The following is a 55,754-nucleotide window of genomic DNA, read 5'->3' as shown; positions in this document are numbered from 1 at the left end:
GTTCTGTTCGCGCAGGATGCCGTCCACGCGGTAGCGGACGCGCAGGGCCGTCTCGGTCGGTTCGATGTGGATGTCGCTGGCTTCCTGCAGGGCCGCCTCGCGGATGATGTTGTCCACGACGCGCACCACGGCGTTGTCGTCGAGGCCCGCGCTGACGTCGGTGTCTTCCTGGCGTTTGTTGTCCTTGTCGCGCTGCTTGCTTTCCTGCACCAGCCGCTGGTTCAGGTCGGCCATGTCCTTGCTGCCGAAGTACCGCTCGATCAGGCGGACGATGTCCTTTTCGGCCATGACGGCCGGGATGACCTCGCGGCCCGTGATGAGTTTCAGGTCGTCCAGCGCGAACACGTTGCGCGGGTCCTTCATGGCGATGACCAGCGACTCGCCCTGAAGGCGGACCGGGACCACGCCGTAGCGGCGGGCGGTGCTTTCCGGGATCATCAACGCGACCTTGCTGTCCGGCGGGTTCTGGACCGGGTCCAGGAACTCGTAGCCGAGCTGCGCGGCCAGCGAACGGGCCAGCATCTCCGGGCTGAGCTTCCCGGACTGCACCAGCGTGTCTTCCAGGCGGCCGCCCCCGGAGTTCTGTTTCTGCAGGGCGTTGTCGATCTCGTCGGCCCCGGCGAACCCGAGTTCCACGATCACCTCGCCCAGCGGTTTGACGCGGCCCTCGCGGGCCTGTACCTGCAACGCCTCGCGCAGCTGCGCGCGTGACAGGGTGCCCTGCTGCACCATCTGCTCGCCCAGGCGGCCGCGCTGCGGGTAGAAGCGTTCGATCAGCAGTTCCACGTCGCGCGGCTTGGCGAGAATCAGCTGCACGGGGCGGCCCACGAGCGCCTCGATGTCCTCGCGTTTGCGGGGATCGCTGGCGACCACCGTCACGCCGCTGTCGGTCTCGTCGACGGGCACGGCGTTCAGGCGCAGCGCGTCGGCGCGCAGCATGCTGCCCAGCACGTCCTCGCTGGGCTGGAAGTCGCGGGGGTTGCGCAGGTACACCGCGCCGACCTGCTCGGCCAGGATCTCGTACAGCTGATCTTCCGTGATGGCTTTCTGCGCGATCAGGGTGGAGCCCAGCGGTTCGCCCGTCTGCTGCTGAGAGTCCAGCGCGATCTGCAGTTGCGCGTCGGTGATCAGGCCGCGCGAGATCAGGCGCTGGCCCATCATGCCGCCGCCGCTGTTGGCCTCGGCGTCGGCGGGCAGTTCGGCCTGCAGGTTCAGGTCCGGGTAGTTCGTGGCGATGGCCCACATGATCTGGTCACGCAGCGCCTGGTACGGCTCGATGTTCATGCCGCTGTCGTCCTCGAGCGCCTCGATGCTCAGGCTGGACAGCGGGTCCACGATCGCCACGCGCAGGGTGCCGCCGTCCACCGCGAACGGGAAGGCCTGCACGCTCAGGGCCGTCTGGGGGCGCACGGCGGCCAGCGCCTGCGCCTCCGGCGTCACGACCAGCAGGTTCACCAGCGGAATACCCAGCGCCTCCTCGATGGCCCGCGCGATGCGTTTCTCGCCGACCATGCCGGAGTCGATCAGGATCTCCGCGAGGCGGCCGCCCACCTCGGCGTGACGGACCAGGGCTTTTTGCAGGTCCGTGTCGTTCACGTACCCCTGTTCGAGCAGAATGGCGCCCAGGCGCCGGTCACCGATTGAGAGTGCCATGTTGTGTCTCCTTGTTCAGACCCGGTCGGGCCGCGCGGCGTGAGGGAACGTGCAGAGTGCAGGAAGATGAGGAAGGAAGGCGTGGGCCGCGGGCGGGCGGAGCGGTGGGCCGTGTCATGTCAGTGATTCCAGTCGTGCCCGTACCGTTTCAGGACGGCGCGTTCCAGGCGGCGGGCCACGCGGGTATGAGGGAGGGCGTTTGTGGCCAGGGGGCGCACCAGGATGGTGTGCATGCCGCTCAGGTTGCCGCCCAGCACGTCCGTGAACAGTTGATCGCCGACCATGCCCACCTGATGCGCCGGGAGGTGCAGTTCGCTCAGGGCGCGGCGGAAGGCGCGGGGATTGGGCTTCCCGGCCAGTCCGACACCCTGGAATTCCAGTTTGTCCAGCCAGAACGCCGCGCGCCGCCCGGTGGCGTTGCTCAGCAGGTACAGGCCCACGCCCGCGATTTTCAGGTCGCGGACCCAGGCCAGGGTGCTGGCCACGCCCTGCGCGTCGTAACTGCCGTACGGGACCAGGGTGTTGTCCAGGTCCAGCAGCAGGCCGTGCAGGCCCCGGTCGGCCAGGAATTCCGGTGTCAGGTGAGTGACGTGGTCGATCACGTCGCGGGGGCGCAGCAGACTCACGCCTGCCCCCGCGCCGGAGCGTCACGCAGGGCGTGCTGGCCGATCACGGCCCACATGCGCCCGGTGCGGCCCGCGTCGCGGCGGTACGAGTAGAAGTCCGCCTCGGTCGAGCAGCGGCCACTGACCCACACCTGCGCGTCCGGCACGCCCGCCCCGCGCAGCACCGCGCGGTTCGCTCCGGCCAGATCCAGGTGCCAGGTGGGATCACCGCGCAGTTCGTCCTCGTCGGCGCCCACATGCGCGCCCAGGCCCTCCTGCGCGAAGGCCAGCGCGACCTCCTCGCCGACCGGGTACGCGGCGGCGCGGATGCCGGGACCGACAGCGGCCAGGATGCGGGCCGGGTCGGCGCCCAGGTCGGTCATGGCCTGCACGGTGCGGGCGGCCACGCGGCCCAGCGTGCCCTTCCAGCCGGCGTGCGCGGCGCCGATCACCCCGGCGTGCGGGTCGTGCAGCAGCAGCGGGTAGCAGTCGGCGGTGCCGATGGCCAGCAGCACCCCGGCGTCGGCGGTGACCAGGGCGTCCCCGGTCCAGTGGCCACCGCTGCGGGCGTGCACGACGTCGGTGCCGTGCACCTGGGTCAGGCGGGCCACCTGGGCGGGCGTGAACCCCAGCGCCGCGCACAGCCGCTGGCGGTTTTCCTGCACGTGCGCGGGGTCGTCTTCACGGTCGTCGAGGTTCAGCCCACCGTAGGGACCGGTGGACACGCCACCAGCACGCGTCGTGAAGGCGTGCGGCGCAGTGAGGTGCGGCGCGCGGATCAGCATCAGGCGTTCAGTATGCAGGGTCATCTCTCACCGGATTCTGACGCGTCAAGTCCCACACCGGGGGATGCGGCCTTCATGCAGTGAACGCCCCCGCCCGCGCCCGGCCCGGACGGGGACGTTTTGCACCCGCTTCAGCAGGCGCCCGCGCGGGTTGCTAGAGTCCCCCCCATGAGTGTCAGCATTGACTTGAGCGGCAAGACGGCCCTGGTGATGGGCGTGGCGAACGCACGCAGCCTCGGCTGGGCCATCGCGCAGCAGCTTCTGGCGGCCGGGTGCCGCGTGGGCTTCTCGTACCAGGGCGAACGCCTGAAAGGCGAACTCGACAAACTGCTCGCCGGACACGAGAACGTCTGGACCCAGCAGGCCGACGCCACCAGCGAGGACGACCTGAGTGCCCTGTTCGGCCGCGTGAAAGACGAATTCGGGGGGCTGGACTACCTGGTGCATTCCATCGCGTTCGCGCCGCGCGCCGCCATGGACGGCCGGTTCCTGGACACCACCGAAGCCGACTGGAACACCGCCCTGAACGTCAGCGCGTACACGCTGGTCTCCACCTGCCGGCACGCCGAGACCCTGCTGCGCCCCGGCGGCAGCGTGATCAGCCTCACCTACCACGCCTCGCAGAAAGTCGTGCCCAAGTACAACGTGATGGGCGTCGCCAAGGCCGCGCTGGAAGCCACCACCCGCTACCTCGCCAGCGAGATGGGCGCCGCCGACGTGCGCGTGAACACCATCAGCGCCGGCCCCATGCGGACCATCGCGGCCCGCTCCATCCCCGGATTCGGCACCATGTACGAGAAAGCCGCCGAGGCCGCCCCGCTGGGCCGCAACGCCACACCCGACGAGGTCGGCAAGCTCGCCCTGTTCCTGCTTTCCGACCTGGGCAGCGGCATGACCGGGCAGACCGTGTACGTGGACGCAGGCTCCAGCATCATGGCCATGAAGATCGAGAACTGATACGGACTCCGATTGAACGGCTTTATAAGCCATTCAATCGGAGTCGGTATCAGACTGGCCGGGCTGGCTGTCGCGTTCGCGGTACGCGGCCCCCCAGGCCAGCATGGCGCGCACGATGGGTTCCAGCGTCAGGCCCAGCGGGGTCAGCGAGTACTCGACTTTCGGCGGTACCTGCGGGTAGACCTCGCGGTGGACCAGTCCATCGGCTTCCAGTTCCCGCAGTTGCAGGGTCAGCATGCGCTGCGTGACGCCCGGCATGCGCCGCTGCAACTCCGAGAAGCGGCGCGGCCCGCCCAGCAGGTGGTAGATCGCCACGGCCTTCCACTTCCCGCCGATGACGGCCACGGTGGTCGTGACGGGACAGGGCAGGGGGGCAGCAGGTGCGGGCGGTTCGGCGGGCGCGGTCATGCCCGCAGGTTAGCAGTCCACAGTTCCCAGAATGTGCGTACCTACCGGAAGTGTACGTACTTGGCAAGGCGTGGGTACCCTGGCAGACTGGGGGCACCGCAGGGGGAAACCGCCCGCCTGCCTCCCCTCCCCTTCTCCGCGTTCAGAACGGCGGCCGCCTCCGGGCGGACCCGCCGCAGGAGTTCCCATGTCCATTCCCAAGACCATGACCGTCATGGAAATCCAGCAGCCCGGCGGCCCCGAAGTCCTGCAACCCGCCACCCGTCCCGTCCCCACGCCCGGCCTGGGCGAGGTGCTCGTGCGCGTGCAGGCGATCAGCATCAACCCCGTGGACACCAAGTGGCGCGCCGGGGGGCCGCTGAAGGAATTCCCGGTCGTGCTGGGCTGGGACGTGTCCGGCGTGATCGAGGCAGTCGGGCCGTACGTGATGGAGTTCGCGGCCGGTGACGAGGTGTTCGGCATGCTGGCCTTCCCGCAGTTGCCCGGCGCCTACGCCGGGTACGTCCTGGCCCGCGCGGCGGACATCACCCTGAAACCCGCCGCGCTGAGTCACGAGGACGCCGCCGCCATGACCCTGGCCGCCCTGACCGCGCATCAGGCGCTGGAGAGGATGGACCTGCGCGCCGGTCAGCGCGTCCTGATCCACGCGGGTGCCGGGGGTGTCGGGCACTACGCGGTGCAGCTGGCCCGCGCGCGCGGCGCGCACGTGATCGCCACCGCCTCGGCCGGGAACGTGGACTTCGTGCGGGGTCTGGGGGCCGACGAGGTCGTGGATTACCGCGCGCGGCCCTTCGAGCAGCAGGTGCAGGACGTGGACGCCGTGTTCGACACGGTTGGCGGCGACACCACGGACCGCTCGTTCGCGGTGATCCGCCCCGGCGGGTGGCTGGTGTCCATCACGGCCGCGCCGTCCGAGGCACTGGCGCAGGAGCGGGGCGTGCACGCCACCCGGATTCTGGTGTACCCGTCGCGCGCGCACCTGAACGAACTCGTGCGGCTGGTCGCGGCCGGGCAACTGCGCTCGCACGTCAGCCAGGTGTTCCCGCTGGCGCAGGTGGCCGACGCGCACCGCGCCCAGCAGACGGGCCGCACGGTCGGCAAGCTCGTGCTGCGCCCCTGACCGGCTCCTGTTCCCGCCCCGCACGGGATCGCTGCCTTATTCTGGGCGGCATGACCCTCACCCCGAACGCCCTGCTGCTGCTGAACGCGCAGCGTCACGACCTGGAGGACCGCAGCGACGAGCGGGCGCTGGCGCGCGACTGGGCGCACCACGTGGACGAGGCCCGCGCGGCCGGGTGGCTGGTGGCGTTCGTGCAGTGGGACGCGCCGCGCGGCGCGGACTGGGAGACCTTCTCGAAAGCCTGGACGCTGCACCCGGACTTCCGGGCCGAGCAGGGCGACGTGCTGGTCCGCGCCGCCCGCCCGGACGCCTTCGAGGGTTCGGAACTGGCCGCGCAGCTGCACGGGCGCGCCGTGCGGACCCTGCACGTGCTGGCGCTGCCGGGCACCCCGGAACTCGCGGCGACCCTGGCGTCCGCGCAGGCGGAGGGGTTCGCGGTGTCGGACGTGGTGGTGCCGGCGTGAGCGACCTGAACCTTGAGTACACCCTGGACGTGCTGGTGCGCCTGCTGGACACGCCCAGCCCGACGGGCTTCACGGACCGCGCCGTGACCCTGATCGAATCCGAGTTGCGGGCGCTGGGCGTGCCATCCCGCCGGACCCGCAAGGGCGCGCTGACCTGGGAGGTGCCGGGCACGGGCGAGGGGCACGTGACGTTCAGCGGGCACGTGGACACGCTGGGCGCGATGGTCAAGGGCGTCAAGGACAGCGGCCGGTTGCGGCTGTGGGGGCTGGGCGGGTACGACTGGGCGACCGTGGAGGGCGAGGACGTGCGCGTGCACACGCAGGCCGGGCAGGAACTGACGGGCACGGTCGTGAACGTCCGCCAGAGCACGCACGTGCACGGCGCGGCCCTGCGTGAACTCAAGCGCGAGGCGGCCGTCATGGAGGTCCGGCTGGACGAACCGGTGTTCGGCGCGCGGGACGTGCACGCGCTGGGCGTGGCCGTGGGCGACTTCGTGAGTTTCGACGCGCGGCCCCGCGTGACCGGCAGCGGGTACGTGAAGGCCCGCCACCTGGACAACAAGGCGGCGGTCGCGGTGTTCCTGGCGGTCACGCGCGAGCTGCTGGCCCGCCCGGCGGGCGTCACGGCGGCCTTTCACATCACCACGTACGAGGAGGTCGGGCACGGCGCGGCCACCGGCATTCCCGCGCACACCGACGAACTGATCGCCGTGGACATGGCGGCAGTCGGGGACGGGCAGACCAGCAGCGAGCATCACGTGACGCTGTGCGTGGCAGATGGCGGCGGGCCGTACGATCACGCGCTCGGGAACCGGCTGCGCGCCGCGGCCCGCACGGCCGGGCTGGACCTGCGGGTGGACATCTACCCCTTCTACGCCTCGGACGGCACGGCGGCGTGGCGGGCCGGTGGGGACTACCCGGTGGCGCTGATCGGGCCGGGCGTGGACGCCAGTCACGCCTACGAGCGCACGCACACCGACGCCCTGCGCGCCACGGGTGACCTGATGCTGGCCTACCTGCGCCGCGACTGAACCGGCTGCCAGTTCAGGCCCTCTCCAGACTGGGGCCGCTCCGGTTCAGGGATGGGTGGGCGTGTCCTGCCGGCGCGGCAGCAGCCCGGAGAGGTTTGCGGCGTTCAGGCCGCCGTCCGGGAGGGCGTGGCCGTTCTCGCCGAGCAGGTAGGCGGTCACGTCCAGGACTTCCTGCGGGCTCAGGGTGCCGCGCTGGTCCTGGGGCATGGTGTCGCGGATCAGGTCGTGCAGGCCCAGGGGCGGCAGGTCCGCGAAGCCCGCCTCGAAGCTCTCGCCGCGCAGGGCGGGACCGCTGATGCCCTCCAGGCGGTCGCCGTGACACATGGCACAGGCCAGGACGTACACCGTCTCGCCGCGCGCGGCCTGCACCTGGGCGGCGCTGAGCGGGGCGGCGCTGAGCGGGACGGTGCTGGTCAGGGTGGCGCTGGCGGGGGTGGAGGCCAGCACAGGGGCCGGGGCGGCCACGACCGGCAGCGCCGCGAGGCCGAGTGCCAGCAGACCCGGCAGCAGAGCAGACCGCAGCGCAGGTCGCAGGGTCGGCAGTGGGGCGCGGCGGCCGGAGTGAGTGGGTCGGGTGGGCACGCCGGGCACTGTAGCGCGCACTCGACCCGGACTGACCGGGCGTCCTTTCTTGCCGTGCGGGATGGGCGCCGTGGCCTCCGGTACGCGACCGGGTGGTGGGGTGGGGGCAGATTGCTGGACCGGGTCCAGGAAAGCGGCGAAACGCGAAAAAAGATGTATACAATCCGCGCTTGTCCCTGTAGGCTGGACGTGTGCTCTCCCTTCAGAAAGCGGCCAACATCCTGGGGGCTTTCAGCGCCGAACAACCCGAATGGGGCGTCCGGGCACTGGCCTCCCACCTCGGCGTGCCCCGCGCCACCGCACACGCCTACCTCGCCGGACTGACCGAGGCGGGCTTCCTGCGCCGCACCCCCGCCGGCAAGTACCGCCTGTCCTGGCACCTCGCCGAGATGGGCGCGCAACTCACCGCCTCGCTGCCGTGGTTCCCCGAGGCCCGCGCCCTGATCACCCGGCTGGCCCTGGAGGTCCGCGCCGTGGCGTTCCTGTGCATCCTGGAAGGCGAGGAGGTCGTCGCGACCATCCGCGAACGCCACCCGGACGCCGACATCGACCTGCCGCTCGACGTGTACCTGCCCGCCACCGCCACCGCCAGCGGCAAGATCCTGTACGCGCACGCCGACATCACGCCCCGCAGCTTCGAGGCCTGCACGCCCAGCTCCATCACCTCACTGGACGAATGGAAGACCGAGGTCGCCAAGGTCCGCCGCCTCGGGTACGCGTACTCCATCGAGGAATGGATTCCCGGCCAGTGCACCCTGGGCGTCCCGTACCACGCGCTGCACAGCGGCCTGCCCGACGGACACCCCGGCGACACGGTCGTGGCGGCCATCGGCGTGCAGATGAGCGCCGGACGCTACCTGCGCGAGGAACGCAGCATCCGCGAACGCGTCCTGCAGATCGTCCGCGAGGCCGAAGCGCTGCCCTGACCCCCGCCGCACCCAGCGTCCGGGCCGCCACGCTCAGTCGGCCGCGCCGCCTGCCGACGGGGGCGCGGCCAGCCCCTGCACCTCGGTACGCAGCGCCTGCAATTCCAGTTGCAGGGCCGCCAGCTTCTGCTCGGCGTCGTTCAGGCGCGTCTGCTCCTGCGCCGTGAACTGCGTGAACGGCCGCACCGCGTCCCGCAGGCGCGTATCGGCGCGCTCCTGCTCGCGGCCGTACTCACTGCGCACGATCCGCTCCAGAGCCTCGCGCAGCGCCGCGACCTTCTCCCGCAACTGCCGGTGCGCCTGCAACCGCTTGTTCGGCAGCACGAACAGCCCCAGGCTGCCCAGCGTCAGGCCCGCCAGAATCCCGCCCGTGAAATCCAGCGCGGACGCCCCGATCAGCGCGCCCAGCCCAGCCCCGATGCCCAGGCCGCCCGCCAGGCCGCCCACGGCGCCCTTCATGGCGTCCTCGGCGTCCCGCGACAGCTGCCGCGCCAGTTCCGTCTGCGTGGTCGTCTGCAGGTGCTGCTGCGCGCTGCCCGCGATGCCCTCCAGCAGCGCCGCCCGGTCGTAACTGAACCGCGTGCGGGCCACCGCCGACTCCGGCTGACGCCGCGCCAGGAACACCTGCACGTCCTCCCAGAAACCCAGGTTCACCTCCACGAACCGGTCGATCATCGTCCCGAACTGCCGGTCGATCGCGTCCGGCAACTCCGCCACCGCCTCGCGCCGGAACGCCTCCTCCAGCTCGCGCGCGTTCAGCAGGCCCCGCAGGTTCCCGAACCGCAACTTCTCGTCAATGAAGCGGTCGGCGCGCACCTCGAACTCGCTCAGCAGGCGGTTCACGCGGTTGAGCTGCCCGTCCAGTTCCCCAAGCGTGCTCTCCTGATGCGCCCGCTGCCGCGCCTCCAGTTCCCGCAGCACCTCTAGGTCCTCCGCGAGCGTCTGCCGGGCCGCCGCGCCCCGCGCCTCCTCGCCCGCCAGCAACTCCGCGACCGTTCCCAGCGGACTCAGCAGCTTCAGGCGCGTGCGTTCCACCTCGGACAGCCGCATCCGCAGCACCTCCCGCAGCGCGTGAAAACCCACGTCCCCGCCGCGCTGCTCAGCCCGCGCGCTGATCAGCAGCACCGGCGGCGTCAGGCCCAGCACGCCCCGCGCGCCCGCCTCCACGAACTCCCGCACCTGCGTCTTCTGCTCCGGCGTCTCCAGCAGGTCCGCCTTGTTCACCACCATGATCACACTCCGGCCCCAGCGCGCCGCCAGCGACAGGAACTGCCGCTCGGACTCCGTGAACGGCCGGTCCGCCGACGTCAGGAACAACACCAGATCCGCGCGCGGCAGGAACCCCTCCGTCAGCGCCTGATGCTGACGGACAATCGCGTTCGTGCCCGGCGTATCCACCAGCGCCACCCCCTCCAGCGAGGGCAGCGGGTACGTCAGACGACTCACGAACGGATCACGGGTCGCCTCCATCTGCCCCGGCACCTCCCCGTTCACCAGCACGTAAATCCGGTCCGTGGTCGGCGTCACCCCCTCCGGCAACACCGACGCACCCAGCAGCGCATTCACGAACGAACTCTTGCCCGCGTTGAACTCCCCGACCACCACCAGCAGGAACGCCTCATCCAGCGCCCGCACCGCCACTCGCGCGCCCTCCACCACGTCCGGCGGCGCACCCTGCCCCACCAGCAACCCCAGCACGTCACCCAGCAGCGCCCGCTCACGCCCCAGCAGATCCTGCACCCGACTCGACACCAACATGCCAGACAGCCTACCCGCCCCCACCTGACCACACCTTCAGCAAACCTACCGCCCCTACCGGGGGTAACACGAAGCTGGTGACTGATGCAATCCGCACCAACCACCAGTCAGAGTGAGAACGCCTGCCGTTCAGTTCAGGCCGATGCCCTTACCGACGTTTCTGGGGAACACCGTGACCGTGGAGCGACCACTGCCGGGAACGCGCACGCTTGGACTGCCACCCACCTGACGCTGGGCAGCCAGATTCACGGTGATAGCGGTCCTGCCGACCTGTTGAATGCCTGCGTCTCCCGTCAGACTGAACAGGCGGTCTGGAACGCTGCTCACCTGCGGCAGGGTGACTGGCAGCAGGTAATCCATCACCATCGCGCCCTGCGTGGTGTTAGCCAGCGGTACCGGGAACACAGTTCCAGTCAGTTTCCCGAACGAACGGCGATATTCCATCAGTACCCATGTAGAGGCGTCGTTGAGAGGCTCCGCCGCCGGACGACGGCCACTGCTCAGGGTGGTGCTTCCGGTCAGGACCGAGCGCAGCACCGGATAGTAGGCATACAGGGTGTAACAGTTGGCGGTATCCGGTACGGCCGGGGCTATGAGGGCGCAGTTTGGCGTTTCACTTCTGGGAGGCAGGACTACTGCGATGAAGGCGTCTTGTCCGACCGTCCAGGCTCCCAGCCCAGTCCTTGGATTCTTGACGGTGGGATCGGTACCCAGGTCGAAGGTCGTTCCGGTCGGGTACACGTAAGCGGACTCTCGCAGTCTGGACAGCACGTAAGTCTGCGCGATCTGCGTTTCGGGCAGGAGGTCGTTGCGCGTCTGTAATGACATGGAAGCCCGCGTGGAGGACAGATTCACGTTGAAGACTGCCAGCAGGACCACGCTCATCAGGGCCATGCCGATCAGCAGTTCTACCAGCGTGAAGCCGGCCTGCCGGATCATTGCAAGATCAGTCTTCATGGGTGGGCAATCTCCGTGGAGAAACTGACTGTTTTGCCTGCGCTCGTGGCTGTCGCTGTCACGGTCCGGTTGGTCGGGCTGGTATCCGGCAGGGTCGGATTGACACCGCATGCGGTGCCGGTCGCCTGAACGTCCGTTTCACTGCCGACCTTGTTGAAGTTAGAGTCCATACCCTGCGCCCGGACCTGCACACCCGCAGGAAAACTGGTCAGGGAGACGCAGCCCATCTGATATTTGGGGCTGTCCTGCCACTCACCCTTGACCTGCTCAATGGCGGCCTGGGCGAGGTTGGTCGCGGCCACCTGCTGAGTAGATTGCCGTGACAGCCCGAACAGTCCGGTTAACGGCGCCAAGACGGCAGTCACGATGACAAGCAGTAGCAGGACCGCGACAAGTACCTCAATGATCGTGAAGCCCTGCGTGGCATGACGCTTAGTTGAATCAGGGTTGCGCACTGAAAGTCCCCTTCCCTGTGGTGCCCAGGAGTTTAATGTAAAGCGTCTCACCAAGTTTGTTGCTCAGGATCCAGACGGCTCCACCCGGCACGCTGCTCTCGGCATAAGGGGCAACGTAGGTGATGGTGTTCGCATACGTAGCAACAGGGGCGACCATCACGTCGTTCGGTAGCGTTCGGGTTCCGCTGCCACTCTGCGGCCAGACGGTCACATAGGTGGCTTTGGGGGTGGCATAGGCGGTACTGGTCAGGGTCACGCTAGTAGCCGTGGAGCTTTGCGTGGCCTGGGTGCGCGCGCTGTTCAGATCTGCCAGTAACTGCGTGCCTGCTTCCCTTAATTGCTGCTGCCGGATACCACGCGCACTGCTCACAAACAGAACGGCAGAGAGAATCCCAACGATCGCCATGACCACGAGAAGCTCGATCAGAGAGAACCCCTGGGTGCGCCGGTTTCGTGAGGGAAACGCGGTCACTTCAGGTCCCATCCTTTGCAGTCTGAACCTGATTGCCGTTCTGCTGCAGCTTGATGGGTGTCGTCAGACCGGCGGACCATTCCTGCTGTGTGGGGAAGAAGGGCGGGGTGACGCCCTCGTTGGTGCGCTGATCGTAGACGAAGTTACGCCCGTAACCCTTGCCGTTCGTCAGACCGAACGCGCCGTAGTAGTTCTCGATGATGCCGCCCATCAGGTTCACCTGTCCCAGACTACCGTCTGCGGCACCGCCGTCGTACCCGTCAACCTTGACTTTGCCCTGACTGGCCATCAGAACTGCTTGGATGTTGACGTTTTTAGGCATGCCGGGTCGGGTGCCGGTCGTGGTACAGGCGCCGTCAGCGTCCGTCGCCTTGCAGTTGGGGCTGACCAGATCGATGTCGCCACCAGAGGAGTAGATTCCCAGGATGTTCTTGGCGTTCTTGTTGGTGCAGGTGGCAGCATTGAACACGCCGTTTGTCACCGAGTTGCTGCCGCTACAGGGGGGATCCTGGTACTTGAGGTCGCTGGTGATGGCGATATCGCCGGTGGAGGCCAGGGTCATCTGAGCGAAGGCAGCAATGGCGGCGGGCGCCGTGGCGGGGTTATTGGCGTCGGTCCGCGCGGGTCCGTTGAGGTTGGTCACTCCGTCCTTCGCGTAGATGACACCCGTGAATTTAGTGCCCGTCCCACCCTGCTTCCAGGTGCCCGTGATGGGGTCCTGGGTGGCCTTCGACCACACGTTGGTCGTGGGATTCAGCAGGTACACGTTCTTATCGGCGTCGGTGGCCAGGTTGACGGTACTACTGCCCAGGGTATAGGTAATGCGCTGCACCGGAGTGCTGGTTGTGCCTAAGGTGATATTCGAGGCCTGAAGGGTCAGGTTGGAGGCCGTGCCGTCGATGAACACACCGCCCGACTTGGCCTGCAGCGCCTGGTTGTTGGCGTTCTTGGGCAGCGGGATGAAGTTCTTGTTCCACGACACTCCACCCTGGAACCGGGGGTCGGAGTTCCCGCTGGTGGTGGAGACGACCGGAGCCTGATCATTCGGGGACATCGCACTCTTGTCCTTCCAGGTCGTGCTGTAGAAGTAGGCGCCGGGTTTCGCGGTTACCGAGCAGTAGTCGTCACCGCTGCTGTTCGTTTTGATGGCACCGCCAGGGCAGCCAGCGGACGTGACTTCCCCGCCGAAGTACGGGGTGCCCTGAAAGTTGAAGTTGGAGTTGGTATGCACAGGACCGGAGAACAGGGTGTTGCTGGTGAAGGTAATGCGTGAGCAGTTGCTGGGGGTCGAGGCGCAGCCTGCCTCAGCAGAACTGCTGGAATAGTGACGGTTGGTTAGCAGCGCGTACTTGGCAAACGACCCGCGCCCGACGTTCAGCGTGTAGGTCTTGTTCTGGCTGCCCACGGCGAGGTTGCGGGTTGAACTGCTGTCTGGTGTGCCAGTGGCGGAAACGGAGGGCACCGAGAGGGTCAGAACGAAGGTGTCCGTTGCCGTTTTCTGCACGGAGTTCAGGATCAGGCGGACGCGGCTGGAGTATTCAGCGTTGTTCTTGCCTCCCTTCAGTGTGATGCCGTCTGCACTGAACAGCTGCGCCCAGAAGGACCGGCCGTCTCCACTGACAGCATAGGACGCCGACGTAAACGAGGTTACGGGAATGTACTTGGTAAAGAAGTCCAGGCGGTTCCCGGTACCGAGCGTCGTGACGGACTGGCTTCCGAGAACACCCTGCGAACCGGTGACACCGCACAGGACGTTGGTCACGTTATTCACGACGTTCACAGGCAGAGCCGTCAATCCGCACAGGCTCAGGATGTCGGTCTCCATCTGCGTGGTCGTGACACCTGATGGACCGGACGGAATGACCATGGAGTTGGGTTGCAGGAGACTGTTGACGAGATTCAGCTGCGTCTGCGAGCGCGACAGGCCCGCTTCCGCCGCGTACATGGCGCGGATAGAGGACTCCTGTGCGGTGGAGCTGCGCCGGGAGGACAGCGCCAGTTGCGAGGTGATCGCCAGGATCACGACCATCATGACCATGACCACCAACACGGTCACGATCAGCATGGCTCCCTCGGTGCGGTGAGACTTCTTCATAGCAGCAGTCTGTTCCTTGTGAGGAGCAGAAACCACCCCAGGGCAGGGGCTCACCTGATAGGGGGTATTTTGTCGATTCAGACGCCGTTTGTGACTTTTTTGTGAGGCGGAGGGGTGTAGCACCTGTGCGCGGCGAGACTGCTGACTGGGCACCGAAACACGCAAAGAGTCGGCACACCTGCCACCACTTTGTTTTTCACTGTAGGCGGTACAGTGTGGGGGTGACTTGGCTGAAGCCTGTGGATGTGGGTCGTGACGCGCAGTCGGCGTACGGTGAGTTCTTGCGGGATCTGGAGGCGCGTCTGTCGGATCCGGGTACGGACCGGTTCGTGCTGGCGCGTGAGGTGCTGTCCGAGGCGATGTACGGCCGTCCTTATGCGGCGCTGGTGGCGGATGCGCCGCTGGCGGCGTTGAATCTGGATGCGCGGAACGTGACGTTCGAGGCGGAGTACTACATGGCGACGGACACGGAGTTGTTCGGGCGGGTCAAGCCGCTGCTGTGGCTGTGGAAGAACCTGGATCTGACGCCGGTCGGGCAGAATCCGGTGCTGGGGATTCCGGTGCGGCGGGTGCTGGCGGAACGGATTTTCCGGCGGGTGGGGCGGGATTTCAAATGCTGGCAGAACGTGGAGTTCAGCGTGGGGTACAACATGGAGGTGGGGGACGATGTGGTCGTTCACCGGCATGTGCTGCTGGATGACATTGGTGGGATCGAGTTGCATGACGGGGCGAGCATCAGTGATTACGTGAACGTGTACAGCCATACGCACAGCGTGCTGGACGGCCCGGATGTGACGTTGCGGCGTACGGTGATCGGGCGTGGCGCGCGGATCACGTACCATTCGACGGTCCTGGCGGGCAGTGTGGTCAGCGATGATGCAATGCTGGCGACGCACGCGTTGCTGCGCAGTGATATTCCGCCGCACGGGATTGCGATGGGCGTGCCGGCCCGCACGACGCGCTTCAAGGTGCGGGAGCCGCAGGAGGTGCTGGTGGATTCGCGGTCGCTGGTGCGCGTGCCGGACCGGAAGGCGAACCCGGAGTTTCCGGAGCCCACGCCGAATCAGACGCGCGTGGCGTCAGAGGATGATCTGGCGGGCCGCGCGCTGGTGACCGGGGAACGCTGAGCCGACGGATGTAAAAAGGTGGCAGGTGGCCGTTACGTGCCATCTGCCATCTCTCTCTGGTGCTTACAGGGTGGTGTGTTCGCCGGGTTTGATGATGCGGATGTCCACGCCGCGTGCCTGCCCGTGGCGCTGGAAGACGGCGGGGTCGCCGGTCAGGGGCGGGAAGGTGCCGTAGTGCATGGGGATGGCGACGCGGGGGCGGAGCAGGTCGAGGGTGCGGGCGGCTTCCTCGGGGCCCATGGTGTAGTGGTCACCGATGGGCAGGATGGCGGCGTCGAGGCCGCGGTCGCCGATGAGGTTCATGTCGCCGAAGAGGTTGGTGTCGCCGGCGAAGTACACGCGCTTGTCCCCGAGTTCGATGATCAGGCCGGTGGGCATGCCGCCGTACGTGCCGTCCGGGAAGGAACTGCTGTGCCAGGCGGGCGTGAGGGTGACGCTGCCCCAGTCGGTGCGGTAGGTGCCGCCGATGTTCATGCCGGTGGCGTTCGTCGCGCCGCGCTGCTGGGCGTACCCGGCGATTTCGGCGGTGGCGATCAGGGGGGTGCCGGTGCGCGTGAATTCCAGGGTGTCGCCCCAGTGGTCGCCGTGCGCGTGGCTGATCAGGACGGCCGTCACGTTCCAGTTCAGGGCGTCTTGCAGGGTGATGGTCGCCTGGGGGTTGCCCTGGATGAACGGGTCGATCAGCAGGCGGGTCTGGTCGTGTTCGAGCATGAAGGCGCTGTGGCCGATGAAGTGAATGTTCATGGGGGGTCTCCTTGAGGGGGGGGTGCCGGTGGGCCGGTCCCGAGGCTACGGCGGCGCGGCGTGCGGGACGGTAGGGCTGAACACCGTATAGTGGGCGCGCAACGACTTCTGTTTTTCGTCCCGTTTGTTTGACGTTTGTTTGAAAGGAGCGCCGTTCAAGTCATGCCCACTCCGTTCGGTCAGGTGAATGTCCGGGATGTTCTGGACATCCTGCTGGTCACGTTCCTGGTGTACCAGGGGTACCTGCTGGTGGCGGGAACGCGGGCGGTGAACGTGGTGCGCGGCATTCTGGTGTTCGCGGGGGTGTGGGTGGCGGCGCAGGTACTGAACCTGCCGACCCTGAGTTACCTGCTGGGGCGGGCGGGCACGGTGGGGATCTTCGCGCTGGTGGTGCTGTTCCAGCCGGAGTTGCGTGCGGCGCTGGAGCGGGTGGGTCGGCCGCGTGGGCGGGATACCGGGGCGAGCGGCGCGGCGTTGCAGGATCTGGCGCGGGCCATGGAGCGCCTCGCGGAACGCAAGACGGGCGCGCTGATTGCGATCGAGCGGCGCACGCCGCTGGGTGAGTACGCGGCGACGGGCGTGTCGCTGGACGCGCTGGTGAGCGTGCCGTTCCTGGAGGCGTTGTTCGCGCGGAATGCGCCGCTGCATGACGGTGGGGTGATCATTCAGGGGTCGCGGGTCATCTCGGCCGGGTGTCTGTTTCCGTTGCAGTCGAGTGACGGCACGTACCGGCGGTACGGTACGCGGCACCGCGCGGCGATCGGGCTGTCGGAGTTGACGGACGCGGTGGTGCTGGTGGTCAGTGAGGAGCGGGGAAGCATGAGGATCGCGCTGGCGGGGCGGCTGGGGCCGGACCTGAACGGAACGGAGTTGAGGGAGCAGTTGCGGGCGCTGGTGTACGACCGGACGGCGTTCATGGAGCCGGACGGGTCGGCGCTGGACCCGGATGAACTGGACGCCGGGAGTGACGTTCCGGCGCGGGAGTCGCCGTGAGGGGCGGGTCGGACCTGGGGGCGCGGCTGCGGCGCTGGCTGGACCCGCGGTACGCCTGGACGCGCGGCACGCACAACCTGGGCCTGAAGGTGCTGGCGCTGGGGGTGTCCGTGACGTTGTGGGTGGTGGCGACCACGGACCGGCGCGCGAACGTCGAGCAGGGGTTCAACGTGCCGGTGTCGGTGCGGGACACGACGGGCGGCGGCGAGGAGAAACGCGCGACGAGTAACCTGAGTCCGTCGTCGGTGCGGGTGACGTTGTGGGGCCGTCCGGACCGGCTGCGCGAGTTGCAGCCGGAGAACATCGAGGCGGTCGTGGACGTGACGGGCGTGCCGGAGGGGAGTTTCACGCAGCCTGTGACGGTCACGGCGCCCAGCGGGACCGAGGTGCGGCGGCAGACGCCGTCGCGGGTGCAGGGGTTCCTGGATACGCAGGTGACGCGCACGTTGCCGGTCACGCTGGGCGTGGCGTCGCCGCCCGAGGCGAGCGTGCCCCGGTACGTGGTGTCGCCGGCCGAGGCGCAGGTGTCCGGGCCGGGGCGGGTGGTGTCGACCGTGACGCGCGTGGTGACCAGTCCGGTGGCGCTGTCGGCGGGGGCCGAGCGGGAGGTGCCGCTCGTTGCGCTGGATGAGGCGGGCCTGCCGGTCGAGGGCGTGAAGGCCCGGCCGTCGACGGTCACGGTGCGCCGCCTGGATACCGGGGAACTGCCGGTGAAGACGGTGCGGGTGGTGCTGAACGAGCCGCCGGCGACGTTGCGGGTCACGTCGGTCAGCGTGCAGCCCAGCACGGTGCGGGTGGTGGCGGCGCCGGAACTGCTGGGGCGGCTGCGGGAGGTGGCGGGCGTGGTCACGTACCGGGTCGGGACGTACACCGCGCCGGTGAACCTGTCGATCCCGGCGGGCGCGCAGGCGCTGGAGACCGTCAGTGTGCGCCTCACGGTCGAGCGGGTCACGCCGACCAGTCCAGCGCCCTGAGGGAACGGCACAGGGCAGGGCAGGCGTGGAAGGCGGCCCGGTCGGCAGCGTGAGCGGCGGGCGCAACCTGCGCGGTAACACGGCGTGTGGCGGGCCGGAAAGTGACCGGGATGTCAGCGCGGCGGGGAATGCGGGGCGTATAGTCTGTTCATGATGTGGGGAATCGGCCACATGATCCTGTGATCGCCCAGCTCCTCGTACCCCGGCACCCTGTGGCCGAGTGGACCGGCTGGGAAGAACGCGTGCGCCTGATGGTCCGGCCCAGGCGGTACGAACACGTGCTGCGCGTGGCGGAACTGGCCGCGCAGATCGCGCTGGCCAACGGCCTGGACGACATGCGCGCCTACGCCGCCGGGATCCTGCACGACATTGCCCGTGACCTGCCGGACAGCGAACTGCTGCGCCTGGCACCCCCGGAGTGCGAGATCGACGCCGGGCACCCGCTGGCCCTGCACGGGCGGGCGGCGCGGGTGCTGCTGGAACGCTGGGGGTACCAGGATCAGGTGGTGCTGGAGGCCGTGGAGGACCACACGACCGGGCCGCGCGGCGGGAACCGGGTGGCGGACTGCGTGTACATCGCGGACGTGTCCGAACCGGGGCGCGGCGTGAACGCCGATATCCGCGAACTGGCGTTGCGGGACCTGAACGCGGCGCTGGAACGGGCCATCGTCTCGAAGGTCACGTACCTGCAGGGGCGCGGCATTCAGGTGCATCCGCGCACGTTGCAGGCCTATCATGCGCTGCCGTGCGTCGCTCAACAGAACCAACCTCCCCTTCCCTGCCTGCCTCAACTGTGACCCGCCCGCCCCGGATTGCCGGGCTGCGCGCCCTGCAGGCGTTCGGCCTGACCCTGTCGTGCCTGTCGCTGGGGGGCTTCGCGCTGCTCAGCGGGGCGGGCCGCACGGTCGCGTCGGCGGTGGTGCCGGGCGCCGCGCCGCAGTTCACGGTGCTGATCGCCGGGCGGGACATCGTGTACTGCTACTACCAGCAGCCCTGCAAGGATCAGGATCAGCGGACGGGGCTGGTGCAACCGCCGAACACGGACACGGTCATGCTGGTCAAGGTGGACGGTTCGCGCGTGCGGGTGCTGAACATCCCGCGTGACACGAACGTCGGGCCGTTCGACCGTTTCAGTTCCATCGCGGCGCAGAAGGTGAACAGTCAGTACTTCTCGGGCGGCCCGGAGGCGCTCACGCGGGCCGTGGAGACCATCACGGGTGAACGGGTGGACTCGTACGTGATCGTGCGCACCGATTACGTCGAGCGGGTCATCGACGCGCTGGGCGGCCTGGACGTGACGGTGCCCGAGGGCGGCATCGAGTGGATCGACCGGGCGGCGGGCGTGAACCTGCAACTGACGGCCGGGCCGCACCACCTGGAAGGCGAGGAGGCCGTGCTGTTCCTGCGGGTCCGGAAGGGCTTCGGGGACGATTACGGCCGCATCGACCACCAGAAGCAGGCGTTGACGCAGCTGGCGGGCCGCCTGAAGTCCGCGCAGGGCCTCGCGGCGCTGCCCACCATCCTGGGCGGCATCGGGAACGGCGTGGAGACGAACGCCGACCCGAACACCCTGGCGGCCCTGCGGCCGTTCCTGAGTCAGCTGAAACTGAGTTTCGCGACGCTCCCCACCGACGAGATTCCCGGCACGTTCAACCTCGCCGTGAACCGCGAGCGGCTGGCCGCGCTGTGGGGCGACACCCCGGCCCCCGTGACGGCCACGCCGGACGTGAAGGTGTCGGTCGTGGATGCCAGCGGCGCGAACCTGGGCGCGGGCCTGAAGACGGCCCTGACGGCACTCGGCTACCCGGACGTGCAGGTGACGGTCGCGCCGCCCAGCCAGGAGGCCAGTCAGGTGTTCACGCAGCAGGACGTGGCGCAGGCCGGGGTGCTGGCCGACCTGCTGAACCTGCCGCGCCTGCAGGGCGAACGCTTCCCGGTCACGGCGGGCGAGGTGGGCGTGCTGCTGGGCCGCGACGCCCAGGGCACCCTGAGCGAACTGGCCGCGCTGGCCGGCACCCCGGTGGCCCCCGATCCCCCGGTAGCCGACGACGCCGCGCTGCCGGGCCCGTCACCCGAACCGCTGCCCGCCGACGCACCCGGCAGTAACTGATACGGATTCCGTTTGTTTCGTTAACAACCCGGAACATCACCGGGTTGCCAACTCCACGCCCGGAACCCGTTTCTCTCCTACTCGCATCCGCTCGGACCCAGCGGCTTTATAAGCCATTCAATCGGAGTCCGTATGAGACGGAATTCCGGCGCTGGGCGCGCCGGGAGGGCCGCCGGGCAGCCGGGCCGGGTGAGCCACGTCGCCTTCGGCGCGGCCCGTCCCTGTACACTGACCTGTTGCTGCGCCGCCCGCCGCCACGCCCACCCCCCACTGCGGGTGGCAGGAACGCTGACGGGGCCGCGCTCACCGCGTCTCAGGCGGACAGGTCGCGGCCCTCAGCGCAGCGCTCACCCTGAAGCGCGCTCCTGCTCACGGCCCGGCCGCGCCGCGCGCCACCACGACCCCCACCCCCCTGCCCCACCGGAGTTTTCATGACACCAGACACCCGCACCCTGACCCAACTGCAAGCCATCGTGGACGCCGCCCGTGAACGCCGCGCCGAGGACGTCACGGTCCTCGACCTGACCGACGTCAGCTCCACCCTGGAGTACTTCGTGATCTGCACCGCCACCGCCGGGTTGCAGCTGAACGCCGTGCAGGAGAACATCCGCGAGAAGGCCATGGCCGCCGGTCTGCCCCGCCCCAGCGTGGAAGGCCCCAGCGAACGCTGGCTGCTGCTCGCCTTCGGCGGCGGCATCGTCGTGCACATCATGACCAAGGACGCCCGCGAGTACTACGACCTCGAAGGCCTCTGGAGCGACGCGCGCGCCCTGGACTTCCCGGACGTGCAGGACAGCCCGAAAGCCTGATACGGACTCGGACTGAATGGCTTATAAAGCCGTTCAATCCGAGCGGATGCGAGAAGGAGATTAACGAGTTCCGCATGACTGAACGCCCGGCCCTCACTGCACACGTGAGGGCCGGGCGTTTTGCTGGCAGTCGTTCAGGCGGGTGGGCCGGGCAGCGCGGCCTGGATGCTGCCGGGCAGTTCGCGGGCCACGCGGTCCAGGGTGCGGCTGGCGGCGGCGCGGATCATCTTCTCGAAGGCCGCGCCGCCCCAGCCCTGCGCGTCGGGCGTGGCGAGGTGCGCGCGGAACTGGAAGGCGAAGTGCAACTCGGGCTGCGGACCGGCGTCCTGCACGCGCGCCTGCCCGGCGACCTCCACCCAGGCGCGCTCGCCGCTCAGGGCCTGCGGGATCAGGTCCGCGCCGTCCTGCGTGAGGCTCAGGAGGCTGTGGAACGGCAGGTCGGCGTCCCCCAGGCCCGGCAGCGGCACGACCAGTTCGCCGCGCACGCCGCCCTCACCGGCGCGCAGGTCCCGCAGGAAGCGCAGGCGGCCCAGCGCGCGGGCCGGGTCGCGCACGAAGGCCAGCGCGGCGTCCCGGTCGCCGGGGAACGTCAGCGTGAAGGTCTGCTCGGCGTCGAAGATCACGCGGGGCTCCGGCGGACGGGGGCGGGCATCATACGGATTCCGTTTATTTCGTTAACAGATCGGAACACCACCGATCTGTTAACTCCACGTCCGGAACCCGCCCAGCTCCTACTCGCTTCGCTCGGATTGAACGGCTTTATAAGCCATTCAATCGGAGTACATATCAGTCCACCCATTCGATCACGACGCGGTTCTCGGCCAGCGCGGCCTGCAACTCGGCGTCCCCGGCGCTGCGGAGCCTTGAGAGGTGCGCGAAGCGGGGCGTGGCCGACGCGAAGCCCAGCCGGACGATCACGTCGTCGCTGGCCTCGTCCTTCCCGATGCGCCACACCAGCTGCCCGCCCAGCGCTTCCAGCTGGCGCAGCAGGTCCGGCGTGACCGGGGGGTCGCCGTTCGGGTCGCCGGGCAGGTCACTGGGCAGGTCGGCACTCATGCGGGCCATTGTACGCGGCGGGCCGGGGCGGGTAGAACAGGAAGCATGACAGACATCAACGCCGATCCCGCTGCCGGTTCCGCCGCTGGCCTCAGCTGGCGCGCCCTGGAAACCCGCGTGGGCCTGGACAGCCTGCCTGCCTTTCACCGGGCGTTCCTGACGTGGCGCGGCATGGAGGGCACAGGCGACATGCCGCTGCGGCGCGTACAGCAGCGCGTGGAGGCCGAACTGAACCGCCTGGTGCAGGCCGGTCAGGCCACCCGCGACGGCGAGGACTGGCACCTGAGTCCGGACGCCCTGAACGGCTTCCCGCAGGCGCAGCCGTTCCTGACCTGATACGGATTCCGTTTGTTTCGCCAACAATCCGGAACTTCACCGGATTGCCGGCTCCACGTCCGGAACCCGTTTTGCTCCCACTCGCTTCGCTCGGATTGAATGGGCTGCAAAGCCCCTTCAATCGGAGTCCGTATGAGCGGCAAGCCCGTATCCTGTGGGGATGACTGCTTCCCCTCTCCCCTGCCCCGTCCGCCCGGAGTCCGTATGAGCCTGCGCATTCTGGGCGGCAGCGCCAAGGGCCGCGCGCTGGAAGTGCCGGACAGCGCCCGGCCCAGCGGCGCGCGCATCCGCAAGAGCCTGTTCGACCTGCTGGCCGCGCGCCTGCCGGAAGGGACCTTCCTGGACATGCACGGCGGCAGCGGCGCCATCGGCCTGGAAGCCGCCAGCCGTGGGTACCGGGTGACGCTGATCGAGATGGACGGCCGCGCCGTGAAGGCGCTCGAGGCGAACGCCCGCGCGCTGGGCCTGCGTGCCCGCATCCTGAAAGGTGACGCGCAGAGCCTGATGCCCGCACTCGGGCCGTTCGATATCGTGTTCAGCGACCCGCCGTACGACGTGGATATTCCCGCGCTGGCCGCGAACCTGCTCGCGCGGAACGTGGTGCGGCCCGGCGGCCTGCTGATCTGTCAGCATCCGGACCGTGCTCGCCTGCCTGAACGGGCCGGGTACACCCGCGAGGTCCGCGAGTACGGCAGTAACAGCCTGACCATCTATGAACGCGACGAACCCACCGAAGAACCGACGGACGGCGCTGATGGCCATGAAGGCGCGGCGGAAGTAGGGTAAGGTGACGGGGCTATGAACGCTGTCTTTCCCGGGTCGTTCGACCCCATCACCAGCGGGCACATGGACGTCCTGACGCGCGCCGCGAAGATCTTCGACCACGTGACCGTGACGGTCATGCACAACGCCCGCAAGCAGGGCCGCCACCTGTTCACGCTGGAGGAACGCATGGACATCCTGCGCGGGGCGACCGCGCACCTGCCGAACGTCCGGGTGGACACCTTCGGGGGCCTGCTGGTGGACTACATGGCCCGCCAGGAGCCGGGCAGCGTGATCCTGCGCGGCCTGCGGGCGGTCAGCGACTATGAGTACGAGTTGCAGATCGCGCACCTGAACCGCCAGATCGGGGACGCCGAGACGGTGTTCATCATGGCCGCCACCCGCTGGAGTTTCGTGAGCAGTTCCATGGTCCGCGAGATCGCCAGTTACGGCGGCGACGTGAGCGAGATGGTCCCGCGCGCCAGTGCCGCCGCGCTGCGCCGTAAGCACGCCGACGTGTACGCCGAACGCGAGGCCGAGAAGGAAGAGCAGAGGCAGGCGCAGCAGGAACAGCCGGGCCGCTGATCCCACAGGCAGGGGGCCGGACACGCCAGTGGTGTCCGGCCCCCTCCTTTCACTGCGTCGTTACTGCCCTGCGGCAGTCTTCAGTGCCCCGGCCTTGGGCGTCTGCTCCCAGGGGAACTCCGGGCGGCCGAAGTGACCGTAGGCGGCGGTCTGCGCGTAGATGGGGCGTTGCAGGTCCAGTTCCGCGATGATCGACTGCGGGCGGGCGTCGAAGTGCGCGGCGATCAGTGCGGCCAGCTGCTCGTCGCTGACGGTGCCGGTGCCGTAGGTGTCCACGCGCAGGCTGACGGGCCCGGCGCGGCCGATGGCGTACGCGATCTCGACCAGCGCGCGGCGGGCCAGTCCGGCAGCCACGACGTTCTTGGCGATGAAGCGGGCGTAGTACGCGGCCGAGCGGTCGACCTTGGTGGGGTCCTTGCCGCTGAACGCGCCGCCGCCGTGCGGGACGGCCCCGCCGTAGGTGTCCACGATGATCTTGCGGCCGGTCAGGCCGGTGTCGCCGTGCGGACCGCCGATGACGAAGCGGCCCGACGGGTTGATGAAGTACTTGGTGTCGTCGGTCAGGTACTCGGCAGGGATCACGGCGCGGATGACGTGCTCAAGCATGTCGGCGCGGATCTGTTCCTGCGTGACATCCTCGCTGTGCTGGGTGCTGATGACGACGGTGTCCACCAGGGTCTGGGTGGCCTCGTGGGGCTCGCCGTCCCGGACGACCGTGACCTGGGCCTTGGCGTCGGGGCGCAGGTACGGCAGCGTGCCGTCCTTGCGCAGCTCGGCGAGGCGGCGCGTCAGCTTGTGCGCGAGGCTGATGGGCAGCGGCATCAGTTCCGGGGTCTCGTCGGTGGCGTAACCGAACATCAGGCCCTGGTCGCCCGCACCCACCATGGAGTGCGCGTTGGCCGGGTCGGCGCGCTGCTCGGGAGTCATGGCGCGCCACTCCTCGCTGGTGTCCACGCCGGTGGCGATCTCGGGGCTCTGCTCGTGGATGCTGACCAGCACCGCGCTGTACTCGGCGTCGAAGCCGTAGTTGGCGCGGGTGTAACCGACCTGCTTGACGGCCTCGCGGACGGTCTTCTGCACGTCCACGTGCGCGGTCTCGGCGCGGACCTCGCCCGCCACGACGGCCATGCCGGTGGTCAGGAGGGTCTCGACGGCCACGCGACTGGTGGGTTCCTGGCGCAGGAACTCGTCGAGGATGCTGTCCGAGATGAAGTCGGCGAGCTTGTCAGGGTGCCCTTCGGACACCGATTCCGAGGTGTAGTATTTCCGCATACTGGCTCCTTGCGTGCGGGGGGGCGTCTCACAGAACCGCCTGGAGAGGGATGTCGCTGCGGTCCCCGCACGGCGCGGCGCTGCCCGTGCCGGATCAACCGGGCGGGACAGACCGTGTCGATCCGCAGCGTACCGCACCGCGCCGGGGCTGAAAAGGACGAAAGGGCAGGGTCTGGCCTGGGGAGAGGCGTGGCCGGCCACGCCAGACGCGCCGGGTCCGGGCGGGGCGATCCCGGTGCCTGCGGGGCGGCGGCACCTGACATGGACCTGACCGGAGGGCTCAGAATGAGGTCAATGAGCCACGTCGTTGTCATCGAGGATGAGGGAACAGTGCGGGACGTCCTGCGCTTTCACCTGGAGCGGGCGGGGCTGCGGGTCACGGCCCTGGATTCCACGGCGGGCGCCCTGGACGCCCTGAACGGCGCCGACGCCCTGGTGCTGGACTGGATGCTGCCCGGCGAGAGCGGCCTGGGGTTCCTGCGCCGCCTGCGCGCCGACGCGGAACTGCGCCGACTGCCGGTGCTGATGCTGACCGCACGCGCCGCCGAGGCCGAGCGGGTCGAGGGGCTGGAATCCGGCGCGGACGACTACCTGACCAAGCCGTTCTCGGCGGCGGAACTGGTGGCGCGCGTGCGGGCGTTGCTGCGGCGCACGCAGCCGGAGGTGCCGCCCACCATGACGAACGGCCCACTGACCGTGGACGTGGGGGCCGCCGAGGCCCGCGTGAGTGGCAGCCGCCTGAACCTGACCCGCCGGGAGTTCGACCTGCTGGCGTTCCTGACGCAGCACGTGGGCCGCGTGTACTCGCGCACGGAACTGCTCGACCGGGTGTGGGGCGCGGACTTCCTGGGCGGCGAGCGCACGGTGGATCAGCACGTGACGCAGTTGCGCGCGCACCTGGGGGACGATCCCAGCCGTCCCGGTTTCCTGGAGACGGTGCGCGGCAAGGGCTACCGCATGCGCCCCTGGACGGACGCCCCATGACGCCCGCCCGCCCGTCCGGTCCGGACGACGCGCCGCACGGCCGTGCGCCCACCGCCGCGCCGGACACCTCTGCCGCGCCGGACGCGTCCGCTGACGCCTGGATGGCGTGGATGGACGCGCTGCCGCAGGCGGTCCTGCTGACCCGCGCGGGGCTGGTCACGCGCGTGAACGCCTCTGCCGTGCGGCTGTGGGGCGTGCCGCAGGAGCGCGCCTCGGGCCGCCCGGTGCTGGAGGTCGTGCGGCGGCACACGCTGGAAACGCTGCTGGAACGCGGCGGGGAACTGGAACTGGAGGTCACGGGCCGCACGCTGCGCTGCACGGCCACCCGCAGCGGCGAGCACACGGCGCTGATCGTGGAGGACATCACCGAGCACCGCCGCCGCGAGGCGGAACTGCGCGAGGCGACCGCCGTGCTGAGCCACGAGTTCCGCACGCCGGTCGCGGCGCTGCGCGGGGTGCTGGAGGCGCTGGAGTACGACATGCCGCGTGACCTGTCGCAGAACTTCGTGCGGCAGGGCCTGCAGGAGACCGAGCGGCTGGCGCGGCTGGTCGAGGACCTCGCGGTGGGGTTCCGGCCCACGCGGGCGCGGACGCTGCCGCTGGCCGAGGCGTTCACGCGCGCCGAGCGGCTGCTGAGCGCCGAACTGCACGCGCGCGGCGCGGCCGTCACGTTCGGCGCGGATCACCTGGTGCGCGCCGACCCGGACAAGCTGCTGCAGGTGCTGCTGAACCTGATCGAGAACGCCCTGAAGTACGGCCCGGCCGGTCCCGGCACGACCATCGAGGTCGTCACGGCCGAGCGGGGCACCTGGGTGGAGGTCAGCGTGCTGGACCGGGGCACCCCAATTCCCGATACCGAGAACCTGTTCCGGGCGCACACGCGGGGCCGCGCGGCGACCGGGCAGGGCAGCGGCATGGGCCTGTACATCGTCCGGAGCATCGTGCAGGGCTGGGGCGGTCAGGCGTGGGCCGAGCGGCGCGGCGACGCGAACGCCTTCTGTTTCACGCTGCCCGGCGTGGGCGGCCTGGGCCTGTAGGCCCGCGCCGCGCCGCCCGCTTTCTCATCTCTTCTTGCCTCCCGCCGGGGTGGGTGCGCGGCGCTGATCGCGCGGTGACACGGCAGGCCCCGCAGGATGATACGTTCATGAACAGGAGTCCCCATGCGTGAAGCCCTTGAAAACGATCTACGTGCCGTCCTGAACGGCGCCCTGAACATGCTCGGCACGGTCGAGCGGATGCTGCCCGTGGCGGCCGACGTGCTGCTGCGTGAGAACGTGGACCGCCTGCCGGAAGTCAAGGCCCTGGACCGCGAGGTGGACGCGCAGGAGGCGCAGATCGAGGCCGAGTGCCTGCGGATCATCGCGCTGCACCAGCCGGTCGCGCGGGACCTGCGGATGGTCGCGCTGATCCTCAAGAGCCTGAGTGACATCGAGCGCATGGGCGATTACGTGGTGCACGTCGCCGAGGACGGCGCGGAGCTCGCGCAGGCCCCGGCGCTCAAGCGGTACGTGAACCTCGCGCGGATGCTCGAGCGGCTGGGCGAGATGAGCGAGAACCTGCGCACCGCCATCGCCGACCGTGACGTGACGCGCGCCGAGGCGACCGTGCAGATGGACGACGAGGTCGACGACCTGTACGAACAGATCCAGCGTGAACTGGTCACGTACATGCTCGAGGACCCCCGCAACATCAGCAAGGCGCTGATGCTGATGCGGGTGGGCCGCAGCCTGGAACGCGTGGGTGACCACATGGAGAACATCGCCGAGCGCGTGCGTTACTGGGTGACCGGGCAGCGCGAGGGCTGAACGCCGTCATCCGGCGCGGGCCACTCCTTCCTGGTGGGGGGGTGGCCCGCGCCGTTGCCGGGGGCTCTATCCTGTGGGGCGTGAATGCGTTGAAGTCCGGGCCGACCGTGCTGGTGATCGTGGGTGGCAGCATGGCGGCGGTGAAGGCCCCGTCGGTGCTGCGGCGGCTGCGTGAGCGGGGGGCGGCGGTGCAGGTGATCGCCACGCGCGCGGCGCTGGCGTTCATCACGGAACTGAGCCTGAGTACGGCGGCGGACGGCCCGGTCGGCACGGACGAGCACTGGTTCGAGGCCCGGCCCGACGCGCTGCACCTGACGCACGCGCGGGCGGACGTGGCGGTGGTGGTGGGCGCGTCGGCGGAGTTGCTGGCCGGGGCGGCGCACGGGCACGCGAACGAGCTGGCGCTGGCGACGCTGCTGAGCGTGCGCGGGCCCGTGCTGTGGGTGCCCGCCATGAACGAACTGATGTGGACGCACCCGGCGGTGCAGGCGAACGCGGCCACCCTGCGCGGCTGGGGGCACGCGTTCCTGGGGCCGGAGGTCGGGGCCTTCGGGACGCGCGGCGAGGGCAGCGGCGTGGGCCGCATGAGCGAGCCGGGCGACATCGCGGACGCGGCGCTGGCCCTCCTGTCACCGCTCTCCCCTGCCCCGGTGCGGGACCTGGAGGGCGTGCGGGTGGTCGTGTCGGCCGGCCCGACCCGCGAGTACCTGGACCCGGTGCGGTTCATCAGCAACCCGTCGAGCGGCAAGATGGGCTTCGCGGTGGCCGAGGAGGCCCGCGACCGGGGGGCGGACGTGACGCTGGTGACCGGCCCGGTGAACCTGCCGGACCCGGCGGGGATGCGGGTCGTGCGGATCGAGTCGGCGCTGGAACTGCGGGACGCAGTGGTGGAGGCGGCGCGCGCGGCGGGTATCGTGGTGATGACGGCGGCGGTCGCGGATTACCGCGCGGCTGCCCAGAGCGGCGAGAAGCAGGCGAAGGTGGCGGGCGACGTGACCATTCACCTGACGCCGAACCCGGACATCCTGGCGCAACTGGGGCAGGAGAAGGGGGAGCGCGTGCTGGTGGGCTTCGCGATGGAGACGCACGCGGGCGTGGAACGCGCGGCCCTCAAGGCGCAGCGGAAGAACGCGGATTTCATCCTGCTGAACTACCCGACGCGCGAGGGCACGGCGTTCGGCGGGGATGACAATCAGGTGACGCTGGTGCGCCCGGACGGCTCGCATGAGGACTGGCCGCGCGTCAGCAAGCGCGAGGTGGCGCGGCGACTGCTGGATGAGGCGGCGCGGCGCCTGCCGGGTCGGACGGCCGGACCAGCGACGGCCTCCACCACCCCGCCCATTGAATAATTCACCGCTTATGCATACCATGGGAGGAATGCCGGGATCGCTGAGCAAGGAACAACGTCAGAAACGCATTCAGGACATCATCGCCAGAGAAAGCGTCAGCACCCAGGGTGAACTGGTCGAACGCCTCCGTCAGGGCGGCATCCGCGTCACGCAGGCCACCGTCAGCCGCGACATCAACGAACTGCGCCTCGTGCGCCTCCCGGTCGGCAAGGGCCGCCACCGCTACGCCCTGGCGCAGACGACCGGGCACACCGACGCCCTGGAGGAACTCGCCCGCCTGTTCCAGAACTTCGTGCACGACGTGGACCGGGGCGAGAACATGCTGGTCATCCGCACCGCCGAGGGACACGCCAGCGGCGTCGCGCTGCTGCTCGACCGGGTGCGCCGCGACGACATCGTCGGCACCATCGCCGGAGAGGACACCATCTTCGTCGTGGCCCGCACCACCGCCGAGGCCGAGAGCATCATGGAGGAATTCCACGCCCTGATGCTGGGATAACAGCGGGTGATGGTTGAAAGTTGATGGTTGATAGAGAGGCGGCGGGCGGCCCTTTCTATCAACCATCAACCGTTCACCATCATCCTCCTGTTACGGGACGTCGTCCTCGTCCAGCACGGGCACGTTCCCGATGGGCAGTTCGACGTGGGCGGTGGTGCCGCGTCCGACCTCGCTTTCCAGCCAGATGCGGCCGCCGTGGGCGTCCACGATGCCGCGCGCGATGCTCAGGCCCAGGCCCGCGCCGCCCTGGTCGCGGCTGCGGCTGTCTTCCAGGCGGTAGAAACGGTCGAACAGCCGCTCGAGTTGATCGGCGGGAATGCCGGGGCCGTCGTCGTGCACGCTCAGGCGCACGGCCGGTCCGCCCACGGCGGCGCTGTTGGCGGCGTGACTGTCGAGCGTGATGGTCTGCGCGCCGGCCTTCAGGGCGTTGCTGACGAGGTTGATGATCACCTGTTTCAGGCGGTCCGGGTCTCCCTCGAAGGCGACCTCCTGACCGGCGGCGCTCAGGGTGGTGTGCTGCGCCTGCGCCAGCGGCGCGAGTTCGCGGGCAATGTCGGACAGCAGCAGCGTGGCGAAGATGGGTTCGCGGCTCAGCAGCAGCGCGCCGCTGTCACTGCGGGCCAGTTGCAGCAGGCTGGCGATCAGGTTGGTCAGGCGCGCGGATTCGCTCTGGATGATCTTCAGGCTTTCCTGCTGCTGCTCGGTGGGGTTGGTGCGGCGCAGCAGGTACCCGGCGTGCCCGCTGATGGCCGTGACCGGCGTGCGCAGTTCGTGGCTGGCGTCGCTGGTGAATCGGCGCTGCGCGTCGAAGCTGTCCTCCAGGCGGCCCAGCATGGCGTTCAGGGCCATGGCGAGCGATTCGACCTCGTCGCCGGTCTGCGGGACGGGTACGCGTTCGGTGAGGGTCTGCCCGCCGATGCGTTCAGCGGCGCGCTGCACGCGGCGCAGGGGTTGCAGGGCCTGCCCGGCCAGCACGTACGCGCCGCTGCCGGCGGTGATCAGGCCCACCACGAACAGCAGCAGGATCACGTTCTTCAACTTCGAGAGGGTGTCCTGCACGGTGCTCAGGGACCGCGCGACGTACACGATGCTCAGGCCGTCGTTCGGGCCGAACACGCTGCCCATGCCGTCACTGCCGGCCGGAACCTGCGGCAGCGGTGTCAGGACGACCATCAGGCGCATCAGGGTGGGGGCGGCGCGGTACGGTTCGTGCACCAGGTGGTTCAGGAACAGTTGCCCGCTGCTGGAGCGGATCAGGGCCGCCAGTTCGTCGCCGGACAGGCTGATGGGCTGCTGGGTGTCCACGCCCAGCGAGCGGCGCGACGCGTTACGCAGGGCCTCGAGGGTGCTGAGCAGCGCGGCGCGTTCCTCGGGGGTGCGGGCGCGGTTCAGGGAGTCCAGCAGCGTCTGCCGGTCGTACACGTCGATCTGCTCCAGCGCGAGGCTGGAGTTCGGGAACTGGTAGCGGGCCAGCATCAGCGAGTCGGACACCTGACCGGGGTCGTTGCGGGCGGCGTCCAGCGGCAGGGACAGTTCGCTGGCCACGCGGGTGCTCTGCACGTAGGTGGTGAACTGCGTGTACGTGCCGCGCAGTTCGTTGTCCAGCCCGCCGATCAGGCTGCTGCGCATCAGGTACAGCGTCGTGACGCCCACGCTGGTCAGCAGCAGGGCCAGCAGCGCGGTGTAGAACAGGGTCAGTCGCCAGCGGAGCGTCATGAGGCCCTCCGGCGGGTGGGGGCGTGGGGCGCGGTCACGTCCGGCAGTGTACCGGGCCGCCGGATGAGCCGCCCTCACCGCACCATGAGGAACGCGGGGCAGAGCAGGTGACCGCAGTCCACGCGCCCCGCACGGTGTGGGGGCTGTGGACTGCGGTCACGCGGAACGCCGGGGCGGGTGCGGTTACTCCTCGCGCAGCACGTAGCCGACGCCGCGCACCGTGTGGATCAGGCGGCGCTCGCCACCCTCTTCCAGTTTGCGGCGCAGGTACCCGATGTACACGTCCACGACGTTGCTGCCGCCGGTGTACTCGGGCCAGACTTTCTCCTCGATCTCGAAGCGCGAGAAGACCTTGCCGGGGTTGCGGGCCAGCAGTTCGAGCAGTTCGAATTCCTTGGCGGACAGTTCCACGCGGCGCCCGCCACGGAAGATCTCGCGGCCGTCGAGGTTCATGACCAGGTCGGCCACGCGGACCTCGCCGGTCACGGCCGGGTTCACGCGGCGCAGGTGGGCGCGCACGCGGGCCAGCAGTTCCTCGATGGAGAACGGCTTGATCAGGTAGTCGTCGGCGCCGCTGTCAAGGCCCTCCACCTTGTCCTGAATGCCGTCCTTGGCGGTCAGGATGATGATGGGGGTGTTGCTGGTCTTGCGGATGCGGCGCGCGACTTCCAGGCCGTCGAGGACCGGCAGCATCAGGTCCAGGATGACGAGGTCGGGGTTGACTTCACGGAATTTGGAGAGGCCGGTGACGCCGTCGAAGGCGACTTCGGTGGCGTACCCTTCGGCGGCGAGTTCGAGTTCAATGAACCGAGCGATGTCTTTCTCATCCTCGATAACTAGGACCAGGGGCTTGCGTTCCATGCGGCCAGTCTAGGGACCGTTCTCATGAGAAGAGGGCCGCAGCGCTTAATCAGCTTTCATCCGCAGTGCGCGGGCCTGCGTTCAGCGGCGGCAGCAGCAGGTGCGCGCAGCAGTTCTCACCGAAGCCCTGCAGGTGCAGCGGCTGGTACGGTTCGGTGCGGACACCGGGGGCGCTGCTCAGCACGGCGTCGCAGACCAGGGTCTGGCCGGGTTCGGCGGCGTCGCACAGGCGGGTGGCGTAGTTGACGGGCAGGCCGTAGGCGCTGTTCTGGCCGCCCACGACGCCCATGATGACCTCGCCGCCGGAGACCCCGGCGCGCAGGTGCAGGCGCTGGCCCAGGCTGGCGGCCAGGGTCAGGCGGGCGGCGCGGCCGTGGGCGTCATGGGCGGCGGCGCAGGCCTGCGCGGCCTGTTGCAGCGGCCACCAGGCCAGCACGGCGTCGCCCTGGTGTTGCAGGACCTCGCCGCCGCGTGCCTCGAAGCTCAGGATCATGACCTGCACGAATTCCTGCATGAGTGTCTGGTAGTTGCGCAGCGGAAGCTGCTGCGCCATGGCGGTACTGCCGACCAGGTCGACCAGCACGAAGCACGCGTGGGTGCTGTCGTGGGCACCGGGAAGGGGAAGCAGCAGGTCAGCCATAAGGGTACCTTCATGATGAATGAAGAGGAGCGGCAGCGGAAGATCGGAATTCAACGACGTCAAACAGTTGTGGGGAACAATTCACACCGAATCTGTCACTCCGTGAGGAACATACCCCCGAGTGGTCTTGACCTTTCCGTTCCCACCCGCCAATCTGACAGGCTACTGCACCAGACTGCCGCGCTGGAGTGCCGCGCCGGCCTACGGCACCAGAAAGCCATGCAGCGGCGGAAGGGTCCGGAACGCAAGCCACCCACCCACCGGCACCTCCGGCAACGGACCGAAACTGCCCAGCACCAGCGGCAACCGCGCCTGCACCACCAGCGCCCCCGGCAACGCCGCCAGCACCCGCCCCACGCCCTCCACACCCGACACGCCCAGCACCGCCAGCGTCTCGGGCCCACCCGGCGCGGCCAGGGTCCCCTGCGGGTCCAGCACCCCGTGCACCACCACCCGCCCCGGCCCCGGCAGCGCCGCGTACGGCCCGGAACGGTCGAACAGGTACAGCACCCGCCCGCCCGCCGCGAACTCCAGCAGCGGACTGCCCTCGCGCTGCGGGTACAGCGTCCCGTCCGCCGCGAACGCCCCGAACCGCGCCGTGAACTCCTGCTCGGACGTTTCCAGCGTCACCGCGCTCCCCCACCCCTGACCAGCCAGCGCACGGACATCAACATTCCCGGAAGTCTAGCGCACGCCCCGGCGCACGCCGGGCCAGATCCGTTCAAGTGCCACGCCCAGGCACGCCGGGCACGGCCCTGGCCCCCTCAGCGCCGTTCCCTCCGGACTCGTCCAGGTCCAACCACTCCAGGTCCAACCATTCCAGGTCAGGGCGGACCTGACTGCCCTGCGAACTGCCCTGCGCGCCGCACAGTTCGTCCAGTAGCGCGTCCGCCCGCTCCAGCGCGAACGTGCCCTCGACCTCACGCTGCACGTGAATGAACGCCAGCCCCAGCAGGCGTTCCAGCACCGCCCAGGCCAGCGTGCCCGGCTCGCAGGCGTCACGGGCGCGTTGCAGCAGGGTCGCGGTCAGGCGGTCGTCGCCGTCCGCGAAGGCCTGCGCCGCCGCACGCGGCACCAACGCCCGCAACGAGGACAGGTCGGCGCCCTCCGGCGCGCCCGGTCCAGTCAGGTCAGGGTGCGCCACGCCACGTCCACGATCACCCCGGCCAGCATGGTCAGCGCCAGCCACATGTTCGCGTCGAAGAACGCCACATTCACCTTCGCCAAGTCGTCCGGATTCACGATGCGGTGCTCGAACAGCAGGATGCCGCCCATCGCCAGCGCCGCCAGGTAATACCAGAAACTCGCGCCAGCCAGTACACCCACCAGCAGCAGCAACGCGAAGGTCAGCGCGTGACTGGCCGCAGCAATCCGCAGCGCGCGCGGAATCCCGAAACGCGCCGGAATGCTCCGGACGCCGTTCGCCACGTCGAAGTCACGGTCCATGGTGGCGTAGATCACGTCCAGGCCGATCATCCAGAAGATCACGACCGCCCACAACGCCCAGGCGGGCGGCGCGAACTCGCCGGTCACGGCAATCCACCCTCCGGCCGCCGCCGCGCCGTCCGTCACGCCCAGCCACGCATGGCACAGCCACGTGAACCGCTTGGTGTACGGGTAACCGATCAGGAACACCACCGCCAGCGGCAGCAGCGCCAGGCACAGCGGGTTCAGTTGCGCCGCCGCGAACGCCATCACGATCAGACTGACGATCACCAGCGTCCACGCCTGCGCCGGACTGACCTTCCCGCTCGGCACCTCCCGCCCCGCCGTGCGCGGATTGCGCGCGTCGATGAAGCGGTCGATCACGCGGTTGGCGCCCATCGCCGCCGTGCGCGCCGCCGCCATGGCGACCGTCACCCAGATCAGCACGCTCCAGCCGGGCCAGCCCGTGCCGCTGTGCTGCATGCTGGCCAGCAGCATTCCCGCGTACGCAAACGGCAGGGCGAACACCGTGTGCTCGAACTTCACCAGATCCAGGTAGGTTTTCACGCGCGACTTCACTCCGGTTCCCACGACGCCTTCACTCACAATGCCGCAGAATACGCCCCCGGCAGCCCCCAGACCCCCTATCCACTCGCAATCTTTTTGCTATAGTGCTCGGGCGCGCGTTGCTTGACGAGGCGTAGCGCAGGCCGGTAGCGCACTTGGTTTGGGACCAAGGGGTCGCTGGTTCGAATCCAGTCGCCTCGACCAGACTGACCTTCACAGGCAGCACAACGCAGCGCGCCGCACGCGGGATTGGTGTAGTGGTAGCACAGCAGCCTTCCAAGCTTCTGGCCTCGGTTCGAATCCGTGATCCCGCTCCAGGAAGGCTCCCTCACACGGGAGCCCTTTTCCTTTCCTCCCCCACGCACGCGCCCTTAGCTCAGCTGGATAGAGCAACCGCCTTCTAAGCGGTCGGTCGCAGGTTCGAGTCCTGCAGGGCGCGCCAAAAGAACCTCGTCCAAGACGAGGTTCTTTTTTTACGACATGCGATTTCCGACCCTCCAAAGTGCGGCGTGTCCAAAACGTGTCCAAATAGCACTTTCTGCACTGCGCCCTCCTCAGGCGCTCTCCCCTCCCTCTTCGTCATCCTGTCAAGGGGTTTGAGGTGTCCACAAGCCAAGCGACACAGACCTCAGTTCGTCCGGATAGAGGTGGCGGTACTGCTCCATGGTGAACGCAGGCGACTCGTGCCCCATCACGCGCGACAGCACCTCGATCTTCATGCCGCTTGCGGCGGCCAAAGACGCGTACGTGTGCCGAAGGCCGTGGATAGGGATCCTGCGGACGCCCGCGCGCTCGCACACGGCTACATGAACGCGCTGTAGGTTGTCCGGTCGGTACGGCGTGCCGCGCAGCGTCGAGAACACGTACATCGGCACCGCCACGCCAAGCCCGCGCAAATCCTCCTCGGTCCGCGACCGCACGGCTTTGAGCAGCGCCACTGCCTCCTCATCGAGGGGCACCTTGCGGCGGCTCTTGCGCGTCTTGGCGCTTTCTGTCTCGTAGACGTTCGCGCCGTCTTGCGAGCGCGTTCCTCGCACGAACAAGTGCGAATCCGGGCTGTCCAGCACCACCGCGTCACTCTTGAGGTACAGCGCTTCACCTTTGCGCAAGCCGGTCAGCATGAGCAGCGCCAGCACCTCCCCCGGTCGATTGTGTCCGTCTATGGCGGCTGCGAGGTAACGCTTCGCCTCCTCGTACGTGTACGCGGGCAATTGATCCGAGCTCCGCTTCTTGACCACCGGCCGCAACCCTACCGCCGGGTTGTGCGGCAGCAGGCCGTCGTGTACCGCTTGCTTGAGCGCGCCGAACACGACTGTGAAGACTTGGCGCCGAGAACTCGCGCTCAAGCCTTTCTCGAGACGCAGGTCAGTCAGAAACTCGCGTAGCACGGCGGGCGTGATCGTGCGGAGGCGGCGCGCCCCCAAGCGAGATTGCACGTGCAGGCGATGCAGCGCGGCATAGTTGTTGCGCGTCTTTTCGCCGATGCCTTCGCGGCTCCTTAGCCAGTTGTCCACACACTCTCCGAAGAGCAAGTGAGCGGGCGGGGGAATGACGCCTCTTGCGGCCGCCTTCCGCATAGCCGCGCGTGCTTGCTTTTCCGTGGGTGCCGTCCCAGTAAGGCGGTACGACTCGCCGTTGATCACTACGCTGATCCGCCACCGAACGTTGCCGGACGGCAGCGCCTGCAATGTGCCTTCGTGATGTTTTCTGCGCGTGGACGTAGACGGCCGTTGTGGCGACCCTCCAGTTTGTTGTGTCATTCGGTCATGGTAAGTTCGAAGGCGCGTTTTGACAGGTTGACGCCACTCGCAGAGAAAGAGAGACGTTCCTTCCTCAAAATGATCGGGACAAACGGGACGAACGCCGTTCCTTCGCGTCTCAGACGTACCTTTTCTTGTCCCGACGCGAAGTGATGGCGCAGGCAGGACATAGCTATTTTGCCGCACTAGGCGCAGGAAAACGCTGGTCCCGTTCGGGCGGCTGACGAAGCGGGACGACGCGGCCAGGAGATGCTTCCGCTGGGACGAACGGGCCGCTCGACCAAATTGCGCTGAAGCTTTGCAGCCCGCTGCAGCATGTGAAAAAGCTGTGCTGGACGGGCTTGACTATGTGAGCGCTCCTGGTCAAGTGTGTGCTGCCCCGCGAGCTCGCAGGGCAGGAGGCACCATGACTGACCATGACGAAGATCGCCGCAACCTGCACGCCGCCCGCGCGTACCTCGCGCGCCTCCTCCCCACCTTCATGCCGCTCAGCGACGCCGAAGTGCGCAGCCTCGCTCTCAAGGCGGGCATGTGGTCGTTGCACGAGGAAACTCGACCACTCGAACGCGCGTTGCGCGGCCATCTGCAAGGCCACGCGCGCCTCCTCCGCGGCACGGGCAGCGAGCTGGACCGTCTCGACGCGCAACAGCTTCGCCGTCCAGCCGTAGAGAACAATCGCGAAGACATCTTTCCGCGCTCCTTCTCGCCCGCTCGCGAAGCCGCTGAGGCACGCCCGGCTGCACCCTCGATTATCCACGGGTCTGCAGCGGCGAAGATGCGGGCACTTGCCGAACGACTGTATGTGCCGTGGCTCACGCGCCTGCCGCTGCCGAAAGCGCGGATGCAGGTGAGCTACCGCGCCACGCGCGCGTTCGAAGGCGCTCTCGACGACGCGTGGAAGGTGCGAGCACCGAAGGGCGGTTCGCGCAACACGCTGCACACGACGCTCGTGCTCGCGTACCTCGCCGTGCCAGAAGTGCGCATTCGAGTCAAAGCCGCGCAGAACACGCGGTACGCGAAGGACGGCGAGGGCGTGGAGTCCGAGGACGCGCGCCGCATCCGTGAATTGCTGCGCCGTTGCGGCATTCCGAACGACGGCGCGCCGACGTTGCGAGACGGCGTGACGCAGCTCAGTTATCGAACAACCGTGCAAGCTAACGCCGCCTTACATCGGAGCTTGCCCGACGAGGAGCGCACGCTCGCATACCTGCACCTCGACCTGCTCGCTTTGTACCTCACTGCTCCAGACGTACGGGCGTTCATCGATCGCGTGCTTGAGGAGCGAGCAGTCGAGTAAGGGTACGCCAACCGAGAGGGCGGTCAATCAAGAAGCTTGCACGGTCGTACGGGATGTCAGGCCCGTTTGGACTAAATAGTTTGAAACGCGAGGTTGTGGCCCGCAAACTACAGCAAGATGTCCGACGCGTCCCTAGATGGCACCGGGCACAACAACGAGCAGCCGCGCTCAGGGAAGCTTGAGCGCGGCTGCTCGTTGGTTCGGCCTGCTCGTCATCGCGCGACGGGCTGAAGGAGGATGTATGCCGCAGAAAACCAGCCCCACCTCACCCCCCTCCTGTCCCATTCCGTCCGACGCGGTGTGGCTAACTACTGAGCAGCTTGCGGCCAGCCTGCAGCTCAGCGTGCGAACGGTGAAGCGTCGCTTGCAGGACGGCACGATCCCCAGCCGCCTGATCGGCAGGCGCCGCCGCGTTCACCGCTCCTACCTCGATCAACAGGCATAAACGCAGGCTCTGGAAGGAGCACGTTCAGCACGCTGTTTTTGTTCCGAGACGCTCTTTTTTTAAGTTCTGCTGTCTCCTGTTGTCCCTTTACCGTCCGGCACATGTCGGACGGCTCGCGTTTTGCCGTCTCAGTGACCCTTGAGAAGCCCTTCCTGTCCCTTCCTGCCTTTTGTCAACAGCAAAACAATCTATGCCTTTACGTTGACATCGTAAAAAAGGAGAGCCAACATGACGACCATGCCATCCCGCTCCACTGCCGTCCTCGCGCCGCCCAAACGTGCTCCGGCCGCTTGGCTCGACGAAGCTTACGCCGAGTGGCTCGATGCAGCCTCATCCAAGCATCCAGAGCGCCTCAATCGAGCACAAACACCGTCCACCCTCGACAACTACTGCCGTGCATTGCGGCTATTGAGCTACGGTGCGGGCCACCGCGGCAACCTGGCCGCAACACCCGCGGCGCTGCTACAACTTCCACCTGAGGAGATCGGCAAGCACGTCGAGCGCGGCGCCTCGCTCGAAGCGGCCGAGAAAGGCAAAGCCCTCCCCAGTTCGGACAGCATTCGCAACATGAAGTCATACGCTCGCGCCGTGGCGCGATGCTTCACCGCCACTCGAGAGGATAACTTTCAATCTGGCCACTTCCTCGTTCAGCAGCGCAAGGCGGGCAAGCAGCGACCGCGCATGCGCTACAAGCAGTGGCCCGAATCATTGCGACACGAGCTTGAAACATACCAAGTGTGGCTGGCCAAGCCCACGCTGCCACCCGAGCAGAAGAAGTACCGGCCCGACCCGTTGGCCGAGCGCTCTATCGTGGCGCTGCGCTCTCACCTGGGACAATTCGTGAAGTGGCGCCTCGAAGGTGGCAGACCGTGCGCGCACCTCATCGACCTGATCTCTGAGCACGAACTGAGCGACTTTTTCGAAGCGCACCTCGGCGTCAACGACAATACCGAGGAGACGCTTGGGGGCTACGCTGGAGCAGGCCAGACGGCCTTGATGCTCGCGGGGGTCGTGCGGTACCTTGTCGCGACCGAACAGTACGACCCGATCACCGACGAGCCGACGCCACACACAGCGTTTCAACACCAACGACGTTCTGCGTCCGAGCGAGAGGCGCGCTTCGAGGCGTGCAACCGGCTGCGCAAAAGCTTTTACGCTCAAGGACGCGACATTGTAAAGCAAGGCAAACGCTCCGGCAAACACGTCAAGCGCGCCGACGCGCCCAAGTGGACGCCGCTTGACTTACGTCAGATTCGCGACGTCGCCTTTCATACGCCCGCGCGGCGCACCGCCAAGCGAGGCACGCTCGCGCCGACGATTCGCACGACGTTCAATCGCAAGCGCAGCGCGACGATGTTCGGCATCAGTTCGGAAACACCCCTGCGCATCCGCACATTGACGCTGCTGCGCTGGCAGCACCTGACAAAGCTGACCGACGGCCGCTGGCGCATCACGGCATCCGGAAGCATCCTCAAGGTCAAGTTCCGTCACGATGAGCCCAACACGTACGAGTTCACGTACTCGACCGAGGTGTCGGCGTACATCGACGAGTACCGCGACTTCCTGGCCTCATGGTTTGGGCCGGACTTCGAGCGCGACCTGCCCAGCGTCTTTCCGGTACTGATTCGTAAGAGCACGTCCCTCAAGGCTGGACAAGGCTCCGAGCAAACCCTCGCGAAAGGCATGGTCCAGTTGGCGGCCGAAGTTCGAAAAGAGCGATTCTCGCCGCACGACTCGCGCTACATAGTCGCCACCTACTGCATTCGCACGCTCGGCGCACCCGGCATCCTGCTGGCGGCGAAGCTGCTTGGTGACAAGCCCGAGACGGTGCTGAAACACTACGTTGAGGAGCTTGCCGACGACGCGCCGGAGCTGGTGTCCTACTTCAAAAGCTTGAGGAAGTAAGGGGTAGCAAACGGGAGGGGATTCGCAAGGAAATGGTACGCGTGATGGACACGACGTTTCTTCCGTGCGAAAGCCTGTTGCGTCTGAAGCACTGCCGCCGACGCCCTACTTCAAAAGCTGGCGGAGCGCGGTCGGGAGCATTTGATGCATGGCAGCCTGCGGTCAGGCGGGCAGTTCGACGAGGCGGTTCAGCGTGTCGCGGCGCGCTTCCCAGTCAGGCAGGACGGTGGTGAGCAGGCGGTAGAAGGCGGGGCCGTGGTGGTGCTCGGCGAGGTGGCACAGTTCGTGCACGATCACATACTCGATGCAGACACGCGGCGCGGCGATCAGCTGGCCGTTCAGCAGGATTCGCCCGCTGCGGCTGCAGCTGCCCCAGCGTTTCTCCAGGCGGCGGATCTCCACACCGCGCTCGTGCTTGATTCCGATCGGCTCGACGAGCTGCAGCGCCCGCGCGTACACTTCCCTGAACACGAAGTCCGCCCGGGCGCGCCGCCAGCGTTCCACGAGCGCGGCTCGCAGCTGGGCGTCTCGCGTATCCGGGAGCGTGACGACGAGGCGGCCGTGCCGCAGTGCGATGTGCTCGGCGCCCTCTTCGATCCGCAGGCGGTATTGCCGGCCGAGGTACCGCAGCGTCTCCCCCGACACGTACTCACGCGCACTCAAGGGGGGTGGGTACTGCGCGAAGGTCCGTTGCTGCTGTACGATCCACGCGGCGCGCCGCGCGACCCGTGCGCGCGCGGCGTCGACGCTGGTGCCTTCAGGCGCGACGACCTCCACCTCACCGCTGGGGTGCACGTGAATCGCGAGGGTCTTGCGGCGCGCGTAACGCAGCGTGAAGTTCACGCGGGTGCGGCCGTACTGCACGTCCAGCTGCATCAACGTTCCCGCGCCTGCGCAACCCCCAGCACCTGGTGGGTGATCTCGTCCATCTGTTTGAAGTCGAGGTTCACGTCCTCCTTCTTGAGGGCGTACAGCAGATCGTCGAGGTCATTGAGCATCGCCTTGTGTACGTCGGGGTCAGTTGTCCAGTCGCGGATCTTCCGCGCGGCTAGCGTGAGCTCCATGTCGATCGCGAGCTTCGCGAGCCGCTCGTCGGGCAGTTCCAGGTGCTCTTTCAGCACGCCGTAGTACGCGCGGGCCTCCTCGCGACCCTGCAAAGTATTCGGCCCGCCGCTCGCGCCGCTGTTGCGGGTGGTGTCGAGCAGGTCGAGCATCCGCTGCAGGTACTCGGCGTCGCTGAGGCGCCGGGCACGATGCTCCTCGATCGCTTCCTCGATCATCTGCCCGAGCCGCTTGTACAGCGCCGGATCCTCCTCCATCCGCTCAGTCAAGGTGCGCTTCACCCGCGAGGCGATCGCGTCCGCCTTGGCAGCCTCCCCTTCGATCTCGTCGAGTTCCTGCTCGAAGCTGGGAACGTTGAAGATGCTGACCGGCTCGACGATGGTCTTGACTTCCTCGGCGCCGACGTAGCGATTCACCAGGTTGCGCAGCTGCGCTTCGAAGGCGCTGTAGTCGACACTTTCCCCGTACCGCTGCTTCACCGCCGCGCGCAGGTTCAAAAAGAACTTCAAGTCGTTCGTGTACGTCCGCTGGCGCTCTTCAGGCGTGTCGCTGTGCCACGGAGCGTGCCCGAGGGCGAGTTGCAGGGTCTTCGCGAAGGCGGTCAGGGTGCGGTAGAACTCCTCGCGGACGTCCTGCAGCCCCAAGTGCTGCTGCATCGCCTCGCTGTCACGCTTGTTCTCGACGCCGTTGAAGACCCGCCAGACGTCTGCGTGACGTGACGCGAGCTTCGCGATCTCCTCTTTGACGTCGGTGAGGGAGCCGTCGATGTCCTCCCGGTCGAAGCCCTGCGCTTCGAGGGCGGCGTAGGTGTCGAGGGCCTCGTTCAGCGCGCCGAACACCCCGCGGTAATCCACCACCAGGCCGGCGTCCTTGCCGTCGTACAGGCGGTTCACGCGCGCGATCGCCTGCAGGATGTTGTGCTCGCGCAACCGCTTGTCGAGGTACAGCACGGCGTTGCGAGGCACGTCGAAGCCGGTCAGCAGCTTGTCCACGACGATCAGGATGTCCGGACCGTCGTCGCTGTCAAAGGCGCTGATCACGCCGTCGAGGTAGGCTTCCTCGCTGCCGTACTTCGCCATCACCCCCTTCCAGAACACCTGAACTTCCGGGGTGTCCTCGTCATCGACCGTCTCGTGCTCGCCACGGGTGTCGGGAGCGCTGATCACCACCTCGACCCGTACGTCCCCGAAGCCCTCGAACAGTTTCTTGTACTTCAGCGCGGCGGCCTTGCTGCTCACCGCGAACTGCCCTTTGAAGGGCGTGCCGGCGAAGTGCAGCTTGAAGTGCTGCCCGATGTCGTACGCGACTTCCGCCATGCGCTGCTCGGCGTTCAACAGCTCCTCTTCACGCTGGAACCTGCGCTTCAGGTCGGCTTTCTGCGGATCGGTGAGGCCCTTGGTGATGCGGTCGAACCACTTGTCGAGGTTCACCTGGTCGCCACGCAGCTCGCTCATGCGACCCTCGTAGCGCAGCGGTACGACCGCCTCGTCCTCCACCGCCTGGCGCATGGTGTAGGTGTGGATGAACCCGCCGTACTTCGCGGCGGTGCTCTTCTGCGCCTTGAGCAGCGGCGTACCGGTGAAGCCGATGTAGCAGGCGCGCGGCAGGACGTTTTCCATCAGCGCCGCGGTCTTGCCGTACTGGCTGCGGTGACTTTCGTCGACCAGGACGAACACGTCGCGTGCGTCGAAAATGAACTTCTCGCGAGTCAGCGACTCGAACTTCTTCCCGATCGTCGTGATGACGTCAGGCTTCTCGGCCGCCTTGCCGGACAGCAGCTCCAGCAGGTGCTTGCCGCTGCCGGCGCGCGCGACGCTCTTCCCCGTCGCCTTGAAGGTCCGGTGGATCTGCTTGTCGAGGTCGACGCGGTCGGTGACCAGGACGATCTTCGGGTGCGGCAATTCCCTGTCCAGCGCGATGGTTTTGCCGAGCATCACCATCGTCAGGGACTTTCCGCTGCCGGTCGTGTGCCACACCACCCCGCCCTGCCGCGACCCATCAGCGCGCAGGGTCTTCACGCGGTTCACGGTCGCCTTGATCGCGAAGAACTGCTGATGCCGCGCGACCTTCTTGATCTTCCCGTCGAACAGCACGTACCCGCGTACGAACTCCAGCAGCCGCTCGGGCCGCAGCAAGCCGTGCAGCAGTCGGTCCTGCGCGGTCGGCAGGCGCTGCCCGGCCGCCCACAGTTCCTCCGCGCGGACGCGCAGCCAGCCTTCACGCTCGGAGAACATTTTCTCCTTTTGTTTGTTGCTGAGCGGTCGGTTCACCAGGTCGAGCAGTTCCTTCTCGTGGTCGCCTTCCTCCTTCCACACCGACCAGTATTTGGCGGGCGTCGCGGTCGTCGCGTACTGCGCGGCGTTCTGCGCCACCGCGAACAGCAGCTGCGCGGTGGTGAACAGCTCCGGGATCTCCCCCGGCTTCTGGTTGCGCAGGTGCTGACTGATCGCTTCTTTCACGGCGAGCTTGATATCCGGGCGTTTGCACTCGATCACCACGAGCGGCAGGCCGTTCACGAACACCACCACGTCCGGCCGGCGGGTGCTGGTGCTGCGCTGCCGCTCCACCTCGAACTCGTCCGTCACGTGGTACGCGTTGCGCTCCGGGCGCTCCCAGTCGACGTATTGCAGCTGGAAGCTGCGGGTGTACCCGTCGACGGTTTCCTCGAGGCCAATGCCGAGCGTCAGCAGGTCATGCTGCTTCTCCGCGGTGGTCAGCAGCGCTTCGTACGGCATCGCGGCGATGGCGTCCACCGCCCGGTCGATGTTCACCGGACTGAACGCATGCCGAGCGCCGCGGAACTCGAACGAATTAAGCTTCGCCAGCTGCTCGCGCAGTACCTCGGTCAGCACCACCCGCCCGCGCTTCCCACCGCGCAGGCGCACGGTGTCGGCGGGCGTGAGGTACGTGTACCCGAGGTTCTGCATCAGCTGCACGGCCGGCAGGATGCTGACGAGGTCCTCGAGGTAGTCGCTCGGACGAGCGGCGGGGGTAGTCACAGGCATCTCCTTATCTTCGGTGTTCGAGCGATTGACACAAGTAAAGCTATAAATTTTGAGTTTTTATATGTTTACAACTCGCCTGTTGTAAACTAAATCGGCTACTAGTCCCTGTCGTTGTTTTTTCAAAAGATCTAAGTATTTCTCGAGAATCTCAATTTCCTCATTTGCTTTAGTGAGCACTGATGCAATTTTCTCTTGATATTCGATTGGAGGGACGCAAACTTTCAGGCTAAAAAAGTCTTTTACTCCCACGTTAAGTAAGCCGTGATTTCTCGCACCTTCTCTCGCGATCTCTGCAACTTCTGAATTAAGAAGGCCGGCTTCAAAGTAGTGCATAAAGTAGTCCGAGTGGCACTGATTGTTTTTCGGTCTTAAGCAGATATATAGACTTGATACAATACCGCAATCATATCTATCAAGGCGCTTTATCGCTCCATATGGATACCCGTTGGAGTAGCTCTTATTATACGCAAAATCACCGCGTTTTATGAAGTAGTAGCCAGTAAGATCCGAGCTAGCTACGCTTTTATTAAAGTATTCGACTTGGCTGACTAACCCTAGTGAGCCAGAAATTGTTAACACATTGTCGTTGCCTAGAGTATTTTTTGTTTTTACTCTTTCAAAGAGTTCGCTGAGTGCGACTATCTCCCAATTATATGGATTATTGATAGGATTTTTAATCATTTTCCTTGCTAGATAGCTCCACCTTTTTCGTTTTGCTTTTAATAAATTTTCAGCAACACTGATCACGCCGTCCCACGTGTCTATAGTATGAACAATTGAATCTTGTGTTTCTCTCGAAGGGAGTGATATAGTAGTCTTTAAGAATGCCTCTAATTTGACGGCCATTCTTTCGACAACTGTGCCTTCAATCATAGAAGCAAATCTTTTAATTTGTCTGGGCTCCGATACCGCGTAATAAACATAACGGGGATTATTATCAGAAACCACTGATAGAACTTCATAAATTGGAGATACGAGGACATCACAGTTTTCTCTTGATATTGCTATTGCCCCCCATCTCAAATTTGCTGGATTATACACAATGTCATTCGGCTTAACTATCTTATACTTTTTTTCTTTCACATCTTTAACCAGATGTTCCCTATCATACCTCTCACTCTTGGGAGTAATACCATTCTCGATTGTAAGGGAGTACAATCGAAGTGATTCTGTCTGCGAAAGCCTGACGTTTCTACTCATAAGAATCTCTACTAGCTTGACCCCCCTTTTTGATTTAATTTCCATGCTCCAACTCCTTTAGAACAGTCTTAATATTTTGTCGTATTGTGTTAAGTTGTGATTCTAACTCCAATATCTCTCCCTCAATCTCTAAAATATCGTAATCCACTACCTCTTCCAAGACAGAGACATACTTATTTATCGTAAGATTGTAGTTATTCTCCTTGACTACGGTAGTGTTCGCTACTTCGCAAAATCCTTCAATGTTGGAACGAGAAATGTATGCGGACACAATTTTTTCGATCCCATCCGCGCGAAGCCTATTCTTTGACTTATTGCTTTCAAATTCCCGACTTGCATCAATAAATACAATGGAGTTATCATCTTTTGATTTCTTCAGTACCATGATGACGGCAGGAATTCCAGTCCCGTAAAACAGGTTGACAGGCAGACCCACAATTGCATCGACCAAGTTTTCATCAATAAGCTGCTGACGGATTTGTCCCTCGCTGCCACCCCTAAAGAGTGCTCCATGAGGCACAACAACCCCTACGCGTCCATCTGACGTTGTGGTTTCAATCATGTGGCTAATAAAGGCAAAATCTCCCTTATCTTTAGGCGGAACTCCGCGCCAGAAGCGCTTGTACGGGTCACCCTCAACGTCGTCCGCACCCCACTTGTCGAGCGAGAACGGCGGGTTCGCGACGACGACCTCGAACTTCATCAGCTGGTCGTCCTCGAGCAGCTTCGGCTCGCGGATGGTGTCGCCCCACTCAATGCGCGCGCCGTCGACGTCGTGCAAGAACATGTTCATCTTCGCGAGCGCCCACGTGCTGCCGTTCGCTTCCTGCCCCAGCAGGCGGAAGTTGGTGACGCCGCGCTTGCGCAGCTGATCGCCAGCGCGGATCAGCAGCGAGCCACTGCCGCAGGTTGGGTCGCAGATCCGGTCGCCTGGCTGCGGGTTCACCAGCTCGGCGAGAAGTTCTGAAACTTCCGGCGGCGTGTAGAACTCTCCGGCTTTCTTGCCGGCGCCAGCAGCGAACTTGCCGATCAGGTACTCGTAGGCGTTGCCGATCACGTCGAGGTTTCCGATCCGCATTGGGCTGAGATCGAGGCGTGGGTCGGCGAAGTCCTCGAGCAGCTTGCGCAGGCGGCCATTGCGGTCCTTGGTGCGGCCGAGGTTAGCTTCGCTGTTGAAGTCGATGTTGCGGAACACCCCAGCCAGCTTGGTCTTGTTGGCGTCCTCGATCGCTTCGAGGGCCTTGTTGATGCGCTCGCCGAGGTCGTCCTCACCGCGGGCGTCGTACAGGTCGTAGTAGCTGGTGCCTTGAGGCAGCACGAACCGCTCGCGCTCCAGGCGGCGGCGGATGCGCTGGTCATCGTCGCCGTACTCCTCTCTGAGTTTCGCGTAGTGATCGGCCCAGACGTCGCTGATGTACTTCAGGAACAGCATCGTCAGGATATAGTTCTTGTACTCGCTGGCGTCGATGGTACCGCGGAAGGTGTCGCAAGCGCGCCACAGGACGTTGTTGATTTCCACTTGCTGAATTCGGGTGGTTGGTTCGTTCATAACAGGTGAGTCCTCCAGGTGGGGGTGTGATTGGGGGGTGCTCGTCATCCCGCCAGCGTGCGTGTCAGTGATTGTCGAGGGTCGCGAACGCCTTGTGCAAGCGCGTTTCGGCCTGCTGCAGGCGCATTTGCGCAGCTTCCAGATCAGCGCGGATGCTGTTCAGGCTGCGCTCGTCCTCGGCGGGCTTGCTGATGTACTGGTTGGGTTGCCACGCCTCGGCGTTCGCGTGGATCTCGGCGGGGGTCACGACGCGCGAGAGCTCTTCTTGATCGCGCCGCTCCTTCACCAGTGTCGCCAGCTCCTTGCGGGTGGCGGCGCCGAGGGTCTGCAGACGACCTTCCTTGGTTCCGCGCAAGCTGGCGTCGATCATCACGACGTCCTGTTGCTTTCGGCCATCGGGTGCGGGACGCTCGAAGATGGTCACGGCGACCGGCAGGCCGGTGTTGGCATACAGCGCGCTCGGCAGGGCAATCACGGCGCTCAGCCAGCCGCTACTGGAGAAGGCGGAGCGGATCTGCTCTTCGGTGCCCGCGCGGAACAGCGGGCCGTGCGCGGTGACGAAGGCCGCTCGACCGCCGGGCTTTAGGGCGGTCAGGCCGTGCTGCATGAACAGCCACTCGGCCGAGCGGGGCATGCGGTTGCCGCTCAGCACGAACCGCGGGTCCTGCTCGACGCGCGTCGCGACGTGCTGGGCGATCATCCCGAAGGGCGGGTCGGCGAGCACGCGGTCGAAAGCGCCCAAGGCGGTCTTCGGTTCGGTGAGTACGTTGCCGTGATGCACCGTGAAACGCGAAACGCCATTGAGCAGCAGGTGGACCTTGGCGGTGAGCGTCGCGGAGAGGTTGATCTCCTGGCCGACGTACTCGACGCTGTTCGCGTCGTGACCTTCTCCTCTCAAGCGGCGGGCGAGCGCCACGAAGATGTGGGCGTTGCCGAGGGTGGGGTCGAGCACGCGCATTCCAGGTTGCACTTCGAGCAGGTCGATCAGCAGTTCGGCGAGGCTGGCGGGCGTGCTTGACTCACCACCGCCGTACTTGCCATCGCGGGCGAGCTGCTCTAGCAGCTCGGTGTAAGCCACGCCGACGCTGAGGAGGCCGGCGAGGTCAGGGGCGAGGAGCGCCGCGCGGGCGATCACCTTGCCGACCCCGAGGTTCAGGCGGGGCAGCAGGTGCTCGGGCAGCCGACTCGTTTCGGACAGCTGCGGAAGGTCCGACAGCGTTTTGTTGACGTTCGCGACGCGTTTGAGAGCGTCGCTGAACGCGCGCGGGGTGAACTGCAGGTCCTGCAGGGTATGCCCGAGGTCCTCGTCGAAGGTCACGCCGAGCGACGCGAAGACCTCACGGTACTGCGCGCCGGCGTGTAGCAGTGCGAGGGCGCCGATGGTGGGCACCGCGTGGGTGTAGGGCGCGGGAAGGGCGCCGCGCAGCTCATCGAAGATCGGCCAGAACGTCGCGTTCGTCAGGGTGCTTTGCATGTCAGGCGTGCTCCTCGAGGGCATACGGGCGCAGCATGGCGTTGAGTTCCTCATCGCGCAGCCTGATGACGTTCTCGGCCTCCTGGCGGTACGCATCAATGGCGCGGAAGCCCTCAACGAACGCTCGTTGCTTGTCCAGCGGCGGTAGCTGCACCGTGAGATCCTTGAAGCGCGACAGCGGAATGCCTTGCACGGTGACCCCGGTGAATAGCGGCGCGACGCGGCGTTGCATGACGTCCGAGCGCAGCAGTCCGGCGAGAAAGTACGGGTCGGCGCGGTTTGGGTTTACCTCGAGCACGGTGAGGCTGTTGCTCGCGATCGCGTTAGTGAGGTCGTGCGGCACCACGGCCGCCTTGAGGCTAGTGGTCCGCAGGGCAATCAGCACCTGCCCCGGATGGACGAGTGCGGCATGGGCGCGTTCGGGGTCGAGTGGTTCCTGCCGGTCTTCGGGCCGCGGGCGAACGTCGAGGCCATCGAGGTTCGCCACCTGCAGGATGCGGACGTTCTGGCCGCCCTCCTTGATGTAGCGGGAGAAGGAAAGCCCCTGGCTGAGCTTCCCGAGCTGGCTGAGCTGGTAGGTCTGCTCGTTCACGCTATCAGCATGACACGTGGGCACGACTGAGTCAACACTTTACTTGATTTTTTTAAACACTTGACGCCAAATGCAAAAATATGTAGGGTGATTGCACCGCGAGGTTCTGGCGGCCCAGGAGGATTACCTATGTTTCAACCTAGCGAACACGCCGTCCGCCGTTACATCGAGCGCTTTGCTGGCAACCTCTCTCCTGCCGCCGCCAATGTGCACCTCAAGCACATCGCTCGCAACGCCCGCTTCCGCCGCCCGTTGCCCGGACACGCCCGCCTGTACGGCAGTGGGAACGTCAACCTCGTCGTCCAAGACGACGTCATCTTGACCGTCTACCGCCTGACCTACCGCGATGGCCAGTGGGCTGCCTGATCGTGCGGGCAGGTGTGGGTGGAAGGCAAAGTGGATGCGGGCGCAACGTTCTGGATAGCGTGGCTTAAAGCGCCGGTCCTTTCAACCTGAGCGTGCTCTTCTCCAAAGGCGGCGCGGAAGTTGGCGAACAGCGAAAAGTCTGTGCCAATGAGGAAGGGAACGGGACAGAGAGGAAACTCTCTAGCACGGCCTCCTCTCCCCTTCTGTCCCGATTTACTTACTTTGTCCCGTTGGAAGAGAAACAGAACGGGACAAAGGTTTCCGTCGTCTCAACGCCTGTTTCCTCGCCGGCGTCCCGTTCGTCCCGTTCAAGATCTGGGAGGGGCCATTTCACGTGCAGGAGGCGCACCCGGTCGGGGGCGTTGTACACCTGTCGGTAGTGCAGAGCGCGGTCCTTCTCGCAGATGATGGCCCCCTTCGGTGAAAGCGCGGCCTTTAAACTCGACCACAAGGCTTTCGGCGAGGGTAGGGCGTGACCGGAGCCGTCGGCGATTTTGTTTACGACGCGATACACCGCTTCAGGCTCCAAGCAGAGGAACGGCTGGTTATCGATGCGCATCCAATACCCGACCTTCTCGGCGTGGCGTCCTGGCGTGACTGTGTCGCCGTGCTCGGAGGAGTACCTCTCCCAACCCAGCGTCTCCGCGTCCTCGGCAGGCGCTCCACCATGATGTCCATCTTCGACGTACGCTTTCTGCGTCCGAAAGGCCATGCCCAGCAATTCAAGAAAACGCACGGTGGGGTCTGTGGCCTCGAGATGCTGCGCTTGCGTAGCTGCGAGATTTCGCAGCGCACGGTGCACTTGTCGCCACAAGCGGTCTGCCTCATAAGCCTTCACGGCGTCAATCGACCGCGCGAAGGACAAAAAAGCTCGCCACCCCTCCGCGAGTTCCGCCAGGTTGTCAGGCGTGCGGTTGTGCGGTGCCGCAAAACCTCTTGAGGTAGCGCGCACGCGCCGCCTCAACGCCTCGCCCGTGAGCTCAGCGTAGTGCTGAGCGATCCAGCGTACGAACCCACTCGTGGCGCGTGCGTACACGCCCTGCGCACCCTTGCGAGCAGCGGCGTCAAATGCTTCCGACGCGTCTGGCCGGTTCTCTTTACTCAACAGGGACCCGGTCAGGTCGACGGTCACCGTGCGCGCCACATCGGACAACTTACGTGGGGTGCTTTCCGCTGTCGAGAGGACGCTTCCTCTTGGGTACGGCCCCGTCCGAACGGTCACGCCGTCGGCGGACAAGCGGCTGCGACCCGCCTGATTGCCAACCGCGCTCAAAATACTCGACGCTTGAGCTTGTGCGGTCTTCGCGATATCCGCTGAACCTTCAGGCTTGAAGTCATCGATCACGAACAAGACGTCCTTGGCGGAATACGCCACCGTCGTCAGAGCGTTTGCCGTGCTGGACCACGATCCTGGAAAATTTCCCGAGTGCCACTCAGGGCCGAAGTGCGTTTGGTAAATGGCGGCAAGCGCCGATTTGGCCCAGCCGGTTGTGCCGTTGAGCCAGAGTGTGAAGTTGACAGGGCCGAGCGGGGCACGGTACGTCAATCCCAACATCGGAACGGTCACGTGCAGCGGGCCGAGCGTGAGCAGATCGAGTGAAGCGCGAACTGCCGCGCGCAGCTCCTCACCCTCAGGAGGAGCTGGCAGCGCGAAGAACGCGAGCTTTGCTTCCAAGTGAACGTCAAGGCTGTCCACAGCGCCACCAGCGCCAATGCAAGCGTCGGCGGTCAGGTACACGGGACCGTGTGGCTCAACGACGAGCCACCCCGTGTGCAAGTAGGTCGTTGACCGTCGAGCACCCACGGCTTGCGAGAGCAGCTGAATGGCGGCCCGCGCGTGGTCCTTGACGTGCCCACCGGGAGCCATAAACGCGTCCAAGCCCCACTGGTGGATCCAGGTCATCGCCGGAAACTGCTCGACGGGTACATGGATCGGCGCGAACGGCTGTCCGGTTCGACTCCAGCCTTTGATAAGGTACGACCGGGTCGGGTGGTCACTTCCGTCGTCGCGCAGGACCTCCTCCATAATGCGTGCCGTGAAGCCCATGAGGAGCCGCGCGGTCTCTTGCCCTTCGACGGCCTTGAACTGCACGATACAGCCGTCGGCGATCGCGTACGATCCGCAACGCAAGCCCTCGCCCCACGAGAGGTCGCTGGGCTCCTGGCGCACAGCCTCATGGGAAGACGCCTCAACCACGGCCTGCGATGTGCCTTCGTCCACTTGACGCGTGAGCCACTCGGCGAGAGCAAGCGCACCTGATGGATCGAGCGGCTGATCGGGTGTGACCTGTGATTCGAGGAACGCCGCGGCGTCGTACTCAGGTTGACCCGTTTGCAAGGGAGGCAGCCGATAGACGGTCGCGCCGAGGTCGTGTGCGACGCCTTCCCACCTTTGTCGGGCCTTCTCGCCTGCTTTGTCCGGATCGGTGTAGATGAACACGTTCCGGGAGCTCAGGTCGTGCAGCACCCATGGCTTGCCCGACGTTCCTGCTAGCCCTTGAACCGCAATGTGCTCAAGTCCCGCAACGTGCACTGCGGTCGCGATCGCGATCCCGTTGAGCTCTCCTTCCACCCACACCTCGTGGGTGACGTCAGGGCTCAGCAGGGTGGGCGAGCACCACGCGTGCAAGCCCTGGCCTCCTGGAATGTGGTATCGATCAAGACCTTGACGTTTGAGCTCTTCTTTCGCACCCGGATTGCGAAATTTGACGCCCGCCGCTTCGCCGTGCGGATCGCTTACGACGAAACCGATCGCGTCGGCTTGCACTTTCCGAGGCAGCGCGATGCGCCGAGGCTCTCCTCCGGGCGTTCGAGCGCGGCCCGTGAAGCGGTAAGCGCTCAGTAATTGCAAGTGCACGGCAAGCAGTAGTCCGCGCTGCAGCAGCATCTCGCGTTGAGGGCTATCTTCCTCGATCTCGACGATTTCCCATCCGTCGAGGGCCGTGAGCGCGTCGCGGCGCTCTTCGCCCGACCGCTTACTTTGAGCGGCGCGCAGCGTAACTCCAGGACTGGAGCGCGGAGCGCGTCTTAGCGCATTCTGACGTAGCGGGAGCGGAGCGGTCAGCTGCTCAATCACTCCGGCTCGCTCGATCAGCAGTTGCACCGCTTGCCCGTTGGGGATACCTAGCACCTGCGCGACGAGCGAGATGGCATTGAAGCTGTCCTGCGCGCCGCCGTGGTCGCGCAGGAGCGCCATGCCGTCTCTTGCTCGTCCGCATGACAACGACGGGTGCTCGTCGTCTGCGCGAAGCGGACTACGGATTACGCCAACGCCGTGCGCGTTGAGGCCCGACAGGTCGGCGTCCGGAAAAAGCCAGGCGAGCAGCGCACGCGGCGAGTTGTTCGGGTGTGCGATGGCCTGCCGGGCCGCCTCGCCCAAGAAGTCGCTCATCTCGCGCTCCATGCATGCTGTGCCTTGATGTCGCCCTTACCTGCAGTCGTGCGCAGCTTCGTCAAGCGAGCCGAAGATCGTGCGATCTTCGCGCGTCCTCGTGAGTGAGTCGGCGGTAGGCTGAAAGTAGGCTTTTGCGGCCGGTTCGACGCGGTGCCCGCTTCCCGCGGATACCGCTTCACTGCGTGTCCTCAGAAAAGTCGATACCGAGCCACTTCAAGGCGTCGACGGTTCGAACGCGAAACAAGCGCGCTGTGTACTTCTTGACGGGCAGCTGGCCTTCCTTGACCGCCTTGTACACCGTGCCTTTGGATACCGAGCCGAACTCGGCGATCTGCTCGATGCGTTGGTACTCCCGACTGATGAAGTCGCGTAGCGCGAGCGTCTTGTAGTGGTCGCTTCTCTTAGCGACATCGTGTGCCTGAGAACCCATGCAGGTCCTCCTCTCCCTTGTCAGGGCGTGTCGTTCCAGGCAAGCCTGGAACGTCCAGCAGCAAACCTGTCGACCGAGCCGTGAGGTTCGCGACGAGGCAGTGTGCGCCGTGAGGCGCGCCGTTACTGCTTACAGAGGAGGCGCAAGGGGCGCGACTGGAGGACGCGGCAGCTCGCTAAGAGGCGGCGGCGTTTGCGCCTCTACGGTCGCAACTCGCAACTTCTCGCGTACGAATGCCGAAAAGGTGTCTTGTTCGGCCCGCTTGAGTGCGTGTACGAGAAAGCGCGCGAATCCTTCAAAGACTGGTTTGAGCAAGGCGAAGTAGTACGCGCCCGACTGCAGCACCGCCAGCTCGTACGAGACGTTGGAGGGGTAGTCAGTGCCTCGGCCCTCCTCGTATTCGGCGTGATTCTGTCGCCAACGATCAAGATCGTCTTCGCCGACGAGGGCAATCAACTGGGCGTGGACATCTCGCGCCTTGTCATCTAGGTTTTTGACGCGCTGCCGCCACTCTTCGGCATCGCTGCCATGTTCATGGCAGGCCGACGAGCGTGACCGCGCTTCAACAAGCGACGTGCCCACCCGGTCCTCAAGCTCGAGGAGCTTGTAGATCAGGATGTTTTCGCGTACGTCGTTCATCACGGCACATGGTAAAGCCCAGTGTGCTTTTTGTCATGTGCTGAACTCCTGGCCTGCCGACTCGCGCTGCGTGTCCAAATACGTGTCCAAAACGACGCGAGACGCGAGGAGCTTACATGCACGGAAGCTCCCTTTTGATCAAGGGAAAACACGCGCCAGAACGGTAAACGCAGAATAAGGGCGTTCGAGAGGGGATGCTATAGAATGCGAGCCCAGCCGCCTTCTAAGCGGTCGGTCGCAGGTTCGAGTCCTGCAGGGCGCGCCACGCTCAGCCCCCCTCCCCTGCCGGGCGGGGGGTTTGCGCTGCCTTCACAATCCGGCGGGCGCGGTGGGGGTGGGGACATTTTGCGCGCGGCGCGGCGGCAGGATGTCCGCCATGCCAGCGTTCGTTCCGCGACATGATCAGGCGCAGCGTGAAGCCGAAGCGCTGGAATTCCTGCACCTGTACCACGCCGAGACCGGGCAACCCGGCCTGCGGCAACGGCAGGCAGCCCTGTACCGGGACGGTCACCTGACCCTGAGCACCCAGGAACTGACGTTCGGGGCGCGGGTGGCGTGGCGGAACAGTACCCGCTGCGTGGGCCGCCTGCCCTGGCAGACGCTGCGTGTGAACGACCTGCGGCACGTGACGGACCATGACGGGGTGTTCACGCACCTGCTCGCGCACCTGCACGGCACGCTGAACGGCGGGCGCATCCTGCCCACCATGAGCGTGTTCGGCCCCGGCGTGCGCATCCACAACGACCAGCTGATCCGCTACGCCGGGTACCGCCAGCCGGACGGCACGGTGACCGGCGACCCGCAGAACGCCGCGCTGACCGAGTACCTGCGCGGCCTGGGCTGGCCGGGCGGGCCGGGCACGCCCTTCGACGTGCTGCCGCTGGCCATCGAGGCGGCCGGGCAGGTGCAGCTGTTCGAGTTGCCGCCCGACGCAGTCCACGAGGTCCGCATCGAGCACCCGACCTGCCCGGCCATCGCGGGGCTTGGGCTGCGCTGGCACGCCCTGCCGGTCATCAGCAACATGACCCTGGAGGTGGGCGGCGAATCGTTCCAGGCTGCGCCGTTCAACGGCTGGTACCTGCAGACCGAGATTGCCGCCCGCAACCTGACCGACGAACGCCGCTACGACCTGCTGCCGGCCGTGGCTGCCGCGCTGGGCCTGGACACCCGCACGCGCCGCTCGCTGTGGGTGGACCGCGCACTGCTGGAACTGAACGTGGCGGTCCTGCACTCCTTCGACCGTGACGGCGTGCGCATCGCTGACCATCACGCGGTCACGCGGCAGTTCCGGCATTTCGAGACGCTGGAAGCCCGCGCCGGGCGCAGCGTGCGGGGCCGCTGGTCGTGGCTGCTGCCGCCGATGGCACCGGCCACCACGCCCCTGTGGGACCGCGCATACGACGACACGGAGGTCCGCCCGAACTTCACGGCCCAGCAGCCCGTGTGGCAGGCCGCACGCCCCGGCGTGTGCCCCTTCCATCCATAACCGCTCCCCGTAGGCGTATGCCGCACTGTCTGGTGACTGCGCCCCACGGTGCCCCGCACTCAAGCTGCACAGCAGAACTGCGCGACAGAAAGACCGTACCGCGGTTCTCTCACTGATGAGAACGCCTGCGGCACGGTCCAACGAAGAACGCCCCGGACCATGAAGGCCCGGGGCGTGATTGACGCATCTGGTGTTGTCGACGTGACCTATAGAAAGGAGGTGATCCAACCGCACCTTCCGGTACAGTTACCTTGTTACGACTTCACCC

General features: G+C 66.4%; 54 protein-coding genes, 3 tRNA genes and 1 rRNA gene (1 of these 58 running past the window's edge). 27 read left to right on the top strand and 31 right to left on the bottom strand.

Annotated features, from left to right (window positions below):
* The 3 genes from IEY70_RS12240 to pgeF all read right to left on the bottom strand — a co-directional run.
* Positions 1–1,653, bottom strand: partial view of an ATPase, T2SS/T4P/T4SS family gene (locus IEY70_RS12240; protein WP_189065301.1) — the 5' portion only. It extends 1,026 nt beyond the left edge of the window; 1,653 of the gene's 2,679 nt are visible here — the first part of the coding sequence; its start codon is at positions 1,651–1,653; its stop codon lies off the left edge, out of view.
* Positions 1,654–1,772: 119 nt separating this feature from the next.
* Positions 1,773–2,279, bottom strand: coding sequence for a YqeG family HAD IIIA-type phosphatase (locus IEY70_RS12235; RefSeq protein WP_189065300.1), 507 nt, complete (start codon positions 2,277–2,279; stop codon positions 1,773–1,775).
* On the bottom strand, positions 2,276–3,067 hold the full coding sequence (pgeF, locus tag IEY70_RS12230) for a peptidoglycan editing factor PgeF (protein WP_189065299.1): 792 nt from the start codon (positions 3,065–3,067) through the stop codon (positions 2,276–2,278). Before pgeF ends, IEY70_RS12235 begins: the two co-directional genes overlap by 4 nt.
* Positions 3,068–3,211: 144 nt before the next feature.
* On the opposite strand from pgeF, the gene IEY70_RS12225 reads away from it, so the two are divergent.
* Positions 3,212–4,000 (top strand): enoyl-ACP reductase FabI, encoded by a 789-nt coding sequence (locus IEY70_RS12225; RefSeq protein ID WP_189065298.1) that lies wholly within the window; start codon positions 3,212–3,214, stop codon positions 3,998–4,000.
* A 33-nt stretch (positions 4,001–4,033) separates the two neighbouring features.
* Here IEY70_RS12225 and IEY70_RS12220 read toward each other — a convergent pair whose 3' ends face one another.
* Complete coding sequence (locus IEY70_RS12220; RefSeq protein WP_189065297.1) at positions 4,034–4,408, bottom strand: winged helix-turn-helix transcriptional regulator; 375 nt, start codon at positions 4,406–4,408, stop codon at positions 4,034–4,036.
* A gap of 187 nt (positions 4,409–4,595) precedes the next feature.
* On the opposite strand from IEY70_RS12220, the gene IEY70_RS12215 reads away from it, so the two are divergent.
* From IEY70_RS12215 to IEY70_RS12205, 3 genes are read left to right on the top strand one after another with little or no spacing between them, the layout of a single operon-like run.
* Positions 4,596–5,528 (top strand): NADP-dependent oxidoreductase, encoded by a 933-nt coding sequence (locus IEY70_RS12215; RefSeq protein ID WP_189065296.1) that lies wholly within the window; start codon positions 4,596–4,598, stop codon positions 5,526–5,528.
* A gap of 50 nt (positions 5,529–5,578) precedes the next feature.
* A complete protein-coding gene (locus IEY70_RS12210) occupies positions 5,579–5,992 on the top strand; it encodes an isochorismatase family protein (protein WP_189065295.1) in 414 nt (137 codons plus the stop codon).
* On the top strand, positions 5,989–7,023 hold the full coding sequence (locus IEY70_RS12205) for a M42 family metallopeptidase (protein WP_189065294.1): 1,035 nt from the start codon (positions 5,989–5,991) through the stop codon (positions 7,021–7,023). The genes IEY70_RS12210 and IEY70_RS12205 overlap by 4 nt, the downstream gene beginning before the upstream one ends.
* A gap of 45 nt (positions 7,024–7,068) precedes the next feature.
* Here the strand turns inward: IEY70_RS12205 and IEY70_RS12200 are convergent, their stop codons facing one another.
* Positions 7,069–7,605: a c-type cytochrome gene (locus tag IEY70_RS12200; protein WP_189065293.1), complete on the bottom strand. Its 537-nt coding sequence runs from the start codon at positions 7,603–7,605 to the stop codon at positions 7,069–7,071.
* A 191-nt stretch (positions 7,606–7,796) separates the two neighbouring features.
* Here IEY70_RS12200 and IEY70_RS12195 point away from each other — a divergent pair, with 191 nt between their 5' ends.
* A complete protein-coding gene (locus tag IEY70_RS12195) occupies positions 7,797–8,531 on the top strand; it encodes an IclR family transcriptional regulator (RefSeq protein WP_189065292.1) in 735 nt (244 codons plus the stop codon).
* A 33-nt stretch (positions 8,532–8,564) separates the two neighbouring features.
* Here the strand turns inward: IEY70_RS12195 and IEY70_RS12190 are convergent, their stop codons facing one another.
* The 5 genes from IEY70_RS12190 to IEY70_RS12170 form a co-directional block, all read right to left on the bottom strand.
* Entirely contained in the window at positions 8,565–10,289 is a 1,725-nt protein-coding gene (locus tag IEY70_RS12190; protein ID WP_189065291.1) for a dynamin family protein, read from the bottom strand.
* 129 nt (positions 10,290–10,418) lie between these two features.
* Positions 10,419–11,246 carry a PilW family protein gene (locus IEY70_RS12185; protein ID WP_189065290.1) on the bottom strand — a complete coding sequence of 276 codons (828 nt, stop codon included), beginning with the start codon at positions 11,244–11,246 and terminating at the stop codon, positions 10,419–10,421.
* Entirely contained in the window at positions 11,243–11,701 is a 459-nt protein-coding gene (locus tag IEY70_RS12180; protein WP_189065289.1) for a prepilin-type N-terminal cleavage/methylation domain-containing protein, read from the bottom strand. The genes IEY70_RS12185 and IEY70_RS12180 overlap by 4 nt, the downstream gene beginning before the upstream one ends.
* Complete coding sequence (locus IEY70_RS12175) at positions 11,688–12,185, bottom strand: pilus assembly FimT family protein (RefSeq protein ID WP_189065288.1); 498 nt, start codon at positions 12,183–12,185, stop codon at positions 11,688–11,690. The genes IEY70_RS12180 and IEY70_RS12175 overlap by 14 nt, the downstream gene beginning before the upstream one ends.
* Positions 12,175–14,268, bottom strand: a complete 2,094-nt coding sequence (locus IEY70_RS12170) for a DUF4900 domain-containing protein (protein ID WP_189065287.1) — start codon at positions 14,266–14,268, stop codon at positions 12,175–12,177. The genes IEY70_RS12175 and IEY70_RS12170 overlap by 11 nt, the downstream gene beginning before the upstream one ends.
* 221 nt (positions 14,269–14,489) lie before the next feature.
* On the opposite strand from IEY70_RS12170, the gene IEY70_RS12165 reads away from it, so the two are divergent.
* On the top strand, positions 14,490–15,395 hold the full coding sequence (locus tag IEY70_RS12165; protein ID WP_189065336.1) for an acyltransferase: 906 nt from the start codon (positions 14,490–14,492) through the stop codon (positions 15,393–15,395).
* A gap of 63 nt (positions 15,396–15,458) precedes the next feature.
* Here IEY70_RS12165 and IEY70_RS12160 read toward each other — a convergent pair whose 3' ends face one another.
* Positions 15,459–16,139, bottom strand: a complete 681-nt coding sequence (locus IEY70_RS12160) for a metal-dependent hydrolase (protein WP_189065286.1) — start codon at positions 16,137–16,139, stop codon at positions 15,459–15,461.
* 162 nt (positions 16,140–16,301) lie between these two features.
* On the opposite strand from IEY70_RS12160, the gene cdaA reads away from it, so the two are divergent.
* The 5 genes from cdaA (at position 16,302) to rsfS (ending at position 21,025) form a co-directional block, all read left to right on the top strand.
* A complete protein-coding gene (gene cdaA, locus IEY70_RS12155) occupies positions 16,302–17,132 on the top strand; it encodes a diadenylate cyclase CdaA (RefSeq protein ID WP_229777898.1) in 831 nt (276 codons plus the stop codon).
* Positions 17,129–18,106: a CdaR family protein gene (locus IEY70_RS12150; RefSeq protein WP_189065285.1), complete on the top strand. Its 978-nt coding sequence runs from the start codon at positions 17,129–17,131 to the stop codon at positions 18,104–18,106. Before cdaA ends, IEY70_RS12150 begins: the two co-directional genes overlap by 4 nt.
* 179 nt (positions 18,107–18,285) lie before the next feature.
* The gene (yqeK, locus tag IEY70_RS12145) at positions 18,286–18,903 is read left to right on the top strand and encodes a bis(5'-nucleosyl)-tetraphosphatase (symmetrical) YqeK (RefSeq protein ID WP_189065284.1); all 618 of its coding nucleotides are present in this window, start codon (positions 18,286–18,288) and stop codon (positions 18,901–18,903) included.
* A complete protein-coding gene (locus tag IEY70_RS12140; protein WP_229777897.1) occupies positions 18,900–20,216 on the top strand; it encodes an LCP family protein in 1,317 nt (438 codons plus the stop codon). Before yqeK ends, IEY70_RS12140 begins: the two co-directional genes overlap by 4 nt.
* A gap of 431 nt (positions 20,217–20,647) precedes the next feature.
* Positions 20,648–21,025, top strand: a complete 378-nt coding sequence (gene rsfS / locus IEY70_RS12135) for a ribosome silencing factor (RefSeq protein ID WP_189065283.1) — start codon at positions 20,648–20,650, stop codon at positions 21,023–21,025.
* 134 nt (positions 21,026–21,159) lie between these two features.
* On the opposite strand, the gene IEY70_RS12130 is transcribed toward rsfS, so the two are convergent.
* Positions 21,160–21,648 carry a DUF3809 domain-containing protein gene (locus tag IEY70_RS12130; protein WP_189065282.1) on the bottom strand — a complete coding sequence of 163 codons (489 nt, stop codon included), beginning with the start codon at positions 21,646–21,648 and terminating at the stop codon, positions 21,160–21,162.
* Positions 21,649–21,811: 163 nt separating this feature from the next.
* Complete coding sequence (locus tag IEY70_RS12125; protein WP_189065281.1) at positions 21,812–22,081, bottom strand: DUF3248 domain-containing protein; 270 nt, start codon at positions 22,079–22,081, stop codon at positions 21,812–21,814.
* 45 nt (positions 22,082–22,126) lie between these two features.
* Here IEY70_RS12125 and IEY70_RS12120 point away from each other — a divergent pair, with 45 nt between their 5' ends.
* The 3 genes from IEY70_RS12120 (at position 22,127) to coaD (ending at position 23,764) form a co-directional block, all read left to right on the top strand.
* Positions 22,127–22,417, top strand: a complete 291-nt coding sequence (locus IEY70_RS12120; protein WP_189065280.1) for a hypothetical protein — start codon at positions 22,127–22,129, stop codon at positions 22,415–22,417.
* Positions 22,418–22,621: 204 nt separating this feature from the next.
* On the top strand, positions 22,622–23,203 hold the full coding sequence (locus tag IEY70_RS12115; protein WP_189065279.1) for an RsmD family RNA methyltransferase: 582 nt from the start codon (positions 22,622–22,624) through the stop codon (positions 23,201–23,203).
* Positions 23,204–23,215: 12 nt separating this feature from the next.
* Positions 23,216–23,764 carry a pantetheine-phosphate adenylyltransferase gene (coaD, locus tag IEY70_RS12110; RefSeq protein WP_189065278.1) on the top strand — a complete coding sequence of 183 codons (549 nt, stop codon included), beginning with the start codon at positions 23,216–23,218 and terminating at the stop codon, positions 23,762–23,764.
* A 60-nt stretch (positions 23,765–23,824) separates the two neighbouring features.
* Here coaD and metK read toward each other — a convergent pair whose 3' ends face one another.
* Positions 23,825–25,036: a methionine adenosyltransferase gene (metK, locus tag IEY70_RS12105; RefSeq protein WP_189065277.1), complete on the bottom strand. Its 1,212-nt coding sequence runs from the start codon at positions 25,034–25,036 to the stop codon at positions 23,825–23,827.
* Between the two features lie 294 nt (positions 25,037–25,330).
* Between metK and IEY70_RS12100 the strand changes: the two genes are divergently transcribed.
* The 5 genes from IEY70_RS12100 (at position 25,331) to argR (ending at position 29,673) form a co-directional block, all read left to right on the top strand.
* Positions 25,331–26,020, top strand: coding sequence for a response regulator transcription factor (locus IEY70_RS12100; RefSeq protein WP_189065276.1), 690 nt, complete (start codon positions 25,331–25,333; stop codon positions 26,018–26,020).
* Between the two features lie 101 nt (positions 26,021–26,121).
* The gene (locus IEY70_RS12095; protein ID WP_189065334.1) at positions 26,122–27,057 is read left to right on the top strand and encodes a sensor histidine kinase; all 936 of its coding nucleotides are present in this window, start codon (positions 26,122–26,124) and stop codon (positions 27,055–27,057) included.
* Positions 27,058–27,180: 123 nt separating this feature from the next.
* A complete protein-coding gene (gene phoU, locus IEY70_RS12090; protein ID WP_088248791.1) occupies positions 27,181–27,825 on the top strand; it encodes a phosphate signaling complex protein PhoU in 645 nt (214 codons plus the stop codon).
* 80 nt (positions 27,826–27,905) lie between these two features.
* Positions 27,906–29,174 carry a bifunctional phosphopantothenoylcysteine decarboxylase/phosphopantothenate--cysteine ligase CoaBC gene (gene coaBC / locus IEY70_RS12085; protein WP_268243912.1) on the top strand — a complete coding sequence of 423 codons (1,269 nt, stop codon included), beginning with the start codon at positions 27,906–27,908 and terminating at the stop codon, positions 29,172–29,174.
* Between the two features lie 28 nt (positions 29,175–29,202).
* The gene (argR, locus tag IEY70_RS12080) at positions 29,203–29,673 is read left to right on the top strand and encodes an arginine repressor (RefSeq protein WP_189065275.1); all 471 of its coding nucleotides are present in this window, start codon (positions 29,203–29,205) and stop codon (positions 29,671–29,673) included.
* 90 nt (positions 29,674–29,763) lie between these two features.
* On the opposite strand, the gene IEY70_RS12075 is transcribed toward argR, so the two are convergent.
* The 6 genes from IEY70_RS12075 to mqnP all read right to left on the bottom strand — a co-directional run bounded on the left by IEY70_RS12075 (position 29,764) and on the right by mqnP (position 34,882).
* Positions 29,764–31,389, bottom strand: coding sequence for a sensor histidine kinase (locus IEY70_RS12075; protein ID WP_189065274.1), 1,626 nt, complete (start codon positions 31,387–31,389; stop codon positions 29,764–29,766).
* Between the two features lie 183 nt (positions 31,390–31,572).
* Positions 31,573–32,250, bottom strand: a complete 678-nt coding sequence (locus IEY70_RS12070) for a response regulator transcription factor (RefSeq protein ID WP_010887388.1) — start codon at positions 32,248–32,250, stop codon at positions 31,573–31,575.
* Positions 32,251–32,299: 49 nt separating this feature from the next.
* The gene (locus tag IEY70_RS12065) at positions 32,300–32,890 is read right to left on the bottom strand and encodes an adenylate/guanylate cyclase domain-containing protein (protein WP_189065273.1); all 591 of its coding nucleotides are present in this window, start codon (positions 32,888–32,890) and stop codon (positions 32,300–32,302) included.
* Between the two features lie 201 nt (positions 32,891–33,091).
* The gene (locus IEY70_RS12060) at positions 33,092–33,520 is read right to left on the bottom strand and encodes a hypothetical protein (protein ID WP_189065272.1); all 429 of its coding nucleotides are present in this window, start codon (positions 33,518–33,520) and stop codon (positions 33,092–33,094) included.
* A gap of 91 nt (positions 33,521–33,611) precedes the next feature.
* Positions 33,612–34,034 (bottom strand): hypothetical protein, encoded by a 423-nt coding sequence (locus IEY70_RS21060; protein ID WP_229777895.1) that lies wholly within the window; start codon positions 34,032–34,034, stop codon positions 33,612–33,614.
* The gene (mqnP, locus tag IEY70_RS12050) at positions 34,016–34,882 is read right to left on the bottom strand and encodes a menaquinone biosynthesis prenyltransferase MqnP (protein ID WP_229777893.1); all 867 of its coding nucleotides are present in this window, start codon (positions 34,880–34,882) and stop codon (positions 34,016–34,018) included. The genes IEY70_RS21060 and mqnP overlap by 19 nt, the downstream gene beginning before the upstream one ends.
* 127 nt (positions 34,883–35,009) lie before the next feature.
* Between mqnP and IEY70_RS12045 the strand changes: the two genes are divergently transcribed.
* The 3 genes from IEY70_RS12045 to IEY70_RS12035 all read left to right on the top strand — a co-directional run bounded on the left by IEY70_RS12045 (position 35,010) and on the right by IEY70_RS12035 (position 35,324).
* Positions 35,010–35,086 (top strand) — tRNA-Pro (locus tag IEY70_RS12045).
* Between the two features lie 39 nt (positions 35,087–35,125).
* Positions 35,126–35,199, top strand: a tRNA-Gly gene (locus tag IEY70_RS12040).
* Between the two features lie 48 nt (positions 35,200–35,247).
* Positions 35,248–35,324: transfer RNA gene (locus IEY70_RS12035), tRNA-Arg, on the top strand.
* A 145-nt stretch (positions 35,325–35,469) separates the two neighbouring features.
* Here IEY70_RS12035 and IEY70_RS12030 read toward each other — a convergent pair.
* On the bottom strand, positions 35,470–36,396 hold the full coding sequence (locus IEY70_RS12030) for a tyrosine-type recombinase/integrase (RefSeq protein ID WP_189065271.1): 927 nt from the start codon (positions 36,394–36,396) through the stop codon (positions 35,470–35,472).
* Between the two features lie 652 nt (positions 36,397–37,048).
* Here IEY70_RS12030 and IEY70_RS12025 point away from each other — a divergent pair.
* The 3 genes from IEY70_RS12025 to IEY70_RS12015 all read left to right on the top strand — a co-directional run bounded on the left by IEY70_RS12025 (position 37,049) and on the right by IEY70_RS12015 (position 40,289).
* The gene (locus IEY70_RS12025; protein ID WP_189065270.1) at positions 37,049–37,939 is read left to right on the top strand and encodes a hypothetical protein; all 891 of its coding nucleotides are present in this window, start codon (positions 37,049–37,051) and stop codon (positions 37,937–37,939) included.
* A gap of 241 nt (positions 37,940–38,180) precedes the next feature.
* The gene (locus IEY70_RS12020) at positions 38,181–38,384 is read left to right on the top strand and encodes a helix-turn-helix domain-containing protein (RefSeq protein WP_189065269.1); all 204 of its coding nucleotides are present in this window, start codon (positions 38,181–38,183) and stop codon (positions 38,382–38,384) included.
* A 228-nt stretch (positions 38,385–38,612) separates the two neighbouring features.
* Positions 38,613–40,289 (top strand): site-specific integrase, encoded by a 1,677-nt coding sequence (locus IEY70_RS12015; protein WP_189065268.1) that lies wholly within the window; start codon positions 38,613–38,615, stop codon positions 40,287–40,289.
* A 162-nt stretch (positions 40,290–40,451) separates the two neighbouring features.
* On the opposite strand, the gene IEY70_RS12010 is transcribed toward IEY70_RS12015, so the two are convergent.
* The 6 genes from IEY70_RS12010 to IEY70_RS11985 all read right to left on the bottom strand — a co-directional run bounded on the left by IEY70_RS12010 (position 40,452) and on the right by IEY70_RS11985 (position 49,171).
* A complete protein-coding gene (locus IEY70_RS12010; RefSeq protein ID WP_189065267.1) occupies positions 40,452–41,165 on the bottom strand; it encodes a M48 family metallopeptidase in 714 nt (237 codons plus the stop codon).
* The gene (locus tag IEY70_RS12005) at positions 41,165–44,356 is read right to left on the bottom strand and encodes a type I restriction endonuclease subunit R (protein WP_189065266.1); all 3,192 of its coding nucleotides are present in this window, start codon (positions 44,354–44,356) and stop codon (positions 41,165–41,167) included. Before IEY70_RS12005 ends, IEY70_RS12010 begins: the two co-directional genes overlap by 1 nt.
* A gap of 57 nt (positions 44,357–44,413) precedes the next feature.
* On the bottom strand, positions 44,414–45,601 hold the full coding sequence (locus IEY70_RS12000; RefSeq protein ID WP_189065265.1) for a restriction endonuclease subunit S: 1,188 nt from the start codon (positions 45,599–45,601) through the stop codon (positions 44,414–44,416).
* A complete protein-coding gene (locus IEY70_RS11995) occupies positions 45,591–47,105 on the bottom strand; it encodes a type I restriction-modification system subunit M (protein ID WP_189065264.1) in 1,515 nt (504 codons plus the stop codon). The genes IEY70_RS12000 and IEY70_RS11995 overlap by 11 nt, the downstream gene beginning before the upstream one ends.
* Before the next feature lie 64 nt (positions 47,106–47,169).
* Complete coding sequence (locus IEY70_RS11990; RefSeq protein WP_189065263.1) at positions 47,170–48,579, bottom strand: N-6 DNA methylase; 1,410 nt, start codon at positions 48,577–48,579, stop codon at positions 47,170–47,172.
* Position 48,580: 1 nt separating this feature from the next.
* Complete coding sequence (locus IEY70_RS11985) at positions 48,581–49,171, bottom strand: restriction endonuclease subunit S (RefSeq protein ID WP_189065262.1); 591 nt, start codon at positions 49,169–49,171, stop codon at positions 48,581–48,583.
* 129 nt (positions 49,172–49,300) lie between these two features.
* Between IEY70_RS11985 and IEY70_RS11980 the strand changes: the two genes are divergently transcribed.
* On the top strand, positions 49,301–49,537 hold the full coding sequence (locus IEY70_RS11980; protein ID WP_189065261.1) for a hypothetical protein: 237 nt from the start codon (positions 49,301–49,303) through the stop codon (positions 49,535–49,537).
* 217 nt (positions 49,538–49,754) lie between these two features.
* On the opposite strand, the gene IEY70_RS11975 is transcribed toward IEY70_RS11980, so the two are convergent.
* From IEY70_RS11975 to IEY70_RS11965, 3 genes are all read right to left on the bottom strand, one after another.
* A complete protein-coding gene (locus tag IEY70_RS11975) occupies positions 49,755–52,928 on the bottom strand; it encodes a hypothetical protein (RefSeq protein ID WP_189065260.1) in 3,174 nt (1,057 codons plus the stop codon).
* Between the two features lie 178 nt (positions 52,929–53,106).
* A complete protein-coding gene (locus IEY70_RS11970) occupies positions 53,107–53,361 on the bottom strand; it encodes a helix-turn-helix domain-containing protein (RefSeq protein ID WP_189065259.1) in 255 nt (84 codons plus the stop codon).
* A 129-nt stretch (positions 53,362–53,490) separates the two neighbouring features.
* Complete coding sequence (locus IEY70_RS11965; RefSeq protein WP_189065258.1) at positions 53,491–54,000, bottom strand: hypothetical protein; 510 nt, start codon at positions 53,998–54,000, stop codon at positions 53,491–53,493.
* A 376-nt stretch (positions 54,001–54,376) separates the two neighbouring features.
* Here IEY70_RS11965 and IEY70_RS11960 point away from each other — a divergent pair, with 376 nt between their 5' ends.
* Positions 54,377–55,486 carry a nitric oxide synthase oxygenase gene (locus IEY70_RS11960; RefSeq protein WP_229777890.1) on the top strand — a complete coding sequence of 370 codons (1,110 nt, stop codon included), beginning with the start codon at positions 54,377–54,379 and terminating at the stop codon, positions 55,484–55,486.
* Between the two features lie 212 nt (positions 55,487–55,698).
* On the opposite strand, the gene IEY70_RS11955 is transcribed toward IEY70_RS11960, so the two are convergent.
* Positions 55,699–55,754 (bottom strand): 16S ribosomal RNA (locus IEY70_RS11955); the annotation flags it as partial.

The organism is Deinococcus seoulensis, assembly GCF_014648115.1.
Taxonomy (GTDB): Bacteria; Deinococcota; Deinococci; order Deinococcales; family Deinococcaceae; genus Deinococcus; species Deinococcus seoulensis.
This window is presented reverse-complemented; position numbering and strand designations above follow the sequence as displayed.

Excerpts from the sequence above, each read along its gene's own strand:
- IEY70_RS12160 (WP_189065286.1), bottom strand. The coding sequence starts at position 16,139 with ATGAACATTCACTTCATCGGCCACAGCGCCTTCATGCTCGAACACGAC.
- rsfS (WP_189065283.1), top strand. The coding sequence starts at position 20,648 with ATGACACCAGACACCCGCACCCTGACCCAACTGCAAGCCATCGTGGAC.
- metK (WP_189065277.1), bottom strand. The coding sequence starts at position 25,036 with ATGCGGAAATACTACACCTCGGAATCGGTGTCCGAAGGGCACCCTGAC.
- IEY70_RS11975 (WP_189065260.1), bottom strand. The coding sequence starts at position 52,928 with ATGAGCGACTTCTTGGGCGAGGCGGCCCGGCAGGCCATCGCACACCCG.
- IEY70_RS11980 (WP_189065261.1), top strand. The coding sequence starts at position 49,301 with ATGTTTCAACCTAGCGAACACGCCGTCCGCCGTTACATCGAGCGCTTT.
- IEY70_RS12115 (WP_189065279.1), top strand. The coding sequence starts at position 22,622 with ATGAGCCTGCGCATTCTGGGCGGCAGCGCCAAGGGCCGCGCGCTGGAA.
- IEY70_RS12075 (WP_189065274.1), bottom strand. The coding sequence starts at position 31,389 with ATGACGCTCCGCTGGCGACTGACCCTGTTCTACACCGCGCTGCTGGCC.
- IEY70_RS12065 (WP_189065273.1), bottom strand. The coding sequence starts at position 32,890 with ATGGCTGACCTGCTGCTTCCCCTTCCCGGTGCCCACGACAGCACCCAC.
- IEY70_RS12225 (WP_189065298.1), top strand. The coding sequence starts at position 3,212 with ATGAGTGTCAGCATTGACTTGAGCGGCAAGACGGCCCTGGTGATGGGC.
- IEY70_RS12020 (WP_189065269.1), top strand. The coding sequence starts at position 38,181 with ATGCCGCAGAAAACCAGCCCCACCTCACCCCCCTCCTGTCCCATTCCG.
- pgeF (WP_189065299.1), bottom strand. The coding sequence starts at position 3,067 with ATGACCCTGCATACTGAACGCCTGATGCTGATCCGCGCGCCGCACCTC.
- IEY70_RS12125 (WP_189065281.1), bottom strand. The coding sequence starts at position 22,081 with ATGAGTGCCGACCTGCCCAGTGACCTGCCCGGCGACCCGAACGGCGAC.
- IEY70_RS12215 (WP_189065296.1), top strand. The coding sequence starts at position 4,596 with ATGTCCATTCCCAAGACCATGACCGTCATGGAAATCCAGCAGCCCGGC.
- IEY70_RS12210 (WP_189065295.1), top strand. The coding sequence starts at position 5,579 with ATGACCCTCACCCCGAACGCCCTGCTGCTGCTGAACGCGCAGCGTCAC.
- IEY70_RS12190 (WP_189065291.1), bottom strand. The coding sequence starts at position 10,289 with ATGTTGGTGTCGAGTCGGGTGCAGGATCTGCTGGGGCGTGAGCGGGCG.
- IEY70_RS12220 (WP_189065297.1), bottom strand. The coding sequence starts at position 4,408 with ATGACCGCGCCCGCCGAACCGCCCGCACCTGCTGCCCCCCTGCCCTGT.
- IEY70_RS12005 (WP_189065266.1), bottom strand. The coding sequence starts at position 44,356 with ATGCCTGTGACTACCCCCGCCGCTCGTCCGAGCGACTACCTCGAGGAC.
- IEY70_RS12175 (WP_189065288.1), bottom strand. The coding sequence starts at position 12,185 with ATGGGACCTGAAGTGACCGCGTTTCCCTCACGAAACCGGCGCACCCAG.
- IEY70_RS11960 (WP_229777890.1), top strand. The coding sequence starts at position 54,377 with ATGCCAGCGTTCGTTCCGCGACATGATCAGGCGCAGCGTGAAGCCGAA.
- IEY70_RS11990 (WP_189065263.1), bottom strand. The coding sequence starts at position 48,579 with ATGCAAAGCACCCTGACGAACGCGACGTTCTGGCCGATCTTCGATGAG.
- IEY70_RS12170 (WP_189065287.1), bottom strand. The coding sequence starts at position 14,268 with ATGAAGAAGTCTCACCGCACCGAGGGAGCCATGCTGATCGTGACCGTG.
- IEY70_RS11965 (WP_189065258.1), bottom strand. The coding sequence starts at position 54,000 with ATGAACGACGTACGCGAAAACATCCTGATCTACAAGCTCCTCGAGCTT.
- IEY70_RS12120 (WP_189065280.1), top strand. The coding sequence starts at position 22,127 with ATGACAGACATCAACGCCGATCCCGCTGCCGGTTCCGCCGCTGGCCTC.
- cdaA (WP_229777898.1), top strand. The coding sequence starts at position 16,302 with ATGCCCACTCCGTTCGGTCAGGTGAATGTCCGGGATGTTCTGGACATC.
- IEY70_RS12095 (WP_189065334.1), top strand. The coding sequence starts at position 26,122 with ATGGCGTGGATGGACGCGCTGCCGCAGGCGGTCCTGCTGACCCGCGCG.
- IEY70_RS11970 (WP_189065259.1), bottom strand. The coding sequence starts at position 53,361 with ATGGGTTCTCAGGCACACGATGTCGCTAAGAGAAGCGACCACTACAAG.
- IEY70_RS12010 (WP_189065267.1), bottom strand. The coding sequence starts at position 41,165 with ATGCAGCTGGACGTGCAGTACGGCCGCACCCGCGTGAACTTCACGCTG.
- argR (WP_189065275.1), top strand. The coding sequence starts at position 29,203 with ATGCCGGGATCGCTGAGCAAGGAACAACGTCAGAAACGCATTCAGGAC.
- IEY70_RS12000 (WP_189065265.1), bottom strand. The coding sequence starts at position 45,601 with ATGGAAATTAAATCAAAAAGGGGGGTCAAGCTAGTAGAGATTCTTATG.
- coaD (WP_189065278.1), top strand. The coding sequence starts at position 23,216 with ATGAACGCTGTCTTTCCCGGGTCGTTCGACCCCATCACCAGCGGGCAC.
- IEY70_RS12185 (WP_189065290.1), bottom strand. The coding sequence starts at position 11,246 with ATGAAGACTGATCTTGCAATGATCCGGCAGGCCGGCTTCACGCTGGTA.
- IEY70_RS12025 (WP_189065270.1), top strand. The coding sequence starts at position 37,049 with ATGACTGACCATGACGAAGATCGCCGCAACCTGCACGCCGCCCGCGCG.
- IEY70_RS12070 (WP_010887388.1), bottom strand. The coding sequence starts at position 32,250 with ATGGAACGCAAGCCCCTGGTCCTAGTTATCGAGGATGAGAAAGACATC.
- IEY70_RS12100 (WP_189065276.1), top strand. The coding sequence starts at position 25,331 with ATGAGCCACGTCGTTGTCATCGAGGATGAGGGAACAGTGCGGGACGTC.
- IEY70_RS11995 (WP_189065264.1), bottom strand. The coding sequence starts at position 47,105 with ATGAACGAACCAACCACCCGAATTCAGCAAGTGGAAATCAACAACGTC.
- IEY70_RS12015 (WP_189065268.1), top strand. The coding sequence starts at position 38,613 with ATGACGACCATGCCATCCCGCTCCACTGCCGTCCTCGCGCCGCCCAAA.
- phoU (WP_088248791.1), top strand. The coding sequence starts at position 27,181 with ATGCGTGAAGCCCTTGAAAACGATCTACGTGCCGTCCTGAACGGCGCC.